At 72.4% G+C, this 57,223-nt stretch carries 51 protein-coding genes (2 of these 51 cut by a window edge); 30 read left to right on the top strand and 21 right to left on the bottom strand.

Translation table 11 applies throughout. The annotated features are described in order from the left end of the window. Together ISP_RS18035 and ISP_RS18030 are read left to right on the top strand one after the other, a co-directional pair. Positions 1-2,352, top strand: the 3' portion of a protein-coding gene (locus ISP_RS18035) for a family 43 glycosylhydrolase (protein WP_013225201.1). It extends 792 nt beyond the left edge of the window; the window shows 2,352 of its 3,144 coding nt (coding positions 793-3,144); its start codon lies beyond the left edge, outside the window; the stop codon is at positions 2,350-2,352. Positions 2,353-2,497: 145 nt separating this feature from the next. Continuing rightward, positions 2,498-2,836 (top strand): hypothetical protein, encoded by a 339-nt coding sequence (locus tag ISP_RS18030; RefSeq protein ID WP_013225200.1) that lies wholly within the window; start codon positions 2,498-2,500, stop codon positions 2,834-2,836. 121 nt (positions 2,837-2,957) lie between these two features. On the opposite strand, the gene ISP_RS18025 is transcribed toward ISP_RS18030, so the two are convergent. Continuing rightward, positions 2,958-3,572 (bottom strand): GTP cyclohydrolase II, encoded by a 615-nt coding sequence (locus ISP_RS18025; RefSeq protein ID WP_013225199.1) that lies wholly within the window; start codon positions 3,570-3,572, stop codon positions 2,958-2,960. A 79-nt stretch (positions 3,573-3,651) separates the two neighbouring features. Here ISP_RS18025 and ISP_RS18020 point away from each other — a divergent pair, with 79 nt between their 5' ends. From ISP_RS18020 to ISP_RS18000, 5 genes are all read left to right on the top strand, one after another. After that, complete coding sequence (locus ISP_RS18020) at positions 3,652-4,134, top strand: MarR family winged helix-turn-helix transcriptional regulator (protein ID WP_013225198.1); 483 nt, start codon at positions 3,652-3,654, stop codon at positions 4,132-4,134. Between the two features lie 101 nt (positions 4,135-4,235). Then, complete coding sequence (locus tag ISP_RS18015) at positions 4,236-4,826, top strand: RNA polymerase sigma factor (RefSeq protein ID WP_013225197.1); 591 nt, start codon at positions 4,236-4,238, stop codon at positions 4,824-4,826. Beyond that, complete coding sequence (locus ISP_RS18010; protein ID WP_013225196.1) at positions 4,819-5,697, top strand: CU044_5270 family protein; 879 nt, start codon at positions 4,819-4,821, stop codon at positions 5,695-5,697. The genes ISP_RS18015 and ISP_RS18010 overlap by 8 nt, the downstream gene beginning before the upstream one ends. 84 nt (positions 5,698-5,781) lie before the next feature. Continuing rightward, positions 5,782-6,423: a TetR/AcrR family transcriptional regulator gene (locus ISP_RS18005; protein WP_013225195.1), complete on the top strand. Its 642-nt coding sequence runs from the start codon at positions 5,782-5,784 to the stop codon at positions 6,421-6,423. Positions 6,424-6,534: 111 nt separating this feature from the next. Next, a complete protein-coding gene (locus ISP_RS18000; RefSeq protein ID WP_013225194.1) occupies positions 6,535-7,365 on the top strand; it encodes a S1 family peptidase in 831 nt (276 codons plus the stop codon). 1 nt (position 7,366) lies between these two features. Here the strand turns inward: ISP_RS18000 and ISP_RS17995 are convergent, their stop codons facing one another. Next, a complete protein-coding gene (locus ISP_RS17995; RefSeq protein WP_013225193.1) occupies positions 7,367-8,005 on the bottom strand; it encodes a TetR/AcrR family transcriptional regulator in 639 nt (212 codons plus the stop codon). A gap of 93 nt (positions 8,006-8,098) precedes the next feature. Here ISP_RS17995 and ISP_RS17990 point away from each other — a divergent pair, with 93 nt between their 5' ends. Together ISP_RS17990 and ISP_RS17985 are read left to right on the top strand one after the other, a co-directional pair. After that, positions 8,099-8,698: an SRPBCC family protein gene (locus ISP_RS17990; protein ID WP_013225192.1), complete on the top strand. Its 600-nt coding sequence runs from the start codon at positions 8,099-8,101 to the stop codon at positions 8,696-8,698. Positions 8,699-8,724: 26 nt separating this feature from the next. Continuing rightward, positions 8,725-9,042: a hypothetical protein gene (locus ISP_RS17985; RefSeq protein WP_013225191.1), complete on the top strand. Its 318-nt coding sequence runs from the start codon at positions 8,725-8,727 to the stop codon at positions 9,040-9,042. Here the strand turns inward: ISP_RS17985 and ISP_RS17980 are convergent. Next, the gene (locus ISP_RS17980) at positions 9,023-9,775 is read right to left on the bottom strand and encodes a ZIP family metal transporter (protein WP_013225190.1); all 753 of its coding nucleotides are present in this window, start codon (positions 9,773-9,775) and stop codon (positions 9,023-9,025) included. The two genes, ISP_RS17985 and ISP_RS17980, sit on opposite strands and share 20 nt — an antisense overlap. Before the next feature lie 177 nt (positions 9,776-9,952). On the opposite strand from ISP_RS17980, the gene ISP_RS17975 reads away from it, so the two are divergent. Next, the gene (locus ISP_RS17975) at positions 9,953-10,075 is read left to right on the top strand and encodes a hypothetical protein (protein ID WP_014466951.1); all 123 of its coding nucleotides are present in this window, start codon (positions 9,953-9,955) and stop codon (positions 10,073-10,075) included. Between the two features lie 48 nt (positions 10,076-10,123). Here the strand turns inward: ISP_RS17975 and ISP_RS17970 are convergent, their stop codons facing one another. Both ISP_RS17970 and ISP_RS17965 read right to left on the bottom strand, forming a co-directional pair. Then, complete coding sequence (locus ISP_RS17970; RefSeq protein WP_165476096.1) at positions 10,124-10,264, bottom strand: hypothetical protein; 141 nt, start codon at positions 10,262-10,264, stop codon at positions 10,124-10,126. A 35-nt stretch (positions 10,265-10,299) separates the two neighbouring features. Continuing rightward, positions 10,300-11,142, bottom strand: a complete 843-nt coding sequence (locus ISP_RS17965; protein WP_013225189.1) for a phytanoyl-CoA dioxygenase family protein — start codon at positions 11,140-11,142, stop codon at positions 10,300-10,302. A gap of 82 nt (positions 11,143-11,224) precedes the next feature. Here ISP_RS17965 and ISP_RS17960 point away from each other — a divergent pair, with 82 nt between their 5' ends. Further along, positions 11,225-12,220 carry a LacI family DNA-binding transcriptional regulator gene (locus ISP_RS17960; RefSeq protein WP_013225188.1) on the top strand — a complete coding sequence of 332 codons (996 nt, stop codon included), beginning with the start codon at positions 11,225-11,227 and terminating at the stop codon, positions 12,218-12,220. Positions 12,221-12,231: 11 nt separating this feature from the next. Here ISP_RS17960 and ISP_RS17955 read toward each other — a convergent pair whose 3' ends face one another. Together ISP_RS17955 and ISP_RS17950 are read right to left on the bottom strand one after the other, a co-directional pair. Next, positions 12,232-13,509 (bottom strand): GGDEF domain-containing protein, encoded by a 1,278-nt coding sequence (locus tag ISP_RS17955; RefSeq protein ID WP_230468814.1) that lies wholly within the window; start codon positions 13,507-13,509, stop codon positions 12,232-12,234. Between the two features lie 249 nt (positions 13,510-13,758). Continuing rightward, positions 13,759-15,021, bottom strand: a complete 1,263-nt coding sequence (locus tag ISP_RS17950; RefSeq protein WP_230468813.1) for an MFS transporter — start codon at positions 15,019-15,021, stop codon at positions 13,759-13,761. 328 nt (positions 15,022-15,349) lie between these two features. Between ISP_RS17950 and ISP_RS17945 the strand changes: the two genes are divergently transcribed. Together ISP_RS17945 and ISP_RS17940 are read left to right on the top strand one after the other, a co-directional pair. Then, entirely contained in the window at positions 15,350-15,901 is a 552-nt protein-coding gene (locus ISP_RS17945) for a DUF2231 domain-containing protein (RefSeq protein ID WP_013225185.1), read from the top strand. 335 nt (positions 15,902-16,236) lie between these two features. Next, positions 16,237-18,531, top strand: a complete 2,295-nt coding sequence (locus ISP_RS17940; RefSeq protein WP_013225184.1) for an ATP-binding protein — start codon at positions 16,237-16,239, stop codon at positions 18,529-18,531. A gap of 375 nt (positions 18,532-18,906) precedes the next feature. Here the strand turns inward: ISP_RS17940 and ISP_RS17935 are convergent, their stop codons facing one another. Beyond that, a complete protein-coding gene (locus tag ISP_RS17935) occupies positions 18,907-20,061 on the bottom strand; it encodes an acyl-CoA dehydrogenase family protein (protein WP_013225183.1) in 1,155 nt (384 codons plus the stop codon). Positions 20,062-20,139: 78 nt separating this feature from the next. On the opposite strand from ISP_RS17935, the gene ISP_RS17930 reads away from it, so the two are divergent. From ISP_RS17930 to ISP_RS17885, 10 genes are all read left to right on the top strand, one after another. Next, positions 20,140-20,862 carry an arsenate reductase/protein-tyrosine-phosphatase family protein gene (locus tag ISP_RS17930; protein ID WP_013225182.1) on the top strand — a complete coding sequence of 241 codons (723 nt, stop codon included), beginning with the start codon at positions 20,140-20,142 and terminating at the stop codon, positions 20,860-20,862. Then, positions 20,859-21,233: a VOC family protein gene (locus tag ISP_RS17925; protein ID WP_013225181.1), complete on the top strand. Its 375-nt coding sequence runs from the start codon at positions 20,859-20,861 to the stop codon at positions 21,231-21,233. The genes ISP_RS17930 and ISP_RS17925 overlap by 4 nt, the downstream gene beginning before the upstream one ends. 18 nt (positions 21,234-21,251) lie before the next feature. Continuing rightward, the gene (locus ISP_RS17920; RefSeq protein ID WP_014466949.1) at positions 21,252-22,190 is read left to right on the top strand and encodes a threonine ammonia-lyase; all 939 of its coding nucleotides are present in this window, start codon (positions 21,252-21,254) and stop codon (positions 22,188-22,190) included. Between the two features lie 136 nt (positions 22,191-22,326). Further along, positions 22,327-23,505, top strand: coding sequence for a carbohydrate-binding protein (locus tag ISP_RS17915; protein ID WP_013225179.1), 1,179 nt, complete (start codon positions 22,327-22,329; stop codon positions 23,503-23,505). Between the two features lie 17 nt (positions 23,506-23,522). Then, positions 23,523-24,797, top strand: coding sequence for an extracellular solute-binding protein (locus ISP_RS17910; RefSeq protein WP_014466948.1), 1,275 nt, complete (start codon positions 23,523-23,525; stop codon positions 24,795-24,797). Positions 24,798-24,867: 70 nt separating this feature from the next. Then, positions 24,868-25,791: a carbohydrate ABC transporter permease gene (locus tag ISP_RS17905; RefSeq protein ID WP_013225177.1), complete on the top strand. Its 924-nt coding sequence runs from the start codon at positions 24,868-24,870 to the stop codon at positions 25,789-25,791. Beyond that, on the top strand, positions 25,788-26,606 hold the full coding sequence (locus tag ISP_RS17900; protein WP_013225176.1) for a carbohydrate ABC transporter permease: 819 nt from the start codon (positions 25,788-25,790) through the stop codon (positions 26,604-26,606). The genes ISP_RS17905 and ISP_RS17900 overlap by 4 nt, the downstream gene beginning before the upstream one ends. Beyond that, positions 26,606-28,096 (top strand): beta-N-acetylhexosaminidase, encoded by a 1,491-nt coding sequence (locus tag ISP_RS17895; RefSeq protein ID WP_013225175.1) that lies wholly within the window; start codon positions 26,606-26,608, stop codon positions 28,094-28,096. Before ISP_RS17900 ends, ISP_RS17895 begins: the two co-directional genes overlap by 1 nt. Before the next feature lie 158 nt (positions 28,097-28,254). Continuing rightward, positions 28,255-28,953 (top strand): GntR family transcriptional regulator, encoded by a 699-nt coding sequence (locus ISP_RS17890; RefSeq protein WP_013225174.1) that lies wholly within the window; start codon positions 28,255-28,257, stop codon positions 28,951-28,953. A gap of 393 nt (positions 28,954-29,346) precedes the next feature. After that, the gene (locus ISP_RS17885; RefSeq protein ID WP_013225173.1) at positions 29,347-31,743 is read left to right on the top strand and encodes a DUF7617 domain-containing protein; all 2,397 of its coding nucleotides are present in this window, start codon (positions 29,347-29,349) and stop codon (positions 31,741-31,743) included. Positions 31,744-31,784: 41 nt separating this feature from the next. Here the strand turns inward: ISP_RS17885 and ISP_RS17880 are convergent, their stop codons facing one another. Genes ISP_RS17880 through ISP_RS17865 form a run of 4 tightly spaced genes read right to left on the bottom strand, consistent with a single transcriptional unit; the run spans position 31,785 to position 36,229 of the window. Next, positions 31,785-32,549, bottom strand: coding sequence for an MHYT domain-containing protein (locus ISP_RS17880; RefSeq protein WP_013225172.1), 765 nt, complete (start codon positions 32,547-32,549; stop codon positions 31,785-31,787). 13 nt (positions 32,550-32,562) lie between these two features. Further along, complete coding sequence (locus tag ISP_RS17875) at positions 32,563-32,943, bottom strand: DUF742 domain-containing protein (protein WP_013225171.1); 381 nt, start codon at positions 32,941-32,943, stop codon at positions 32,563-32,565. After that, entirely contained in the window at positions 32,940-33,425 is a 486-nt protein-coding gene (locus ISP_RS17870; protein WP_013225170.1) for a roadblock/LC7 domain-containing protein, read from the bottom strand. Before ISP_RS17870 ends, ISP_RS17875 begins: the two co-directional genes overlap by 4 nt. Next, complete coding sequence (locus ISP_RS17865; protein ID WP_013225169.1) at positions 33,422-36,229, bottom strand: sensor histidine kinase; 2,808 nt, start codon at positions 36,227-36,229, stop codon at positions 33,422-33,424. The genes ISP_RS17870 and ISP_RS17865 overlap by 4 nt, the downstream gene beginning before the upstream one ends. A 355-nt stretch (positions 36,230-36,584) precedes the next feature. Here ISP_RS17865 and ISP_RS17860 point away from each other — a divergent pair, with 355 nt between their 5' ends. Further along, positions 36,585-37,832 carry a low temperature requirement protein A gene (locus ISP_RS17860; protein WP_013225168.1) on the top strand — a complete coding sequence of 416 codons (1,248 nt, stop codon included), beginning with the start codon at positions 36,585-36,587 and terminating at the stop codon, positions 37,830-37,832. Positions 37,833-37,936: 104 nt separating this feature from the next. On the opposite strand, the gene ISP_RS17855 is transcribed toward ISP_RS17860, so the two are convergent. Then, the gene (locus ISP_RS17855; RefSeq protein ID WP_230468812.1) at positions 37,937-38,473 is read right to left on the bottom strand and encodes a MarR family winged helix-turn-helix transcriptional regulator; all 537 of its coding nucleotides are present in this window, start codon (positions 38,471-38,473) and stop codon (positions 37,937-37,939) included. A 65-nt stretch (positions 38,474-38,538) separates the two neighbouring features. On the opposite strand from ISP_RS17855, the gene ISP_RS17850 reads away from it, so the two are divergent. The 3 genes from ISP_RS17850 (at position 38,539) to ISP_RS17840 (ending at position 42,425) form a co-directional block, all read left to right on the top strand. Continuing rightward, positions 38,539-40,332 (top strand): thiamine pyrophosphate-requiring protein, encoded by a 1,794-nt coding sequence (locus tag ISP_RS17850; RefSeq protein ID WP_013225166.1) that lies wholly within the window; start codon positions 38,539-38,541, stop codon positions 40,330-40,332. Between the two features lie 46 nt (positions 40,333-40,378). Continuing rightward, positions 40,379-41,686, top strand: a complete 1,308-nt coding sequence (locus ISP_RS17845; protein WP_013225165.1) for an SDR family oxidoreductase — start codon at positions 40,379-40,381, stop codon at positions 41,684-41,686. A 301-nt stretch (positions 41,687-41,987) separates the two neighbouring features. Next, complete coding sequence (locus tag ISP_RS17840; protein ID WP_013225164.1) at positions 41,988-42,425, top strand: hypothetical protein; 438 nt, start codon at positions 41,988-41,990, stop codon at positions 42,423-42,425. Between the two features lie 3 nt (positions 42,426-42,428). Here ISP_RS17840 and ISP_RS17835 read toward each other — a convergent pair whose 3' ends face one another. The 3 genes from ISP_RS17835 to ISP_RS17825 are packed head-to-tail and all read right to left on the bottom strand — an operon-like array spanning position 42,429 to position 44,963. Beyond that, positions 42,429-43,241, bottom strand: a complete 813-nt coding sequence (locus ISP_RS17835) for a hypothetical protein (protein ID WP_013225163.1) — start codon at positions 43,239-43,241, stop codon at positions 42,429-42,431. Next, the gene (locus tag ISP_RS17830; RefSeq protein WP_013225162.1) at positions 43,238-43,756 is read right to left on the bottom strand and encodes a SigE family RNA polymerase sigma factor; all 519 of its coding nucleotides are present in this window, start codon (positions 43,754-43,756) and stop codon (positions 43,238-43,240) included. The genes ISP_RS17835 and ISP_RS17830 overlap by 4 nt, the downstream gene beginning before the upstream one ends. Positions 43,757-43,805: 49 nt before the next feature. Next, entirely contained in the window at positions 43,806-44,963 is a 1,158-nt protein-coding gene (locus ISP_RS17825; RefSeq protein WP_013225161.1) for a TetR/AcrR family transcriptional regulator, read from the bottom strand. 169 nt (positions 44,964-45,132) lie between these two features. On the opposite strand from ISP_RS17825, the gene ISP_RS17820 reads away from it, so the two are divergent. Next, complete coding sequence (locus ISP_RS17820) at positions 45,133-46,314, top strand: oxygenase MpaB family protein (protein WP_013225160.1); 1,182 nt, start codon at positions 45,133-45,135, stop codon at positions 46,312-46,314. 21 nt (positions 46,315-46,335) lie between these two features. On the opposite strand, the gene ISP_RS17815 is transcribed toward ISP_RS17820, so the two are convergent. The 5 genes from ISP_RS17815 to ISP_RS17795 form a co-directional block, all read right to left on the bottom strand. Next, complete coding sequence (locus ISP_RS17815; RefSeq protein ID WP_013225159.1) at positions 46,336-48,180, bottom strand: RICIN domain-containing protein; 1,845 nt, start codon at positions 48,178-48,180, stop codon at positions 46,336-46,338. 435 nt (positions 48,181-48,615) lie between these two features. After that, the gene (locus ISP_RS17810; protein ID WP_013225158.1) at positions 48,616-50,058 is read right to left on the bottom strand and encodes an arabinofuranosidase catalytic domain-containing protein; all 1,443 of its coding nucleotides are present in this window, start codon (positions 50,056-50,058) and stop codon (positions 48,616-48,618) included. 101 nt (positions 50,059-50,159) lie between these two features. Continuing rightward, complete coding sequence (locus ISP_RS17805) at positions 50,160-51,188, bottom strand: LacI family DNA-binding transcriptional regulator (RefSeq protein ID WP_013225157.1); 1,029 nt, start codon at positions 51,186-51,188, stop codon at positions 50,160-50,162. Between the two features lie 4 nt (positions 51,189-51,192). Continuing rightward, positions 51,193-52,563, bottom strand: a complete 1,371-nt coding sequence (locus tag ISP_RS17800) for an RICIN domain-containing protein (RefSeq protein WP_014466944.1) — start codon at positions 52,561-52,563, stop codon at positions 51,193-51,195. 113 nt (positions 52,564-52,676) lie between these two features. Continuing rightward, positions 52,677-53,420, bottom strand: coding sequence for a FadR/GntR family transcriptional regulator (locus tag ISP_RS17795; RefSeq protein ID WP_230468811.1), 744 nt, complete (start codon positions 53,418-53,420; stop codon positions 52,677-52,679). A 401-nt stretch (positions 53,421-53,821) separates the two neighbouring features. Between ISP_RS17795 and ISP_RS48270 the strand changes: the two genes are divergently transcribed. Further along, positions 53,822-56,185, top strand: a complete 2,364-nt coding sequence (locus ISP_RS48270; RefSeq protein ID WP_013225154.1) for an RICIN domain-containing protein — start codon at positions 53,822-53,824, stop codon at positions 56,183-56,185. Positions 56,186-56,204: 19 nt separating this feature from the next. Further along, positions 56,205-57,223, top strand: the 5' portion of a protein-coding gene (locus tag ISP_RS17785) for an arabinofuranosidase catalytic domain-containing protein (protein ID WP_013225153.1). Its footprint extends 457 nt past the window's final position; the window shows 1,019 of its 1,476 coding nt (coding positions 1-1,019); it begins with the start codon at positions 56,205-56,207; its stop codon lies beyond the right edge, outside the window.

Below are 57,223 nucleotides of genomic sequence, written 5' to 3'. Positions count from 1 at the left end.
GCATCGAAGCTCTACTCCGAGAACGACCCGAACCACACCGGCGACACCTACAACCGGATGATGTACGCGACCACGCGCGACTTCGTCACCTTCAGCGCGCCGCAGGTGTGGATCGACCCGGGCTACTCGGTGATCGACTCGACGGTGATCAAGAACCAGGACGCCTACTACCGGTTCACCAAGGACGAGCGCAACAACACCTCCTCGACGCCGTGCAGCAAGTTCATCACCGAGGAGAAGGCCACCGACCTGCTCGACCCGCACTACGGCTTCGTCGCCGACTGCATCGGCAAGGCCACCGCCACCAGCCCCGGCCTGTCCGCGGGCGAAGGGCCGACCGGGTTCAAGTCCAACACCGAGAACAAGTGGTACCTGTTCATCGACGAGTTCGGCGGCCGCGGCTACGTCCCGTTCGAAACCACCGACCTGAACTCGGGCCAGTGGACGATGTCGGCCGGCGCGCACCTGCCCGCCTCGCCGCGGCACGGCACCGTCCTGCCGGTCACGCAGGCGGAGATGAACCGGCTCAGCGCTCCCCCGGCGCCGGCCAAAGCCGACTCGAACGGCCTCGTCGCGCACTGGCCGCTCGACGCGAAGTCGGGCACGGTCGCGACGGACACCACCGGGCACGGGTACGACGGCGCCCTCGCCGGTGACGTCTCCTGGGCCGGCGGCGCGCTGGCCTTCGGCGGCAAGAACGGTCACGTGCAACTGCCGAACAACCTGCTCACCGGCGCCGGCGCGGCCACCGTGTCGGCCGACGTCCTGGTCGATCCCAACCAGCAGACGCCGTACTTCCTGTGGGGCCTGGGCAACACGGCGAAGGACGGCGCCGGCAACGGCTACCTCTTCACCACCGGCGGCACCGCGAGCGGCGGCTTCCGCGGCGCCATCGCGACCGGCAACTGGACCACCGAACAGGCGGCGGACGCCGGCGGCGGCCTGCCGCGCGGGGTGTGGAAGAACGTGACGCTCACCGTCGGCAACGGTGTCGAGGTGCTCTACCTGGACGGCGTCGAGGTGGGCCGCAACGCGAACGCCACCATCAAGCCGTCGGACCTCGGCGGCGGCGTCACGGCGGCGAACTACCTCGGCCGCTCGGTGTACGCGGGCGACAAGACCCTGACCGGCAAGATGAAGGACGTGCGGCTCTACAACCGGGCGCTGTCCGGGCTCGAGGTCGCCACGCTCCCGTCCAACAGCACCGCGATCCGGTCGGTGCAGCTCGACGCGCTCAAGACGCCGGCCGTCATCGACTCCGGCGCCGGGACGGTCGTGCTCCCGGTCAAGCCGGGCACCGACCTGCACCGGCTCGCGCCGCAGTTCGGCCTGGCGCCGGGCGCGTCCATCAAGCCGGACAACGGAAAGCCGGTCAACCTCAGCTCGCCGAAGCAGTTCACGGTGACCGGTGCCGGCGGCGACCGTCGCGTGTGGACGGTCGAGGCGCACGAGGTGCGCAGCCCGGTCCTGCCGGGGTACAACGCCGACCCGAACATCGTCGCGTTCGGCGACACCTACTACCTGTACCCGACCACCGACGGCTTCGACGGCTGGAGCGGGACGAAGTTCTCGGCGTGGTCGTCGAAGAACCTCGTCGACTGGAAGGACGAGGGGGTCATCCTCGATCTGGGCAAGGACGTCGGCTGGGCCGACAAGAACGCTTGGGCGCCGACGATCGCGAAGCGCAACGGGAAGTACTACTTCTACTTCTGCGCCGAGGCCAAGATCGGCGTCGCGGTGAGCGACTCGCCGACCGGCCCGTTCGTCGACTCCGGCAAGCCGCTGATCGCGAAGAACCCCGACGGCGGCCAGGCGATCGACCCCGCCGTGTTCATCGACCACACCGGGAAGCCGTACCTGTACTGGGGCAACGGCAACGCCTACGTCGTCCCGCTGAACGACGACATGGTGTCCTACGACCCGGCGAAGATCACCCGGCTGGACGGCCTGACCGACTTCCGCGAGGGGCTGTTCATGGTGGAGCGGAAGGGCACGTACTACCTCAGCTGGTCCATCGACGACACCCGCAGCCCGGACTACCGCGTCGGCTACGCCACGGCGCCGAGCCCGGCCGGGCCGTTCACCAACCGCGGCGTGCTCCTGAGCAAGGACGCCCACCTGGGTGTCCTCGGCACCGGGCACAGCTCGATGCTGCAGGTGCCGGGCACCGACGACTGGTACCTCGCCTACCACCGCTTCGGCATCCCCGGCGGCGACGGCACCCACCGCGAGACGACGATCGACAAGCTGACGTTCCGCCGCGACGGCACGATCGCCCCGGTCGTCCCGACTCTGGAGAGCGTGCGGCCGCAACGGATCCCGTGGCACTGCGGGGCGGTCCGGGCGAGCTGAGTCGCGCGGGTGGGCCACTCGTCGGGGTGGCCCACCCGATGCGGTGAGACGGAGATCACGAGCGAGGGGGTTTACCCCAGCTGGGCCGGGGTAAACCTCCGCCGTTCGGGTTGCTCCAGCTGCTCTCCGCCTCAGGAGTCATTTGATGACCAGCGTCTTGACCGACAATCTCGGGAACACGCGTCCGGTCCCCCGGCCGCGCCCCCGGCCGGTCACGTCCGACACGCTCGCGGAACTCGCCCGCCTCGCCGCGCTGGCCGAGCTCGCCCGGCGCTCCTCGCCGTCCCTGATGCACCACGCGATCCTCGCCGGCACGTCCCCCGCCACGGTGGCGGCGGCCGCTCAGGTCGACGTCGCCGAAGCACACATCCGCTGGCACGAATGGGCCGACACGGCGGTCGGCCGCGACGAGTACCTGCGCGTGCACACCGCGTTCGCCGAAGCCGTCGTCGCCCGCCACGACGCCCTGGAGGAGGACCTGTGAGCGTGACGACGGAGGAAACGACCCTGGCCGACCTGGCCGCGCTCGGCGACGCGGCGTCCGAGCTGCTGGCCGAGATCACCGAGCAGCTGGCGACGGTGGCTTCCCGGCGCTGAGGCGCCCCTCACCCGGCCAGTTCGGGCAGGGCCAGGGTGTGGTTCGTGTGCCGGACCTTGGCGTCGAGGTACCGCAGGTTGTCCGGGGTGGCGTGCACGCCGGTGGGCACCGTCCCGGCGACCGTGACGCCCCGCTCGCGCAGCTGCCGGACCTTGTCGGGGTTGTTGGTGAGCAGGTCCACCTCGCCGATGCCCAGCGCGGCGAGCATCTGGGCCGCGGCGGTGTAGTCGCGGGCGTCCTCGGGCAGGCCCAGCGCGGTGTTCGCCTGGTAGGTGTCGAGCCCGGCGTCCTGCAGGGCGTAGGCGTCCAGCTTGGCGTAGAGGCCGATGCCCCGGCCCTCCTGACGCAGGTAGAGCAGGACGCCGCCGGCCCCGTCGATCCGTTCCACCGCCTCGCGCAGCTGCGGCCCGCAGTCGCAGCGGGCGGACCCGAACACGTCGCCGGTCAGGCACTCCGAGTGCAGGCGCACCAGCGGCCGGACCGGGTCGCCGAAGACCAGGGCGAGGTGCTCGGCGCCGTCCACCAGGCCGTCGAAGGTGACGACGTCGGCCGAAGCGGAGAAGCCGTCGGCGAAGCGCAGCGGGACCCGCACGCGGGTGCGGACGGTGGCGGCGGGGATCATGGGGACTCCGTTCAAATTTGAACCTTGATCCCGACCGTACCCCTTGAGTTCGAATTTGAACAACAGGTACCGTTGTGACATGGGTCGTCCACGGTGGCTGAACGCCGAGGAGAAACGCGCCTGGAACGCGTTCCTCGGCACCTACGAGCTGCTCAACCGGCGCTTGGACCAGCAGCTCAAGCAGGATTCCGGGATTTCCCACCTCCAGTACGTGATCCTTGCCCGGCTCAGTGCGGCCCCCGACCGCGAGCTGCGGATGGCCGAGCTGGCCTGCGCCGTGTCGAACTCCAAGAGCGGGCTGACCTACCAGATCGGCCAGCTGGAGCAGGGCGGCCTCGTGCGCCGCCGCGCGTGCGAAAGCGATCCGCGGGCCGTCTACGCGGTGCTCACCGACGAAGGCGTGGCCCTGCTGGAACAGGCCGCGCCGGGGCACGTCGCCCTGGTCCGCGAGCTGCTGATCGAAGTCCTCACGCCGGACCAGCTGCACGCCATGGCCGACGGCCTCGGCGAGGCGAACCGCCGCATGCTCGCGGTCGACGACCCCGCCGCCGGCTGTTCTTGAGTGACCTGCATCACTTCCTTCGCTGATCCGCGCCGATTCCGGAACCCGTCGCACGCCGCCTGAGAACAGCTCATGACACTGGCTGGATCGAAAGGCGGGCGATGACCCCGGAAGACACCGATGCCGACGACGACGCGAGCGTGATCGCGCGGTCGCGGCACGAGCCGAGCCTGTTCGCGGTCATCTTCGACCGCCACTCGCGGCACATCCACCGCTACGCAGCCCGGCGCCTCGGCCCGGCGACCGCCGACGACGTCCTGGCCGACACGTTCCTGATCGCCTTCGACAAGCGGGCGAAGTTCGACCCGGCCCGGTCCGACGCCCGGCCGTGGCTCTACGGCATCGCCACGAACCTCATTTCCCGGCAGCGGCGGGCGGAAGTGCGCGAGCTGAAGCTCCGGCTGGCCGTCGGACCGCCGGCCGCCGACGAAGGGCACGCCGACCGGGTCGCCGACCAGGTCACCGCGCAGGCCCTCGCCACGCGGCTCGACCGGGCCCTGGCCGCCCTGCGTCCCCGCGAGCGGGACGTCCTGCTGCTCTTCGCCGCGGAAGGCCTGGGCTACCAGGACGTCGCCGAAGCACTCGGCATTCCCGTCGGCACCGTCAAATCTCGGCTCAACCGGGCTCGCGGCCGCGTCCGCGCCGAGCTCGGCGCCTTCGACCTCGTGAAGGAGACCTCGGGTCATGGATGAACTGGACCTGATCCGCACCCGCGCGGAAACCGTCGGCTTCGCGCCGGCGGAGCACCTCGCTCCGGCCCGCGAGCGGCTGCTGGCCGCCGCGCGCGGCGAGCGGCGGCACCGGCCGCGCCGCTGGTTCTGGCTCGCCGGTGCCTCCATCGGCCTGGCCGCGGCGATCACCGCCGTCGTCGCACTGACCCCCGCCGACCGGGTCGGCGTCGGGGCGGGCGTGGCGCACGCCGACCCGGTCAAGGTGCTGACCGCAGCGGCGGACACCGCGCTGAAGGAGCCGGCCAAGCCGCCCCGGCCCGACCAGTTCCTGTACGTGAAGACCGAATACGCGATTCCCCCCAACCGCGAGGTCTGGCTCTCGGTCGACGGCACCCGCGACAGCCTGATCGGCAGCTTCAAGGAAGGGGGCTGCCGCAACGGCAAGGCGCCGATGTACGGCACGAACGACCCCCGCTTCGAAGGGAAGTTCGAGGACTGCGCACCCAGGCGGGCCTACCGGACCGACCTGCCGACGACGGCCGACGCGATGCTGGCCTACCTCTACGACAAGGAAGAGGATCGCGAAGGCCGGGCCGGCTACATCGGCAAGGCCGTCTACACCCTCGCCGACGAGCAGGCCCTCCAGCCGGCGTCCTACGCGGCGCTGTTCGCGGCGGCAGCGAGGGTGCCGGGCCTGACGGCCCTGGACCACGTCACCGACGGCGCCGGCCGCCCGGGCGTCGGGATCGAATTCCCGGTGTCCCCCGGTTCGGACCCGAAAGCGAAGCCGATCGTGCTGGTCTTCGACGCCACCACGTACCAGTTCCTGGGCACGACCGACAGCGCGGTGACGGTGAAGACCTACGTCGACGAGGTGGGGCAGCGCCCCTGACGGCCCGGCCGCCGGGACTCGCACCGGGTCCCGGCGGTGTCCGTTACGACGACGTGCCGTAACGCATCGCCTAGGCTCTCCCCCATGGCGTCGGCACGCGAGACGAACCCGGAAGCGCCGCGGCCCGGCGGGCGTCCCCGCGACGCCGCGCTCGACGAAGCGATCATCCTGGCCACCCGCGAGCGCCTCGTCCGCGACGGCTACTCCCTCATGACCATCGGCGACATCGCCGCGGACGCAGGCGTCAGCCGTCCCACGCTGTACCGGCGGTGGCGCACCAAGTTCGACCTCGTCGTCGACGCGCTCGACTACGGCTTCCGCAAGCAACGCGATTCCTCCCCCGCCGACCTGACCGGAATGGCCCCGCGCGAGGCGTTCACCGAAGCCGTCCGGCGGCTCGATCCCGCGTACTTCAACCCGGACGCCATGGTGCTCATGGGCAACTTCGCCGGCGAAGCCATCCGCACGCCGGAGCTGCTCGGGATCCTGCGGGAGCACGCCGTCGAACCGCGGGTCACGCTCGTCGAAAACGTGCTGTCCCAGCTGCAGGAGAGCGGCGATGTCGCCGGCGACATCGACAAGCACACCATCGCCACCCTGTGCTTCGGCAGCTACTTCGCCGCTTTCTACCGGGGCGAGAGCCGGGACGAGATTCCCGAAGCGGTCGTGTCGGTGCTGTGGCCGGCGATCGCGGCGAAGAAGCCGGCCCGCCGCCGACGCGGCTGACCGGCGCGAATGCAAGTGCCGTCCGGTCTTCGCAACCATTCCGGGCTCCCACCCGTGCAATAGAGTGTGAGGACCTCTTCGGATCGACGACGGCAGTTCCGGGCACGAGCGGTGGCGGTCGCGGTGCTGACCGGTGCCGGCCTCGCGTTCGCCCACGCCGTGACCGGGGTGACGGTCGCGGGCCCGATCCTGGCCGCGGCGGCCGGCGGGCACAGCCTGCCCGACACCGCGGCCGCGGCCCCCGCGCCGGTGCCGGTGACCACCTCCGCCCGGCCGGCCCCGAACCCGACCCTGCCGTTCAACGCGAAGCTGACCTCCGACGACATCCCCGTCCCGGGCGGCGGGGTGCGCAACGGCGCCTGCAGCGGGGCGCTGGTCGCGCCGCAGTGGATCGTCACCGCCGGGCACTGCTTCCACGACCTGAAGGACGCCCGGATCGGCGGGCGGCCGCCGTACACGATGACCGTCACCGTCGGACGGCTGAAGGACACCGATCCCGGCGGGTACACGACCGAGGTCGTCGACGTCCGGCAGTCGCCGGTGAACGACCTGGCGGTGGCCAAGCTCGGCCGCCCGATCGACGACATCGTCCCGGTGGCGCTGGCCACGAGCCGGCCGTCGGTCGGGAAGCAGCTCCAGTTCGCCGGCTGGGGTTCGCACTCGGCGACCGTGCTCGGCCCGTCCGACCACCTCAAACGCGGGCGGTTCACGGTGTCGGGCATCGGCCAGGCGACCCTGGAGGCCCAGCCGGTCGGCACGCGCACGGTCGAAAACGGCCCGTGCCCCGAGGACTCGGGCGGCCCGTTCTTCGTCTCGGACGACGACCGCACCGGAACGCTGGTGGCCATCGTCAACACCGGGCCGCCGTGCCCCCAGCCCGGCGCCGAGACGATCGCCCGGGTGGACGTCGTGGCGGACTGGATCCGCGAACAGATCGGCTGAATCAGCGCGCCCGCAGCGCGGCCAGTTCCTCGGCGAGGAACAGGTCCGGGTCGAACTTCATGCCGGCGAAGTGGCCGGCCAGCTCGAGTGAGAGCACGCCGTGCAGGCGGGTCCAGAAGGACAGCGCGCGGTGCAGGGCCGCGGCCGGCGCGGGGTGGCCGCCCGCCCACTCGCGGTGGGTCTCGAGGTGCGCGTCGAACGGCGTCGGCGGCTCCTCGCCGGTCTCTTCGGCGCAGGCTTCGATCAGCACCGCCATGACCTCGAACGAGATCGCGGTGGTGTCGTCCGGCGCGTGGTAGCCGGGCACGGGCGTGCCGTAGACGAGGAAGTACCGCTGCGGGTCGCTGCGTGCCCAGTCGCGGATGGTGCCCGCCAGTCCGGGCAGGCCGGCCCCGGCGTCGCGGGCGGCACGGACGGTGTCGGCGAGGCTGCGGTAGGCGTCCCGGATCAGGGCGGTGATCAGCTCGTCCCGGCTCGCGAAGTACCGGTACAGCGCGGGGCCGCTCATGCCCACCTGCTTCGCGATCGCGTTGAGCGACAGGGCGGGCACCCCGGCCGCGGCGATCTGTTCCCACGCGTGGCGCTTGATCTCCTCGCGCACCTGGGCTCGGTACCGCTCTCGCGGGCTCTCGCTGGTCACCGTTAGAGGTTATCACTTTTCCTATTGACACTCACGCTGGCTTGGTTATAGCTTATAACTATCCAAAGATGCACTAACCCCCCGGAGGACATCATGATCGGCACCCGGCTTCGTTCGGCCCTGCTCGCACTTTCGGTCGCCGCGGGGCTCGCGGGCACCGCCACCTCGGCCGAGGCCACCCCGGCGGGGGCACTGAGCTGCCGCGGCGTCGGCATCGATCCGGCCACGCAGCTCCACTACCGGACCGAAACGTTCATCAAGGCGCCGGCCGCCGCGGTCTGGGAACTGCACACCGACGTGGCGCGCTGGCCCGCCTGGCAGCCGGCCGTCACCAGCGCGCAGCGGCTCGACGCCGGGCCGCTGCGGCCGGGTTCGCGCTTCCGCTGGACCACGCCGGCGCCGCCCACCCCGACGACCCCGGCGACCACCCTGGTGATCACCTCGACGGTCGGGCAGCTGCAGCCGGGCCGGTGCGTCCGCTGGACCGGCCCGGCGATCGGCGACGGCCTGCGCATCGACCGCGGCGTGCACGTCTGGACGTTCACGCCGGTCCGGGGCGGCGTGCTCGTCCGCACCGAGGAGAGCTGGACGGGCGAGCAGATCGAAGCCGACCCCGCCACTGCGATCCGCTACCTGGCGCCCGGGCTCGACGCCTGGCTCGCCGCCCTGAAGACCACCGCCGAAGCCCGCTGAGCTTCGCTCCCGAGGAGGAGAAGACGATGACTGTCACCGCCCCGCCCCGCACCTCGAAGGCCGTTCTCGTCGCGGCCTGGTCCGTCCCGGTCCTGGTGGCCGGCCAGTTCGCGCTGCTGTCCGGCGTGCCCATCGCCGTCGTGCTGATCGGTTCGCTGCGACGGCGGGCGAACCGCCGGTGGGCCGCCGCCCTCGCCGCGGTCTACGCCACCGCCCTGACGGCGTGGCTGGCCGGGCCGGGCAGCGCGCCGAGCCTGTCGAAGTTCCTGAGCCCGGTGGCCACCGCGTTGTTCACCGCGGCGGGCGTCGTGGTCGCGGCCGCCCTCAGCCGGCGTGCTCGATGACGAACGCGGTGAGGAAGCCGATGGTGGCGAGCAGGCCGGTGTAGAGCTCGGTGCGTTCGAACGCCTCCGGGATCATGGTGTCGGCGATCATGGCGAGGATCGCCCCCGCGGCCACCGCCGTGATCGCGGCGACGGTCGCGGGGGACGCCGACCGCAGCAGGAGGTTGCCGACGAGGGCCGCGAGTCCGCTGGCGACCGCGATGCCGCTCCAGACGCCGAAGACGTACCGGGCATTGCGGCCGGCCGTCTTCATGCCGGCTGCGCTGGACAGGCCTTCGGGGACGTTCGAAATGAACACGGCGGCGAGCACGGTGACCCCGATGCCCCCGCCACCGAGCAGCGACACGCCGAGCACGACGGATTCCGGGATCCCGTCGAGCAGGGCACCGACGGCAATGGCTGCCCCGCTGCCCGCGGTGTCCTGTTCGGACGGTTGCTGGTCACCGGAACGCTTGCGGTGCCGGGCACCCCGCCGGGCGAGGAGCACGTTGATCAGGACGTACACGGTGGCGCCGCCGAGGAAGCCGCCGGCGGTCGGCACGAGGCCGCCGGACCGCTGGGCTTCGTCGACGAGGTCGAACGCCAGCGCGGAGATGAGCACCCCGGCCCCGAAGGCCATGATCCCGGCGACGACCCGCCGCGGCACCCGCACCCACCAGGCCACGGCGGCGCCGAGCACCAGCGCGACCCCGCCGACGAGGCCCCACAGCCCCGCCTCCACCCACTGCGGCACGACAGCCACCTTCCGCCGAGTCCGTCATCGTCCGGAAGGGGACTACCCACGACGGCCATCGCGGACACAAGACATGGCCCTGCTGTGCCCGGCCGCACGGGTGTGGTGCGCGTCACGGAATGCGCGGCGATCTTCGGCGCTACACACAGGAGAACAGTTCGTCCACAAGGGAGGGCCATGTCCACCGCCACCACCCCGGAAGAGTCCGTCGCCGTGCCCGAGCTGGAGGACTTCGACTTCCCGCTCACCGACGGCGCCGCCTGCCGCATCGACGACCCGGACTGCGAAGCCTGCCAGTGAGGTCGGGCTCCGGCCACGACGCCCCGCGCGTGGCCGGAGCCTGAAGAGCTAGACGTGCATGGCGAGCCACAACGCCATCCAGCCGAGGCACGCCAGCGCACCGCCGACCCCGAAGGCGAGCAGTACGCGGCGCAGCGCCGCGACGACGCCGGCCCGGCCCGTCATTTCGGTGATTCCCGCATCAGCCATGGCCACCAGGTGCCCGCGTCCGGGACGGCCAAACCTCAAGCCCCCATCACGAGCCCCTCGATCGTGTGCTTCTGGGTGATCGGCCGCAGGACGTCGACGACCGGGCAGTGCAGGTGCGCGCGCACGGATTCCGGCAGTGCCGCCCAGAACTCGCGGGTCACCGCCGTGTCGTGGCGGGCGTCGTTGCCCGCCCCCGGCGCGTCGAGGCCCAGCACCAGCACCGGGCGGGCCTTCGCCGAGTGGTTCGCGGTGCCGCGGTGGACCGTGAGGGCCGAGCGGATCGAAATGTCGCCCATCCGCGGGAACTTGCGGGTCGCGAGTTCGCGGTACCGCGGCCAGGCCTCCCGGGGCGGGAACATGCCGTGGTCGAACGCGCAGCCGTCGTCCCGGTGCGTGCCCGGCGCGATCTCGAACGGCCCCATGTCCGGCTCGGTGTCGACCGCGGTCACGTTCACCGCCAGCGACGTCAGCCGCCCCTCGCGCGCGGTTTCGGCGGGCATCGGGAAGTCCCGGTGCCACGGCTGGTCCACCGCGCCTTCGAGCGGGACGTCGAAGCCCACCTCGACGATCCGGTACGCCGGCCCCAGCACCGCCTCGGCGACGGCCGTGATCCACGGGTGGCCGGCCAGTTCGGCGAACCCGCGCAGCTGCTCCGGGTGGATCTCCACGTAGAAGCGGTTCGGCCCGCGGCCGACGGCCCCGCCCGGGCGGGCGCGGGCCTCGGCGAACGCCGTGTCGATGTCTTCCCCGAGCTGCCGCACCCACGCACGCGGGAACGCCCCGGGCAGGCCGATGATGCCGTCCGACTCGAGGCGCTCGGTCAGCGCCGCGAGGTCGGCGGCGGACAGCGGAGCGGGGGCGGTCTGGTGCGCGGTCATCCGGGCCTCCTGAACGAGCACGACGGCGTGGCAGCTCAGTTTGCAACGTGGCATGCCACGTTGCAAGAGGTACGCTTCGCCGGTGAACCCGAAACTGCGTGACGTGGCCGAGCACGCCGGCGTCTCGGTGCGCACGGTGTCCAACGTGGTCAACGGGTTCCGGTACGTGGCCCCGGCGACCCGGGAACGCGTGCAGGCGAGCATCGATGCGCTCGGCTACCGGCCGAACCTGGCCGCGCGCACGCTGCGGCGCGGGCGGACCGGGCTGGTGGCGCTGGTGATCCCGGAGATCGACTCGCCGTACTTCGCCGAGCTCGCCGCGCGGACGGTCCGGATCGCCGGTGCCCGCGGCCTGACCGTGCTCATCGACCAGACCGACGGGGACGCCGAGCGCGAGAAGGAACTGCTGCACGGCCGGCGCAGCCAGCTGGTCGACGGGGTCCTGTTCAGCCCGTGGGCGGTGGCCCCCGCGGAGCTGGCCGCGCGCACCGACACCGTCCCGCTGGTGCTGCTCGGCGAGCACGACGGCACCGCCGGCGTCGACCACGTCGCCATCGACAACGTCGCGGCCGCGCGCGAGGCCACCCGGCACCTGCTGGCCTCGGGCCGCCGCCGCGTCGCGGCACTGGGCATCCAGCCGCGCTCGCTGAACGCGACCGCGCGGCAGCGGCTCGCCGGGTACCGGCAGGCACTGGCCGAGGCGGGCCTGCCCGCTGAGCCGGAACTCGAGGTCCCGGTGCGGCGCCTGCACCGGGCCGACGGCCACCGGGCGATGCTGGGCCTGCTGGAGCTGTCCCGGCCGCCCGACGCCGTCTTCTGCTTCACCGACGAACTGGCGCTGGGCGCGGTGCGGGCCGCCGCCGACCGCGGTGTCGCGGTGCCGGAATCGGTGGCCCTGGTGGGGTTCGACGACATCGAAGACGGCCGCTACAGCGTGCCGGCCCTGACCACCGTGTCACCGGACAAGGACCGCATCGCCGAACTCGCCCTCGACCGGCTGGCGCGGCAGGCGGCCGACCCGGAACCCCCGCGGTCGATCGTCGCGCCGCACCACCTGGAAGTGCGCGAATCGAGCTGAGCGTGCCGACCTCACCAACCGGCGACCGCCACCCGGTCGCGGCCGGCCTTCTTGCCCGCGTACAACGCGTCGTCGGCCGCGCGGATCATCTCGTCGAGGCCGGCGCCGGGCTCCGCCGGGTCCAGTGCCGCGCCGATCGTCGCCGACAGCGTCACCGCCTCGCCCGTCGGCGCGGTGATGCGCAGCCCCCGGATCCGGAGACGGATCCGCTCGGCGATCGCGCGGACCTCGGCTTCGTCGACGTCGGGCAGCAGGACGGCGAACTCCTCGCCGCCGTACCGGCCGACCGTGTCCCCGCGCCGGACGGTCCGGGTGAGCACGGTGGCCACCTCGGCGAGGACGTCGTCGCCGACCGGGTGGCCGTGGGTGTCGTTGATGCGCTTGAACCAGTCGAGGTCGATCATCAGCACCCCGATCCGGCCGCGGGTGCGCTCGAGCGCGTGCTCGGCCTGTTCGTGCCAGGCGATCGCGTTGAGCAGCCCGGTGCGCTGGTCGGTGCGGGCGGCGAGCTTGAGCTGGTCGAGCTGGACGCACTGGTGCAGCGCGAACGTCGGGATGATCATCAGCAGCGCGGCGGGCGGCCACCAGAGCAGGGCGAGCGCGACGAACACGCCCAGCGCCAGCTGGCTGACCTCCAGCAGGTTGTCCGACGCGCTGCCGATCAGCCGGCGCGGGTGCTCGACGGTGACCGTCCAGGCGATGACCGTGCCGACGAGCCCGGTGTTGACCGCCCACTGCACCGCCGCCGCGGCGACCACCGCGGCGAGGTCGGCCCAGCCCGGCCGCGCGCCGCCGGCGAGGTGCTGGTGGACGCCGCTCGACTGCAGCACGGCGGCCGCGGCGGCCGCGGCCAGCGCGAGCGTGGCGGCGGTGTACACGGTGCGGTGCGGCGGGCGGACCGCGTCGAACCGGTTGACCAGCACCCAGCGGTGGGCGTAGATCACCGCCACCAGCACCAGTTCGAGCACCAGGGGCAGCACGATGACCCCGGCGAAGATCCAGACGCTGCAGAGGTCGACGTACGGCGCGCCCGCGCGGTCGCGCCGCCGCCGTTCGATGACGTGGGAGGCGTGCAGGTGCGGCAGGGCCGCCGCGGCGAGCCAGGCCGCCGTCACCCATTGCCCCGGTGTCGGCGCCGCGCGGGCCGCGAGCACCAGCACGCCGAGCGCCAGCAGATCCACGCCCAGGACGAGGAACCGCACCCGCCCCGGCAACGACCACAGCTTCCACCCCGATGGCGACCGGCCCCCGCCGGTGACCACGCTTTCCCCCATCGCAGCTGCCCCCATCGCAGCGCCTCCCCCGCGCCGGTGATGCCCCGATCGCCCAGGGTAGTCGCGTCGCGGCCGGATGTCAGGTGTTTCCCTCCAGCGCGACCCGACCGGGCAGCTGAGACCATTCCCGGGTATCCGGCACGGAGGAAACCGCACGGAGAGGCGAGCCGATGAGCGACAAGGGCTGGTGAACCCCGGCGACCGAGTCCCACTCCCCTGCCACCGGGAAGGAGCGCACGATGAGCGACAAAGGCTGGTGAGGAATCAAGCTTCGGCCGGGAGCGCGGCCGAAACGGCGTCCGGCCGGCGGCGCGCCCAGGCCGCGGCCGCGGCGAGCGCGACGAGCGCTCCCGCGGTCCCCGCCCAGGCGATCGCCGCCGCCGGCCCGACCAGCTGGGCGAGGACGCCACCGGCCACGATCCCGAGTCCCTGCCCGGCGATCATGCCGGTCCGGGCGAACCCGAGGGTCCGCCCGCGCACCCGCGGCGGGGAGAGCTGGACGAACGTCGCACCCGCGGTGACCTGGTAGGCCGAGCACAGCCCGGAGACGAACAGCAGCGCCAGCGCCGTGCCGAGGGCCGGCCGGCCCCAGAAGGCCACCAGCGGTGCCGCCGTCCCGACCGCCAGCACGCCCAGTGCGCGCACCCGCACCGGCCGGGCGACCCGCCGCAGCAGCAGCGCGCCGACGGCCGCGCCCCCCGGTTCCGCGGCGAGCAGCACCCCGATCCATTCGCCGCCCACCCCGGCCTGCTGGGCGAACGGGACCGCGAGCCCCTCCGGGACGACGGTGAACAGCGCCAGCCAGCCCAGCCACACCAGCGTGCCCAGGGTGCGGTCCCGGCGCACGGCCACCGCGCCGGCGGCGATCCGGCGCCACCACGTCGCCTCGCGTTCGGTGGAGCCGGGCGGCGGGTGCCGGCCGAGACCGGCGCGGATCAGCAGGCCGGAGGCGGCGAACGTGGCGGCGTCGACGGCCAGGGCGGCGTGCGCGCCGACCGCGGTGACCACGAACGCGGCCGCCGCGAACCCGAGCACCAGGCACAGCTGCGTGGTGACCTGCTGAACGGTCTGTCCCGCCTCGTACCGGCTGCCCAGCAGCTCGGGCAGGACGGCGCCTTGGGCGGCGGAGAACGGCGCTTCGGCCAGTTGCACGAGCACGAGCAGCACGGCCATCAGCGGCAAGGGCACCGCGGGCACGGCCATCACGCCGACCAGCGCCGCCCGGATCACGTCGCAGGCCACCATCACGCGGCGCCGCGGGTACCGGTCGGCCAGCCACGACAGCAGCGCGCCGGAGACCAGGGCGGGCAGCATGGACAGCGCGTAGGTCGCCGCGCTCAGTGCGGCGGAACCGGTCCGCTGGAAGACGAGTATCGACAAGGCGACCCGGGCCAGCTGGTCGCCGACGACCGACAGCAGACCCGCCAGCCAGAGCAGCCGGAAGCCGCGAATCGCGAACGCGGACCGCGTCGCACCCATCCCCACCCCCAGGCCGGCGCACACTGTGTCACGCAGAGCGTTGCCCAAGACGCTCACGGTAGCGCGTGGGCGAGCCGCCCACCATCGACGACGGCCGGGCCGAGGGCGGGAGGGGTGGCAGGTCGCCCGGACGGACCACGCCTGACGGAGGCGAAGCGACCGCGCCGGGCGACCACCGATGGCAGACCTGGCAAACCGGCCGAACCACCGCCGACAGGGGCACGGGCGCCCAATCGGACCACACCCGCCAAAGGCGAATCGACCACGCCACACGGCCGCGGCCGAACCGCGCCCGGTAGGGGTCGCGGGGGCCGCCCGGCCGGACCGCACCCGGCGGGGGCGGTTGGACCGCGCCCGGCGGGGTAGCCGGGACGGCATGCAGAAAGCCGACCGTGTCGAAACCCCTGCCGCGCCGCATCGGGTGCTGATGGCCGTCGAGGATGCCGATGTGCTCGATGTTCCGGCCACCGCGCTTGCTTACCGGTTGCGCGGTGCCGCCACCAGCGCGCCCGGCCGGCTGCTGCGCGGGCGCTGGCTGGGCCACCCGCTGCACCCGCTCGCCGTCACCGTGCCGATCGGTGCGTGGCTGTGCTCTGCCCTGTTCGACCTGCTGCCCGGCCAGGAAGAGGCCGCCCGCCGGCTGGTCGCGACCGGCCTGCTGGCCGCACCGGCGGCCGTGCTCCTCGGCCTGTTCGACTACGCCGACCTCGACGAACGGCAGCGCCGGGTCGGTCTTGCGCACGCTGCGGGCAACGCGGTCGCGATCGCCCTCTTCGGCGCGTCCTACACCGCCCGCACGCGCGGCCGGGTGGCCCGCGGCCGGGTCCTGGGCGCGCTCGGCCTGGCGGTGACCAGCGCCGGCGGCGCCCTCGGCGGGCACCTCGCCTACGCGCAGGGCGCCGGGTTCTTCCGCTGGCAGTCGCGATGAACCGGCGCGCCGCCGCTCGGGCACCGGCAGCGAGTCCGGCTCGAAGGTGAACCGGGTCCTCGGGAAACGGTGCCGTCGAACAGCTTCCGGGCCGCCCGGACCACTGTGGACCGGCGGAACGGCGTGACCGGGATGAACGTGCGCGGCGCCAGCGTGGTCTTCGGCACCGAGCCGCCGACGTCGCCGAGCCCATCGGCTTCGGCGCGCAGCACTTCGAGCCGCCGGGCGTGTCGCGTGGGGCATCACGCGTGATCAGAGAGGCATCACGCGTGATTGGAGGGGCATCACCCGTGATCGAAGGGACGACACGGGGCCGCGGACCTAGACTCTGGCTCATGGGTGCCCGTTCCCGCCGAAGCGCCGGCAACCTGCCGGCCGAGCTGACCAGCTTCGTCGGCCGGCGCCATGAGCTCGGGGAAGCGAAACGCCTGCTGGCCACGGCCAGGCTGGTCACGCTGACCGGCGCCGGCGGGGTCGGCAAGACGCGGCTGGCGCTGCGGGTCGCCGCCGACGTGCGGCGGGCGTTCCCGGACGGCGTGTGGCTGGTCGAGCTGGCCGACGTGGGTGATCCGCACCTGGTGCCGAACACCGTGGCGACGGCGTTCGGCCTGCGCGTCACGAGCGATCAGGCCGCCGGCCTCGCCGAGTACCTCGAGGACAAGCAGCTGCTGCTGGTGCTGGACAACTGCGAGCACGTCGCCGACGAGTGCGCGACGCTGGTCGCCAAGCTGCTCGCGGTCTCCGCCGGGCTCCGGGTCCTCGCCACCAGCCGGCACACGCTGCACGTGGAGGGCGAGCACCTGCTGCACGTCGAGCCGCTGCCCGTCCCCGGCGACGAGGACGCCGGCGGGGGCCCGGTCGAAGCGGTCACGCTGTTCGCCGACCGGGCGGCCGCCGTCTCGCCCGGCTTCGAGCTCACCCCGGACAACCGGGCCACGGTGAGCCGGATCTGCCGCCGCCTGGAGGGCATCCCGCTGGCCATCGAGCTGGCCGCCGTCCGCGTGCGCGTGCTGGCGGTCGACCAGGTCCTCGAGCGGCTCGACGACCGGCTCGGCCTGCTCACTTCGCGCCCCGCCGCCGTGCAGCCCCGCCGCCGGACCCTGGAAGCGGCGATCGACTGGAGTTTCGAGCTGTGCACCCCCGCGGAACAGCGGCTGTGGGCGCAGGCGTCGGTGTTCCCCGGCGGATTCGACCTCGACGCCGCCGAGGGCGTCTGCGTGCCCGCGGCGGACGGCGGCAGCGCGCTGGACGTGGTGGCCGGGCTGGTGGACAAATCGGTGCTCAGCCGGCAGAACGGCACCTTCGGGCGGCACGCCTGGTACCGCATGCTGGAGACCGTCCGCGAATACGGCGGCGCCCGGCTGGCCGCCGGCGGCGACGAGGCCGGCGTGCGGGCCCGGCAGGCCGGCTACTACGCGGACCTCGCGCGGCGCTACCGGGCCGAGGGGTTCGGCCCGCGGCAGTCGGAGTGGCTCGGCCGGCTCCGCCGCGAGCACGCCAACCTCCGGGCCGTGCTGGAGCACTGCCTGTCCGGACCCGGGCAGGCGAGCCAGGCGCTGGACATCGCGGCATCGCTGTGGAACTTCTGGTACGGCGGCGGCCTCGTGCCGGAAGGCTGCGGTTACCTGCGGCGCGGCCTCGAGCTGTGCGGGGAGCGCACCCTGGTCCGGGCGCGGGGGTTGTATGCGATGGCGTTCCTCGCGATCCAGACCGGTGCGCCGCACGCGCAGCTCCTGGCGGAACTCGACGAGCTCGCCGAAGAGCTCGGCGACGAACGGCTCCGGGCCGGCCACGCCGAGTGCGCGGGCATGGCCACGTTCTTCACCGGCGACCTGAGCGGCGGCGCCGAACTGCTGGAGCGGGCGCTGGCCGGGTACCGCACGGCCGGGGACCCGCTGCTGGTGTTCGACACGCTGATCCTGCTGGCCGCGGCGCGCTTCTTCCTCGGCGATCCGCGCGGCGCGGCCGCCGCGGAAGAGGCGCTCGCCCTGACCGACCGACACCAGGCGCGCTGGTCCCGCGGGTACGCGTTGTGGGCCGTCGCGATCCACCGCTGGCGCGCCGGCGAGCCCCGGCAGGCCACCGATCTGCTGCACGAGGCCGTCGCCCTGCGGCTGCCCGACCGGACGCTGCTCGCGTTCCTCGTCGAGGCGCTCGCGTGGTGCCACTCCGCCGAAGGCGAGCACGACCGGGTGGCCCGGCTGCTCGGCGGCGCGGGCGCGGTCTGGCGGCTCAGCGGCGCCCGCGTCGGCGAGATGAGTCCCTACCAGGCTGTCGACGAGCAGTGCGCCGCGCTGGCCCGCAAGGCGCTCGGGGAGGACGCCTTCGCCGCGGCGTTCGCCGAGGCGGCCGGCTCCGGCCTCGACGACGTGGTCCGGTACGCGCTGCGGGAACGGCCCGCCACCCGGGCGGCGGGCAAGGCGGCCGAGCCCGGCGGGCTGACCCGGCGGCAGCGGGAGATCGCCGAGCTGGTGGCGCGCGGGATGAGCAACAAGGAGATCGCCGCCGCCCTGGTCCTCAGCGGACGGACCGTGGAGGGGCACGTCGAGAACATCCTGGTGAAGCTCGGCCTGACCTCGCGCACCCAGGTGGCTTCGTGGCTCGCGGGGCAGCCCGGGCGACCCGCGTAGCCATCCGGGTAGTTTCCCCGGTCCGCTTCCGTCCCCTTCGGACGATCCTTTTCCCGCGACCATTCACCGCGCGGAGGAGGACGAGGTGTCCATCGATTCGGCGCCGCAGACCTGTCCCCAGTGCCGGCGGCCCACGGTCCTGATGTCCCACGCCTGGGGCCGGCAGTGGGTGCACGTCGGCACTTGGCGCCCGCAGTGCGGCAATCCGCCCTGGACGGTCGATTCGGCACCAAGCCGGACACGGCCCGCCGGATAGACCGTTTCGGACCAGCCGGGCGCGCGGCGCCACCTCGCGTCGCCCGGCAGAGCGTGGTGGGGCCGTGCCTTCCCCTCCCCCCAAGTCGGCACGGCCCCACCACGCTCGCCCCTCCCCGATCAGCCGAGGCGGTGGCGCCGGATCAGCTGCCGGGTGATCACCGTGCGCTGGATCTCGTTGGTGCCTTCGCCGACGATCATCAGCGGCGCGTCGCGGAAGTACCGTTCGACGTCGAATTCGGTGGAATACCCGTAGCCGCCGTGGACGCGGACCGCGTTCAGGGCGATCTCCATCGCCGTCTCGGAGGCGAAGAGCTTCGCCATGCCCGCCTCGAGGTCCGCGCGCGCACCGGAGTCGTAGCGGCGGGCGGCGTGGTGCACCAGCTGGCGGGCGGCCTCCAGCTTGGTGGCCATGTCGGCGAGGAGGTTGCCGACCGACTGGTGCTGCCAGATCGGCTTGCCGAACGTTTCGCGTTCCTGGGCGTACCGCAGCGAATCCGCCAGCGCGGCCCGGCCGACGCCGAGGGCACGGGCGGCGACCTGGATGCGGCCGATCTCCAGCCCGCGCATCATCTGCGCGAACCCCCGGCCTTCTTCCCCGCCCAGCAGCGCACCGACCGGGACGCGGAAGTCCGAAAAGGACAGTTCACAGCTTTCGACGCCTTTGTACCCCAGCTTCGGGAGGTCGCGCGAGACGTGGAAGCCCGCGCCCTTCTCGGCCAGGAGGATGCTGATGCCCGCGTGCGCGGGTTCGGCGTGCGGGTCGGTCTTGCACAGCAGGGCGACCAGCTGTGAGCGGCGGGCGTTGGTGATCCACGTCTTCGCGCCGTCGACCACATAGGACTCCCCGGCGCGGCGGGCGGTGGTGCGCAGGGCCTGCAGGTCGGACCCGCCGCCGGGCTCGGTCAGCGCCATCGTCGCGCGGACCTCGCCGGTGGCCATCCGCGGCAGGTAGCGCTCCTGCTGCTCGCGGGTGCCGTAGGTGACGATCAGCTTCGCGACGACGGTGTGGCCGCCCATCGCGCCGGCGAGGCTCATCCACCCGCACGCCAGTTCCTCGGTGACCTCGGCGTAGCACCGGGCCGACACCGGTGTGCCGCCCCAGGCTTCGGGGACGGCGAGCCCGAAGACGCCGAGCTCCTTCATCCGCTCGATGAGCGCCTCCGGATAGGTGTCGGTGTGGTCCAGTTCCCGCACCACCGGGCGGACGTCGTGGTCGACGAAGTCCCGCACCACCGCGACGATCGCGGCCTCCTCTTCGGTCAGCCCGGCCATCCGCTGTCCTCTCGCTCGGCTCGCGACCCCATCATGACGCCCTTTTCCATCAAATCCAGTTGATGTATCGTCCTGGGGATGGCCTCCGAGCCGCCCGCCTTCGTCCGCTTGGCCGCCCACCCGCTGCGGTGGGCGCTGCTGACCGCGCTCGCCGGCGGCGACCTGCGGGTCCGGGAGCTGGTGGAGCGCGTCGGCGAGCCGCAGAACCTGGTCTCCTACCACCTGCGGCTGCTGCGCGGCGGCGGGCTCGTCACGGCGGCCCGCAGCAGCTTCGACGGCCGGGACAGCTACTACCACCTCGATCTCGACCGCTGCGCGGGCGCGCTCGCCGAAGCCGGCGCGGCCCTGCATCCGACGCTGGATCCCGCGCCGCGCCCGCAGGTCCCGCCGCCGAGGCCGGTCGCGGTGCTGTTCCTCTGCACCGGCAACAGCGCCCGCTCCCCGATCGCCGAAGCCCTGCTGAGACGGCGAGCCGCCGGAGCGGTGACGGTGACCAGCGCGGGCAGTCATCCCAAGGCCGCGCTGCACCCCGGCGCGATCCGGGCGCTCGAGGAGTTCGGCATCGACGTCCGCGGGCAGCGGCCGCGGCACCTGGACACGGTTGCCGGGCAGCGGTTCGACCACGTCATCACGGTGTGCGACAAGGTCCGCGAGGTGTGCCCCGAGTTCCCGCACCACCCGCGGCGCCGCCACTGGAGCATTCCCGAGCCGGGCTCCTTTCCGGAGACGGCCGCGGAGCTCGACACCCGCGTCCGGCACCTGCTGCCGGAACTCGTACCCGGCAAGGAGGTCCGGCCATGAGCGAGCAGTACGCCGGCGTCCGGTACGTCGTCGACGACGTCCAGGCGGCCCTCGACTTCTACACCACACACCTGGGCTTCACCGTGCGGATGAGCGCGGCGCCCGCGTTCGCCGACGTCGTCCGCGGCCCGCTGCGGCTGCTGCTGTCCGGCCCGGCGAGTTCCGGCGCCCGCGCCACCCCCGCGGACGCCTCAGCCGCCGGCCGCAACCGCATCCACCTGGTGCTCGACGACCTCGACGCCGAGATCACCCGGCTGACCGACGCCGGAGTCGCCTTCCGCACCGAAGTGGTGTCCGGCCCCGGCGGACGCCAGATCCTCCTGGCCGATCCGGCCGGAAACCTCGTGGAGCTGTTCCAACCCGCGCACTAGGCTGCGGCCGTGCCGGAAATGCGCCTCGACCTCGCCCGGATCCGGGCGGCCCGCGAGGTGATCGATCCGGTCTTCCTGGACACGCCGCTGTACCGCTGCGAGGCGCTGGAACCGGTTCTCGGGTGCGCGGTGAGCATCAAGCTCGAAACGGCGAATCCGGTGCGCAGCTTCAAGGGCCGCGGCACCGAGGTGGTCGCGAGCCGGCTCGCGGGGCCGGTGGTGTGCGCCAGCGCGGGCAACCTCGGCCAAGCCCTCGCGTGGTCCGGGCGCGGCCGGGGGCTCGACGTCACCGTCGTCGCGTCCCGCCATGCGACGGCGGCCAAGCTGGAGCGCATCCGCGCGCTGGGCGCCCGGCTCGAACTGGTGGACGGCGACCACGAACTGGCCCGCGAGCGCGCGGCGACCATCGCCCGCCGCGACGGCAGCCGGCTCGTCGAAGACAGCCTGGACCTCGAAACCTGCGAGGGTGCGGCGACCATCGGCCTGGAGCTGGTGGACGCCACGCCGACGTTCGACGCCGTCCTGCTCGCCCTCGGCGGCGGGGCCCTCGCGACGGGTGTGGGGCACGTGGTGCGGTCCGGGGCACCCGGCACCGAGGTGATCTGCGTCCAGCCGGCGGGCGCTCCGGCGATGACGCGCTCCTGGCACGCCCGCCGCGTCGTCACCACCGGCCCGACGGCCACGATCGCCGACGGCGTCGCCGGGCGGCGGCCGATCCCGGAGGTCCTGGCCGACCTCCTCGTCGTCGCGGACAACGCCGTCCTCGTCACCGAGGCGTCGATCATCACCGGGATGCGGCTGCTCCTCGAGCACGCCGGCCTGGTGGCCGAACCGTCGGCCGCACTGGGCATCGCGGCGATCCTCGAAGACCGCGACCGCTTCGCCGGCCGGCACGTGGTGACCGTCGTGTGCGGCGGCAACGTGGACCTCAGCGCCTACCGCGACTGGGTTCGCTGACGGCCACCGACATTACCAAAGGTAAGTTTTGCCGCCTCCTTGACTTTACCAATGGTCAGGGAGGAAGGTACTGGCCACCTGATTCGTCTAGACCAATCGGCGCTCCCCGCGGCAGGCCGTCCCCAGGAGGAGACCCATGTCCCGCAGCAGCATCCGAACCACCACAGCAGCACTGACCAGCCTCGCCACCGCGGCCACGGCCGCCCTTGTCCTCTCCGGCGGGGCCGACGCCAGCCCGGCGTCCGCCGCGGCCGGCTGCGGTGTGCTCTTCGACGACTTCCACTACTCATCCCCCACCGACGGCGCCTTCGGCGGCGCCGGGTGGACCACGCGCAACGACGTCGGCAGCCCCGGGGTGCCGGGCGCGCGCTGGCTCACGAGCAACATCAGCTTCCCGGCCGTGAACGGCGAGCGCGTCGCCCAGCTCACCGCCACCACCGACGGCAGCGCCGCCGGCACCACCCACGCGGAGCTGTACCAGAACCAGCTGCGGTTCTTCGAAGGCACCTACGCCAGCCGCGTCCGCTTCACCGACGCGCCGGACAGCGGCCCCGACGGCGACCACGTCAACGAAACCTACTTCACGATTTCCCCGCTGCGGTACGACCGCGACCCGCTCTACAGCGAACTCGACTTCTCGGAGTACCTGCCCAACGGCGGCTGGGGCGGTTCGACGGCGAACTACCAGACCAGCTGGTACACCTACTGGAACAACCCGACGTGGGACGGCCTGCGCACGTCCACCGCGCAGAACCGCAGCTTCGCCGGCTGGCACGACGTCGTCACGCAGGTCTCCGGCGGGCACGTGAAGTACTACATCGACGGCGTGCTCACCGCCGACCACACCACCGACGCGCAGGGCGACCCGGTGTACCCGCGCACCCCGATGTCGATCAACTACAACATGTGGTTCATCGACACCGCCGGCCACACGAGCGGCACCAGCGCCTACACCGAGCAGGTCGACTGGACCTACTACGCGGGCAACCAGGTCGTCTCCCCGGCCGACGCCGTCGCGCAGGCCGGGCAGTACCGCTCCGCCGGAACGTCCCATGTGGACAGTGTCAACGGCTGCAGCACGCCGACCACCCCGCCGGCGACCACCACCCCGACGACCACGCCCACCACGCCGACGACCCCCACCACGCCGTCCCAGCCCGCGAACTGTTCGTCGGCAGCGGAATGGGATTGGGGCACCATGTACCTCGAGGGCCAGCGGGTGAAGCACAACGCCCACCTCTGGCAGGCGAACTGGTGGACCCAGGGTTCGGAGCCCGGCCTCACCGCCCAGTGGCGCGACCTCGGCCACTGCTGACCACCCAGGAGCTCCCCGTGCGCAGACCCGTCCTCGCCGCCGTACTGGCCGTCGCCGCCGTGACCGCCACCGCCTGCGGCACCGACACCCCCGCTCCCGCCGCCCGCGGTGGTGAGCTGACCGTCTGGCTGATGAACGGCGATCTCAGCGACAAGGCCACCGCGGCGATCACCACCGCGTTCGAGAAGGCCACCGGCGCGAAGGTCACCGTGCAGATCCAGGAATGGGACAACATCAACACGAAGATCAGCACCGCGCTGGCCCAGGACAGCACGCCGGACGTCATCGAAATCGGCAACACCGACGTCCCGCTGTTCGCCGCCAACGGCGCGCTGACCGACCTCAACCCGCACCGCGACGAGCTGGCCGCGGGCCAGACCTGGCTGCCCGGCCTGGCCGGACCGGCCACTGTGGACGGACACCTCTACGGCGCGCCGCTGTTCGCCGGCAACCGCGCGGTGATCTACGACAAGCAGGTCTGGGCCGACGCCGGCGTCACCGCCCCGCCGAAGACCCTGCCGGAGCTCACCGCGGCCCTGGACAAGATCAAGGCGAAGCACCCGGCGCCGGACTACTCGGCCTTCCACTTCCCCGGCCGGTACTGGTTCGGCGCGCTGCAGTTCGTCTGGGACGCGGGCGGGCAGCTGGCCACGCAGAGGGCCGGGAAGTGGGCCGGTGCGCTCGAAAGCCCCGAAGCGCTGAAGGGGCTGCAGGCGTGGAAGGACTTCCAGAACGCCTACTCCTCCCCCGCGTCCCGCAACGTCGACACCAAGGCTCCTGACCAGGCCGCGATCTTCTCCGCCGGCGGGGCCGCGGCCATCCTCGACACGAGCGTCAACACCGTGCTCAAGAACAAGCCGGAGCTGAAGGACCGGCTGGGCACGTTCCCGTTCCCGAGCGGCACGCCCGGGAAGACGCAGCCGGTGTTCCTCGGCGGCTCGGACGTCGTCGTCGCCGCCAAGAGCCGCAACTCCGACCTCGCGCTGGCCTACCTGAAGGCGGCCACGGACCCGGCCGTGCAGCGTGACGCCATCGCCGGCATCGACGGCTGGACGCCGATCTCGACCGAGCTGATCGACCGGATCACGCCGGCGCTGCCGCCGCTCAACGCCGCTTTCGCCACCGCGGCGAAGACCAGCGTCGCCACTCCGGCCGCCCCCGGCTGGGCGACCATCGAGAGCGACAAGTCCATCAACACGTTCTTCGCCGACATCGCCACCGGACGCCGGCCGATCGCCGACGCGGCCAAGGAGTTCGACGCCCACCTGACCGAGGCGCTGGGCGCCCGCTGACCGGCGGGGTGGCGCGGCCGACCGCCGTCCCCGCCGTGCCACCCCGCCCCTGCTTCGCGAAGGAGTCTCCGTGCTGCTCGAGAAGGCGCCCACCCGGGAAAGAACGCCACGCGTTTCCCTGCTGCCCTACGGCCTGCTCCTGCCCGCGGCCGCGCTGCTCGGGCTCGTGCTCGGCTATCCGCTCGTCCGGCTGGTCGTCATCTCGCTGCAGGAGTACGGGCTGCGGTCGCTGTTCACCGGCACGACGCGCTTCGCCGGCGGGGACAACTACGCTGCCGTCCTCGCCGATCCCCAGCTGCTCCCGGTCCTCGGGCGCAGCCTCGGGTTCTGCGCCGCGCTGGTGGCCGGCACGCTCGTGATCGCCTCCGGCGTCGCCCTGCTGCTGCAGCGCCTGGGCCGCCGGATGCGCACGGCGGTCACCCTCAGCCTGATCGCGGCGTGGGCGCTGCCGAACGTGGCGTCCACCCTGGTCTGGCAGTGGCTCTTCCAGCCCGGCTACGGCGTGGTGAACTGGCTGCTGACCCGGCTCGGTTTCGGGGACCTCACCCAGCACGACTGGACCACGAGCCCGGCGTCGGCGTTCACCCTCGTCTGGCTGCTGGTCGTGTGGCAGTCGGTCCCGTTCGCCGCGCTCACCCTGCACGCCGGTCTCTCGCAGATCCCGCGCTCCTACTACGAAGCCGCGGCGCTGGACGGCGCCGGGCCGTGGCGGGTGCACCGCACGATCACCGTCCCGTTCCTGCAGCCGATCCTCGGCCTGGTCACCATCCTCTCGGTCATCTGGGACTTCACCGTGTTCAACCAGATCTGGATCCTCACCCAGGGCGGCCCGGGCGGCGGCACGACGACGCTGGGCATCTGGACCTTCACGCGGGCCTTCAGCCGCAACGACTTCGGCCAGGGCGCGGCGATCGCCGTCGTCTCGGTCGCGCTGCTCGCCGGCCTGACCGCCGTGTACGTGCGGCGGCTCGTCCGCTCCGGGGAGGACCTGTGATCCGGCGGATCGGCCGCAACGTCACCGCGGCCGTCTTCTGTCTCGTGTGGATCTTCCCGGTCTACTGGATGGTGCTCACGGCGTTCAAACCCGCCGGCAAGATCCTCAGTCCCACGCCGGAGTTCCTGCCCCTCGACGTCACCCTGGACAACTTCGCCGGCGCGCTCGCCAAACCGGGGTTCGTCCAGGACCTCGCCAACAGCGTCGTGGTCGTCGTGTCGGTCGTCGTCTTGTCCATTGTGGTCGCTTTCCTGGCCGCGACGGCGTTGACGCGCTTCCGGTTCTTCGGGCGCCGCAGCTTCCTCATCGGCGTGCTGGTGCTGCAGATGGTGCCGGTGCCCGCGCTGGTCATCCCGCTGTTCCTCGGCCTCAAGAGCGCACACCTGCTCGACACGCTGCCCGGGCTGATCCTGACCTACGTGGCGCTCGTGCTGCCGTTCACGATCTGGACGTTGCGCGGCTTCCTGCACGGGATCCCGGTCGAACTGGAGGAAGCGGCGATGGTCGACGGCGCGACGCGCGGGCGGGTCATGCGTTCGGTCCTGCTGCCGCTCGTGCTGCCCGGGCTGATCGCGACCAGCGTGTTCGCCTTCATCACCGCGTGGAACGACTTCCTGTTCGCCTACGTGATCATGAAGGACAGCTCGGGCTACACGCTGCCGGTCTGGCTGGTTTCGTTCAGCACCAGCACGGGCACCGACTACGGCGGCCTCATCGCCGCCTCGACGCTGTTCGCGCTGCCCGTCGTCGTCTTCTTCGCGCTCGTGCAGCGCCACCTGGTCGAAGGCATGACCGCGGGCGCGGTGAAGGGCTGATGCTCATCCCCCGCCCCGCGCAGCTGACCCGCCGCGCCGGTTCCTGCGTGCCCACCGGAATCCTGGCGGGCCCCGGCACCCGGGGCCCGGCCCGGCTGCTCGCCGCGTACACCGGGCTCCCCCTGGTCCCCGACGGGCCCGTCATCCGGCTCGCGCGGAAACCGGGGCTCGGGCCGGAGGAGTACACCCTGGAAGTCACCCCCGGCCGCGCGCTGCTCACCGCGTCCACGGACGCGGGCCTGCTCGCCGGGGTGCAGACGATCCGCCAGCTGCACCCGCGGCTGCCGTGCCTGACGATCCGCGACGCGCCCCGCCTGCTGTGGCGCGGCGTGCTGCTCGACGTCGCCCGGCACTTCATGCCGCTTTCGTTCCTGCGCGAGTTCGTCGATCTCCTGGCGCTGCACAAGTTCAACGTCCTGCACCTGCACCTCACCGACGACCAGGGCTGGCGGATCGAGATCGACCGCCGGCCCCGGCTCACCGAGGTCGGGGCCTGGCGGGCCGAATCGATGGTCGGGCCCGCGGGCAGCGGCGTCTTCGACGGCGTCCCGCACGGCGGCTTCTACACCCAGCGGGAGCTGCGCGACCTGGTCGCCTTCGCCGCCGAGCGCGGCGTGCGGATCGTGCCGGAGATCGACCTGCCCGGGCACGTGCGCGCGGCACTGGCCGCCTACCCTTCGCTGGGCAACCGGCCGTCGGTGGCCCTGCCGGTGTGGACGGAGTGGGGCATCAGCCCCGACATCCTCGGCGTCCACGACGAGGCCTTCGCCTTCTGCCGGGACGTGCTCACGCAGGTCGCCGGCGTGTTCCCTGCGCCGTACCTGCACATCGGCGGCGACGAATGCCCGACGACGCAGTGGGAGACCAGCCCGGTCGCGCGGGCCACCGCGGCGAGCCTCGGGGTGCGCCCCGCCGAACTCCACCCGTGGTTCCTCGGCCGGCTGCACGACATCGTCGCGGAGCTGGGCCGCCGGGCCGTGTGCTGGGACGAGACCGGCCACGCCGCGGGACGGCTGCCCGCGGACCTGGTCGTCACCGCGTGGCGCGACCCCGCCCACGGTGCGCTCGCCGTCGCCCGCGGCCACCAGGTCGTCATGGCGCCGCACACGTCGACGTACTTCGACTACCGGCAGAGCGAGGACCCCGGCGAGCCGCCGCGCGGACCCGTGACGACGCTGGAGGACGTCTACCGCTTCGATCCACTGGCGGGCGGGCTGCCCGTCAGCGACGGGACGGCGCCCGGGGTGCTCGGCACCCAGGCGCAGCTGTGGACCGAGCACGCGCCGACGCCCGAGCACGTGCGGCACCTGGCGTTCCCGCGGCTGTGTGCGCTGGCCGAACGGGCGTGGTCGCCGCCGGGCCGCGGTTATGCTGATTTCCACCAGCGCCTGGCCGGCCACCTCGACCGGCTGCGCGCGCTGGGTGCCCTGCCGAAGGAGCGCGTCCGGTTCGCCGGCGCGCTCGGAGTGTCCGGGAAGACGGTGCCTTGACCGCTGTGCCCTCCGGGGCTTCGCCCCAGGCCGGGGGCTCCACCGCCCGGAGCCCCCGCAAAGAAGCCGTGACATCCGGGGCTTCGCCCCAAGCCGGCGGCCCCGCCATCCGGAGCCCCCGCAAAGAAGTTGGCGAGCCGGCGGACCGGCCGCCCACCGTGAAGCGCGACCGCGTCCGGCGGCACCTGCTGAAGGTGATCGAGAACGCCGGCCCCGGCACCGGGCTCGCCTCCGAACGGGACCTCGCCGCGGAACTGGGCGTCTCCCGCCCGACCGTCCGCGCCGCCATCGACGAGCTGACCCGCACCGGGCTGCTGGTGCGCCAGCGCGGCCGGGGCACGTTCACCAGTCCGCACAAGGTCACCCAGGAGCTGGCGACCGGGCTCGCGGTGCCGCCCGCGGAAGGCCACTGGACCAGCCGGGTGGTCGCGTTCGCGGTGTCGCCGGCCCCGCGGACGCTGGCCGGGGAACTGGAACTCGAGCCGGGCGCGCCGGTGCTGCGCGTCACCCGGGTCCGGTACGTCGACGACGAGCCGATCGCGATCGAAAGCCTGGCGCTGCCCGCGGCCCTGGTCCCCGGCCTGCGCCCGGCGGACCTGGAAGCGGGCAACTTCTACCGGCTGCTGCGCGAACGCTTCGGGATCGCCGTGCAGGACGCGGTGCAGACGATCGAACCCGCGGTCACCGACCCCGGCCAGGCCGAGCTCCTCGAAATCGCGGTGTACGCCCCGATCCTGCACATCGAGCGGCTCACCCGCGACACCACCGGCCGGATAGTCGAGCTGACCCGCTCGTCCTACCGCGGCGACCGGTATCGCATCACGTCGAAACTCCGCTTCGACGCCGAATCCGGCTGAGACTCCGGAGTCGTTCACCGCCGGCGGCGCGCCGCGGCCCCGGCCGACCACCACGGCGCCGGCGAATTCGGCGCACAGCCGACGGCGGGCCGCCGGATCGGGTTTCCGGTGAATAAATCTCGGACCTCTTCGGAAACGCGGGCTCTTAGCCTCGCCTCGTTACCCGAACGAGTGAACGCCGGGCGGCGTTCGAGTGACAGTAACGCCGAAATCTCCTCGTCAGAACAGGTGTCCACCACGGCATCTGGCCCATTAATTGCGCTGTTCGCATCGCTTTTCCGGCGCCCGGGTGAGAGTGCTTCAAACGCACTGCCGCAGCGGCATAGGATTTTCCTTCGGCCAGGAAAACGTTTCCCGGCGCATTCCACTCCATTCCGGAATCGAGGACCAACCATGCGAAGACGCATTCTGGGGGCGGTCCTGCCCCTGGTGCTCACGACGGCCGTCGCCGTCCCGCTGCCCGCAGCCGCCGACCCCGCTCCGGCGGTCTCGGCGCTGACGAAGTCCGTGCAGCGCACCGGTTCCCCGGCCGCGCACGGCGCGACCGCGAACTGGGTCGTCGGCTACGAAGACCACGCGACCACGACCGGCGCCGCCGCCATCACCGACGCCGTCGGCGCCGGCCAGGCCTATCAGTCCGGCTCGCTGCACGTCCCGCCCGGCTGGACGCCGGAGTGGTCCACCGACGGCAGCACGTTCGCCGGCGCCGAACCGGCGTCCGGCGTCACCGCCGTCCGCGCGACGAACCCGGCCGCCGGGCCCGACGCGACCCAGCTGACCGGCGCCCTCACCCCGCCCGTGCAGGCGGTGACCACCGCGACCGGCGGCGACGGCTTCTCGCCGATCCTGTACCGCACGCCGGGCGGCTCGCTGCAGGCCTGGAACATCTACCACCACCTGGGGGCCACGTCGCCGAAGGTGGTCTGCACCGAGCTCGCCACCGGCACGCGATGCCCGGGCGGCCCGTGGCCGAAGGTGCTCAACACCGCGCCCGGCCCGCTCGGCACACTGGGGGCCGGGGACATCGCCACCACCATGGTCGAGCAGTACGTCCGCGATCCCGCGTCGCCCGCGAAGGTCTACTACCCCGCCGTCACGGCGGCTTCCGTCGGCGTCGCCTGCCTCGACATGGCCGCCTCGGCCAACTGCGGGTATTGGGCACTGGCCGCCACCGGCGGATCGCCCGCGGTCTCCGGCATCACCGGGTTCGTGGAGACCGGGGGCAACCTGTACGGCCTGATCAGCAGCGGCGCGGTGGTCTGCTGGACCATCGCCACGCAGAGCGCCTGCGGCGGCCAGCCGTACGCCCCGATCGCGCCGCCCATCAGCGGCAACCCGTACGTCTACGGCGCGCTGGACGTCGTGGCGGGCAAGGTGTTCGCGTCGTCGTCGAACCCCGGCACGGCGCAGGTGCCGTCGCTGGGCTGCTTCGACCCGGCGACGGCCACGGCGTGCGCCGGCTGGGCTTCCTGGCGGCCGACCGGACCGGCGGGGAACTTCACCTACAACGCCTACACGGCGTTCGGCACGACCGGTGCCCCGGTGGGGGTGTGCTCGTCGACGACCGGCGGCACCAACGTCACGACGTGCTACGCCCTCGACGGCTCGGCGCTGCCCGCACCGCCTGGCGCGGCCGCGCTGCCGAACGGGACGTACGTCTTCAACCCGGAGGTCGTCACCGACCCGAGCGGCCACGTGCGCAGCTACCTCCCGGTCTGGAACGGCGGTATCGCGGGTGCGGCCGTGTGCCACGACTGGACGACGGGGGCGGCGTGCGCGGGGCTGCCCGCGCGGATCACCCACCCCTCGGTGAACGGGGGCGCGACGCGGGACTACGGGTACGCGTACGACCCGCCGTCGGGCTGCCTGATCGGCCTCGGCGACGCGGGCGTGCTGTTCTCGATGGACCCGATCACCGGCGCCACGCCGTGTGTCCGCTCCGGCGGGCAGGTGACCCTGCGTCCGGGTGATTTCTACTGTGACGGCGGAAGTCACGTCCAGGGCTACACGTCCGCGCGGCTGACGGGCGTCGACCCGGCGAACGTCGACTTCGCGGCGTCGCGGGTGACGGTCGTCGACTCCGGCGGCGCGGTGGTGCCGACCCCGGGCTTCGCCCCGGACGGCTCGGTCGACCTCACCGGCGTCTCGGTGGCGGCGCACCCGTCGATCACCGTGACGACGACCCTGGTGCTCCACAGCGCGGCCGGCTTCAGCGGTTCGCTGGTGGTCGACTTCGCGGGCGACGCACCCCAGCTGTGCTTCCGCACGACGCTCTCGGCGGACTGCACGGTGACGTCGGTGGCGAACACGGCGACGGGCACGGATTCGACGGGTTCGTTCAGTTCGAACACGGTGACGCTCCCGGTCGCCCCCGGCGCGTCGTGTACCCCGAAGGTGACCGTGGAGAAGGAGATCTGCACGGCGGTCCACCCGGCCGAGTGCGGCCCGGGCGGCGCCGGACCTTGGGCGAAACAGGCCCCGGTCGGTCTGCTCGGCGTGCTCGCGGCGTCGGCGTACTGGCGGATCACGGTGACGAACCAGGGTCCGGTGGGGATCACGTCGGCGCAGGTGGTGGACACCGTGGAGCCGTCGTGCCAGACGGGTCCGTTCACGCTGGCGGCGGGCCAGTCGAAGCAGGTGTACTGCGCAACCTACGCGCTGCTGAACCTGTTCCCGATCACCAACAAGGCGAAGGTGAGCTACGTGCCGGTGAACGTCCCGCCGGGGACGCCACCGTCCACAACGGACTGGTCAGCGGCCAAGGCCTGTTCGCTGCTGTGCAGCCTGTAGGGAGGTGAGATCGCCGGCCCGCGGGTTCTCCGCGGGCCGGCTCACACCGCGACGGCGTCTTCCACGCCGGACTCGGCGGCCTCCGGCGAAACCGCCGGCGCCATCAGGACCGCGCACAGCGGCACGGCCATCGCGATCGCCGCCAGCACGAACACCGGGAACAGGAACGAGAACACCTCCGCGCCCGCCGGGTCCGGGGCGTTCGCGTCCATCGTCATCCGGACCGCCGCCATGCCCGTGTAGTGCATGCCCGTCACCGCCGCGCCCATCACGAAGCCGGCCAGCAGCCGCAGCGCAAGGCGGTCGAGGAAGACCGCGAACCACAGCGCCGCGGTCGCCGCCACCACCGCGATCACCACCGAGAGGGCCACCAGGCCGCCGTCGTAGCCGAAGTCGCCCTTCACCCGCAGCGCCGACATCCCCGTGTAGTGCATGACATTCACCGCCAGGCCGGTGATGACGCCGCCTAGGGCGAGGCGCCACCAGCCGAACTTCGCGCGGCCGCCCACCACCACGAGCCCCGCGAACACCGCCACCACCGACAGGATCGCCGACAGGACCGTGCGGAAGATGTCGTAGCGGACCGGCATGCCCGGGGTGCTGAAGCCGAGCATGGCCACGAAGTGCATCAGCCAGATGCCGACGCCGCCGATCGAGACGGCGGCCAGCACCAGCCACCGCACGCGGTGGCGGGGATCGGCCGCGTGCCGGGCTTGGACCGCGCACGCCAGCCCGAGCGCGCAGCCGACCACCGACGTCAGGTACGCGAGCACGAGCAGCCAGTGCCCCAGCGCGAAATGCTCCATGGCGAAGTCCTCTCTACAGGTCGCGCAGCCCGTGCAGCACGCGTTCCATCAGGTCGTGGCGCTCGTCCCAGGTGGCCGTGTCCGACAGCGTGTCGCGGACGATCACCAGGTAGTCCTGCATCAGGTCCGACACGAGCACGCGGACCACGCCGAGCGGCAGGGCCAGCAGCGCGGCGATCTCCATCAGCGACCGCGGCCGGACGCACAGCTCGAGCACCTCCGCCAGCGCGCTCGACGTCTGGTAGACGGCCTCGGCCCGGCCGTCGGCGGTGGTCTCGACCAGGGCTTCGACGGCGATTTCGACGGCCGGGGCCGTCCGGCCTTCGGTCCACGCGTAGGGGCGGGCCAGCGCCGGGCTGCGGCGCGGCTCGTCCCCGGGCGCGTCGTCGATCACCGGTGGTCCTGGGCCACCGGTATCTCGCGCGCGGGCACGTCGACCTTCTGCCCCACCCGCTCGACCAGCATCGTCATCTCGTAGCCGACCAGCCCGATGTCGCAGCCGGTCGAGGCGAGCACGACCAGGTTCGAGCCGTCGCCGACGCTCATCAGCAGCAGGAACCCCTGTTCCATCTCGATCACCGACTGCACCACCCGGCCGGCGGTGAAGAGTTCGGCGGTGCCGAGGGACAGGCTCGACAGGCCGGCCGCGATGGCCGCGAGCTGGTCGCCGCGTTCCCGGGGCAGGCTGTCGTCGGCCGCCACGAGCAGGCCGTCGGCGGAGACGAGCACGGCGTGCGCGACACCCGAAACGTCCTGGACGAACCCGTTGACGAGCCAGTTCAGCGTCGCGGACCGTTCGGGCGGCGCGGGGAGCGTCCCGCGCAGCGAGCGGGCCGCCGGCTCGGTGGCGGAGCGCCGGGGGTGCAGTTCCGTCATCGCGGATCCACTTCGTCCTTTCCGGATTGTTCGGTACGCGCGGCGCTTTCCAACCGGGCGGCGCGCATGCCTTGGTAGTGCCGCGAGAGACTGCTGCGCACGGCGGCGGCGTCGCGGAAGGTCCCGCCGGCCTGCTCGCGCACGCGAGGAACGACGGCCCCGGGAGCGAGCTGCGCACCGGGCCGCCGGGTGGGCAGGCCGGCATCGGTGAGGTTTTGCGCGGCCGGAGGCTTGAGAGCGCTTTCGGCGGCTTGCCGCGTGCGGTCGGCCGGAGTGTCCCACTCCCCGACGGGGGTCGGCGCGGAACGGAGGGTGGGATCGGCGGCGTGCGCCGGCGCGGTTTCGGCTCGGTGGGTCCGGCTTGCCGCTTCGGCGAAAGCGGTCTGCTCCGCTGGGGCGGCTCGGTGCGCCGCGGGAGTCTCCGCGCGGGACGGCCATCCCGCCTCGACCGGAGCGATCCGGTCCGCCGGCTCCGCCGAACCGGTCCCATGCACCGCGCGAGTCTCTGCTCGGGCGCCCTCGACCGGAGCGATCCGGTCCACCGTCGACGCCGCCGACTCCGCTCCGTGCACCTCGGAACCCTCGGCACCGCCCGGCCACTCCGCCTCGACCGACGCGATCCGGTTCACCGCCGCCTCCGTCGCGGCCGGCGAGTCCGGTGCCCGGTGGGCCGCAGGAGGCTCGGCCGCCGGGTTCTCCTCCGGCTCGGAGACCTCCTCCGACCGCTCCCCCGCCGCCGGCCACTGGGCCGGGCCCTTGGCTCCGTTCCGGCGGACCACCGGCTTGGCCGGGGGCTCGGTGAACCAGCTCGTCACCACCTGCTCGAAGATCGGCGTCGACGCCTGGGCCGGCACCACCGGCACCACCGGCGGCCGCGTGTGACCGTTGCGGCCCGCCGGGGCCAGGCGGCCCGCGCCGATCGGGCGGGCCAGGTCCGCGAGCACCAGCGCGCCCGGGACGTGGACGCTCGCCGTCACCCCCGCGTGGCGGCCCGCCGCTCCCGTGGCCCGCAAGCGCACCGTCACCCCGTGCAGCGCCGCCAGCCTGCCGACCACGAACAGCCCCATCCGGCGCGTCGTCTCCGGGCCGACCGTGCCGGCCGCCGCCAGCCGGGCGTTCACCGTGGCCAGCTCCGCCGGGGTCATGCCCAGCCCCTGGTCGACCACCTCGATGAGCAGCCCGCCGTCGGCGCCGCGGTCGGCCGTCAGCGCCACCTTGTGCTCCGGCGGCGAAAAGCGCGTCGCGTTCTCCAGCAGCTCGGCCAGGATGTGCACCACGTCCGCCGCCGCTTCGGGCTGGACCGAACTGCGCGGCGCGTTGCCCAGCGCCACCCGGCGGTAGTCCTTGACCTCCGACGTCGCCGCGCGCAGGAGGTCGCGCGTCGGCACCGGTTCGCGGCCGTGGCGGACCGGGCGGCCGCCCGCCAGGACGTGCAGGTTCTCGCCGTTGCGGCGCAGCCGGGTCGCGATGTGGTCGATCCGGAACAGCTCGTCGAGCCGGCCCGGGTCCTGCTCGCCCGCCTCGAGGTCTTCGATGATCGACAGCTGCTGCTCGACCAGCGACTGGCTCCGCCGCGACAGCGTCATGAACATCTCGCTGACCTGTTTGCGCAGCTCGGCCTGCTCGACGGCGAGCCGGACCGCCTGGCGGTGCATGTCGTCGAACGCGCGCGCCAGCTGCCCGATCTCCTCGTCGGTCCGGACCCCGCTGCCGGGCACCGCGCGCCAGTCGACGTCGTGGCCCTCGCGGATCTGCCGGACGGTCTCCGGCAGCTGCTCGTTCGCCGCGCGCAGGGCGGCCGCGCGCAGCCGGCGCACCGGCGTGACCAGCGATCGCACCACCAGCAGCGCGATCGCGAGCGCGCCGAGCAGCGAACCGAGCACCAGGGCCGCGTCGCGCAGCGAATCCGCGCGGGCCCGGTCGGCCGCGGCCGAGACGTCGCCCGCCAGCTTCGCCGCGACGTCGTTCAGCACGGCCGTCACGCCGGTCGTCTCCGCGGCGATCGAGGGCGCGAACGACGCGAGCGGCGCGCGGGTCCCGCTCTCCTGCAGGGCGTCGAGGCGGGCGTCGGCGGAACTCGTCGCCGCTTTGAACCGGGCCAGGAGCGCCCCACCGAGCTGGTGTTCGGCTTGTTCGCCGAGCACCTCCTGCTCGGCCGCGGTCTGCACGACGGCCGGGCGCAGCGAAGCATCGTCCGGGCTGTTCCGGGCCGCCCGCGCGTAGGTCTCCTCGGTGGCCAGCTCGGCCCGCAGGTGCACCAGCAGCCGGGCGGTTTCGGCGCCCGCCGCGGTCTCGGTGCCGGCGTCGGCCGGGACGAAGGCGGGCACGAGGTCGCCGAGGGTGGCGATGATGTCGTTGTAGCCGGCGGCCTTCGTGCGGACGTCGCCCCCGCCGGCGCCGGCCGCGCGGATCCCGGCGAGCTTGCCCAGCGCGGTGTTCAGCGCCCGGCCGGTGTCGCCCGGCAGCGGCGCGAACCCGGCGTCGCGCTGGACCGCGGCCACCTTCGCGTCGACGGCCGCGGTCACCGTGTCCGGCGCGCCCGCCGGGACCGCCACCGCGGTCACCATTTCCTCGCCCAGCGAGGCGGTCAAGTCGATCGTGTCGTGCAGCACCGGCAGCCGGTCGCGGGCCGCGCTGAGCGCGGTCGCCCGGTCGAGTTCGCCCTGGATCCGGACTTCCGCGAGCGCCACCGCGACCAGGACCGGCAGCAGCAGGACGACGCTGATCTTGGTGCGGACGCTCCAGTGCGCCGGCCACCACGCGGCGTCCGCCGGGCGGCGGAGCGTGGATCTGCTTTCGTGCATGGCGGAATCGCTCGATTCCCAGCCGCGCACACGGCTGATGTCGAACTCGGACAGGACGAGGAACCCCAGGGGAAGACGTGGCGTTGATCGAGCCGATCAGCAGAAGACATCACCTCCGGCGTGCTTGTCAACCCTGCGCCGCGGCGTTTCGGAACGCCGAGATCGAATTATTTCCCAGACTCACGGATTGTGTTCCGACGGTCGCTGCTTGCACACTGTTCAAGGGTGTTCACGCAGCTCCGGGGCCCACCGAGGCACCAAAACGGGGCACGGCTTCGCACTGGCGGCAGAATTACCCGCACGGTCGGGTGGGGCGAATTCCGCCATTATTAGGACAGTGTGTTATTAATTCCCCGTGACCGATGTGGACGAAGGCGGCAAGCGGGTCGGCTGGGTCGAGCTGTACTTCGACCTGGTCTTCGTGTTCGCCGTGGGACAGGTGGCGCACGGCATCGTCGCGGACCCGCACTGGGCGCGCGCCGCCGCGGCGCTCGGCCTGTTCGCGACGCTCTGGTGGACGTGGATCGGCTTCGCCGTGCTGTACAACCGCCGCGGCGACGACAGCCGCGTCGCCGACCGGCTGTTCGTGCTCGCCGGCACGATCCCCTGCGGGATCGCCGCGACGCAGGCGCACCACGTCTTCGAAGGGCACCCGGCGATCTTCGCCGCGGCGATGGCCGCGGTCCGCCTGATCCTGGCCGCCGCGCACCGGTGGCCGCGCGACGGGATCGACCAGCGGCGGATCAGCGTGGGCTACGCGGTTTCGGCCGTCCTGTTCGGGGTCTCGGCCGCACTCCCGCACTCGTGGGCGTCGTGGGCGCTGTGGGCGGTCGCGCTGCTGCAGGAGGCGGGGTTCCTGCTGCTCGGCGACCACCGCGAACGGCGTCGCGGCGAGCGGCCCACGCGCGAAGCCCGGTGGCGGATCATGCTGGCACCGCCGCGCGACCCGAACCTGGCGGTCGACTCGGCACACCTCGCGGAGCGGTTCGGGCTGTTCATGATCCTGCTGCTCGGCGAGCTGGTGATCACGGTCGGCACGGCGGCACTGGAGCGACCGGCCGACGACCTCGGGTACTGGCTGGCCCTGGCCGGCGGGCTCGTCCTGGCGGGCGCGCTGTGGTGGGTGTACTTCTCCTCGGCGGCGGAGATCTACGAGCGGATGCTGGGGTTCTCGGGCGGCAACCCGGCGCTGGCGTATTCGCTGTACGCGGGCGGGCACCTGCTGCCGGCCTTCGCGCTCGTGCTGATGGCGGCGGGGGTGAACCTGTCCCTGGCCGAGTCCCCGCCCACCGCGGCGGTGTGGTTCACGACGGCGGGCCTGACGATCTACCTGGCCGGCACGAGGGTCTTCGCGATGGGGTCGCACCGCTGGTACTTCGGGCTGGCCCGGGTGGCGGCCCTGGCGGCGACGGCGAGCCTGGCGTTCCTCGACCGGCTGCTGCCGGCCCCGGCGGTGGTGCTGGTGATCGCGGTGTGGGCGGCCGGAACGGCCGCGGTGACGACAGTGATCCGCCGCCGGAGCCTCACCGACCTCGGCGACGACCCGGTGGCGTTCTTGAGGCAGGCCGCCGACCGGCACCGGGACAGCGGGTCCCGCGGCTGAGGAAGCGGCGCCCTCGGCCGGCTGGTCAGGTTCTGCGGAGACAGACCCCGAGCATCGCGGAAGGATACCCGCGATCCCCGCGGCCAAACTTCGTTTCGCCGGTTTTAGTTTGCGCGACGCAAAAGTGAACGCGAATCCGATTCGTCCGCTTCGACCGCTCCGGCAAACCGCTCGAACGCGGTGATCGCGGCCGCCCGCGTCGCCGGATCGAGCCGGCTCAGCACACCCGCCAGCACCCGGCGGCGATCGCGGTCGACGCGGTCCACGAGCTGCCGCCCCGGCCCGGCCGGCGCGAGCAGCGTTTCGCGCCGGTTGAGCGGATTGGGGGCCTTTTCCAGCAGGTTCAGCGCGACCAGCCGATCACACGCCCGGGTGACCGACGACGGGTTCATCGCCAGCTCGCGCGCCACCCGGCCCATCGTGACCGGGGTCCGGTCGACCACCACCCGCAGCGCGCGGAACTGGGTCAGCGTCAGCTGCTCGGTGTTCCGCTCGACGGTCGAGTCGGCGATCAGCACCATCGCCCGCAACGCCGCCAAAGCCGCGTCGGCGCCGTCGTGCTCCTGCCACGTTTGCGTCACGCAAGCATGATAGCCGCCGAAAGCGGGTACAGCGATTTCGTGAGCGCCGTCGGTGACCACGAAGGAGGCGCCCGGCGGGTCACGCGGCGCTCACCGAAGCGGCACGTACGCCAAAGGGAGTACTCATGAGCCAGACAGTCGGTGACTACCTGCTCCAGCGCCTGCGCGAATGGGGCGTGGAGCAGGTGTTCGCCTATCCGGGCGACGGCATCAACGGGATCGTCGCCTCGTTCGGCAAAGCGGACAACCAGCCCCGGTTCGTGCAGGCCCGGCATGAGGAGATGGCGGCCTTCGCCGCGGTCGGCTACGCGAAGTTCAGCGGCAAGGTCGGCGTCTGCATGGCCACCTCCGGCCCGGGCGCGATCCACCTGCTCAACGGCCTCTACGACGCCAAGCTCGACCACGTGCCGGTGGTCGCGATCGTCGGGCAGACCGCGCGCAGCGCGATGGGCGGCAGCTACCAGCAGGAGGTCGACCTGCAGGCGCTGTTCAAGGACGTCGCGAGCGAATACCTCGTCGAGGTCAACGTGCCCGAGCAGCTGCCGAACGCGCTCGACCGGGCCATCCGGACGGCCGAGGCGTCCCGCTGCCCGACCGCCCTGATCATCCCCGCGGACCTGCAGGAGGAGGCGTACTCGCCGCCGCAGCACGCGTTCAAGCAGGTGCCCTCCAGCCCGCCGGGCACGTCCTGGTCCCGGCCGGTGCCGGCCGAGGCCGACATCGACGCGGCAGCCGAGGTGCTCAACGCCGGCGAGAAGGTCGCCATCCTCGTCGGGCAGGGCGCCCGCGGCGCGGCCCAGGAGGTCCGCGAGGTCGCCGAGATCACCGGCGCGGGTGTGGCGAAGGCGTTGCTGGGCAAGGACGTGCTGCCCGACGACCTGCCGTGGGTGACCGGCTCGATCGGGCTGCTCGGCACCCGCCCGAGCTACGAGCTGATGCGCGACTGCGACACGCTGCTGATCGTCGGCTCGAACTTCCCGTACAGCCAGTTCCTGCCGGACTTCGGCCAGGCGCGGGCCGTGCAGATCGACCTCGACGGCCGGCTGATCGGGATGCGCTACCCGACCGAGGTCAACCTCGTCGGCGACAGCGCGGCCACGCTGCGCGCGCTCCTGCCGAAGCTGGCGAGCAAGCCGGACCGGGCGTGGCGCGAGACGATCGAGAAGAACGTCGCCTCCTGGTGGGAGACCGTCGAGAAGGAAGCCGCCGTCGAGGCCGACCCGGTGAACCCGATGGCGATCGTGTCCGAGCTGTCGAAGCGGATCCCGGAGAACGCCATCGTCACCGCGGACTCCGGCTCCTCCACCAACTGGTACGCCCGCAACCTCCGCATCCGCGGCGACATCCGCGGGTCGCTGTCGGGCACCCTGGCCACCATGGGCCCGGCCGTCCCGTACGCCATCGGCGCCAAGTTCGCCCACCCCGACCGGCCGGTGATCGCCCTCGTCGGCGACGGCGCCATGCAGATGAACGGCCTCGCCGAGCTGATCACCATCGCGCGCTACCACACCCTGTGGAGCGACCCGCGCCTCGTGATCTGCGTCTTCCACAACAACGACCTCAACCAGGTCACCTGGGAGCTGCGCGCGATGGGCGGCGCCCCCAAGTTCGAGGAATCCCAGACCCTGCCGGACGTCGACTACGCGAGCTTCGCCCTGTCCCTCGGCCTCGCCGCCGTCACGGTCGACAAGCCGGACCAGCTGGCTTCGGCCTGGGACACCGCGCTCACCGCGGGCAAGCCGGCGGTGCTGGACGTCCGCTGCGACCCGGACGTGCCGCCGATCCCGCCGCACGCCACCTTCGAGCAGGTGAAGTCGGCGACCGAAGCCGTGCTCAAGGGCGACCCCGACGCGTTCCACCTCGTCGTGCAGGGGGTCAAGACGAAGCTGCAGGAGTTCCTGCCCGGGAAGAACCGGTGACCACGATCGAGCGGGTCGGCGCCCGGGCGGTGGCCCGGAGGATGCCGTGACGCGCGGGGTCGCGGCGGCGCGGGCGGTGTGGGGCGGCGGGATCGTCCTCGCCTCGCGCTCCCTGCCGATCCCGCGGCAAGTGGCGCTGGCGTTGGGCATCCGCCACCTCGCCCAGGCCGCGGCCGTCCTGTGGCGGCCGAACGGCCTGCTGGCCCGCCGAGGCTGGACGATCGACGTGGCGCACGGCGTGAGCATGCTCGGACTGGCCGTGGTGACGCCGCGGTGGCGGGCCGCGGCGCTGGCGAACGCGGTGGTCGCGGCCGCTTGGGCCCGTGCGGCCCCGTACTGGAAAACGGAGGCAGTCATGAACCAGGTCGTCGTCGTGACCGGGGCCAGCGGGGGCATCGGCCGCGCGGTCGCGCGGGCGTTCGGGGCCCGGCAGGCCCGGGTCGCCCTGCTGGCACGCGGGAAGGAAGGCCTCGAAGCCGCCGCGGACGACGTCACCCGAAGCGGGGGGACGGCACTCGCCATCCCCACCGACGTCGCCGAATTCGACCAGGTCGACGCCGCCGCTTCCCGGGTGGAGCGGGAACTCGGCCCGATCGACGTGTGGGTGAACGTGGCGTTCACTTCGGTGTTCGCGCCCTTCGACGAGATCGAGCCGGACGAGTTCCGCCGCGTCACCGACGTGAGCTACCTCGGGTACGTCCACGGCACAATGGCCGCCCTACGCCGGATGAAGTCCCGCGACCGCGGCACGATCGTCCAGGTCGGCTCGGCACTGGCGTACCGCGGGATCCCGTTGCAGAGCGCGTATTGCGGTGCGAAGCACGCGATCCAGGGGTTCAACGAGGCCCTGCGCTGCGAGCTGCTGCACGACGGCAGCCACGTCCGCACGACGATGGTGCAGATGCCGGCGGTCAACACGCCGCAGTTCTCCTGGGTGCGGTCCAAGCTGCCGCACCAGGCCCAGCCGGTGCCCCCGATCTACCAGCCGGAGGTGGCGGCCCGCGCGGTCCTCCACGCGGCCGACCACCCGCGCCGCCGCGAGTACTGGGTCGGCGGCAGCACGGTGGGCACGCTGATCGCGAACGCCGTCGCGCCGGGCGTCCTCGATCGGTACCTCGCCCGGACCGGCTATCGGTCGCAGCAGACGGGAGCCGCGAAGCCATCGGACCAGCCGGAGAACCTGTGGGCGCCGGCGGATCGCGCGCGGGATTTCGGGGCGCACGGCCGGTTCGACGACAAGGCGACGCCCCGGAGTGCCCAGCTGTGGGCGAGCCGGCACCACGGCGCCGTCGCCGCGGCCGGAGGCGCCCTGGCCGCGACGGCGCTGGCGGTCTGGCGCCGGGCCCGGTCCTGACCGGGCTCAGGCCGCCCGGTGGCCACCGCGGGCAGTCAGGAACGCCCAGAACCCGCTTCGCCAGTCGCCGGTCGCAAGGGGGAGCGCGACGGCGCTCGAGACGAAGAACAGCAGCAACCACGCATGCGGCCCCTCTCCCCCGCACGCAGGTCAACGCCGATCGAACGCCCCGGTCACCGCGATCCGGTCGTCGTCGGTCATCGGCCGAAAGGACGAGGTCCCGGCCGCCGAACCGCCCCTTCGGCCGAGGTGACCCGGTCCCTCCTTCCCCTAGCTTGATCATCGGGTGGGAGGAGGGACCATGAAGTTCACCGCCAAGCGAGTCGCCGTTTCCGGCGCCGTGGCCGGGGTTGCCGTGGTCGCCGTCGGGGCCACCGTGATCGCCACCGCCGCGGATCCCGTCTCGCCCGAGGTCGTCAGCGCGGTCCCCGCCGACGCCGGGCACGGGGACGAAGGCAAGTACACCACCGGGGACTACGTGCTCAACGTGCACGAACTCGACGACGACGGCGACGGCATCACCACCGCCATCGGGCCGCACACCATGTACTACTCGAAGACCTTACACGGCAGCGGAAACCGGAAGGCCACGGTCGTCAAGTTCTCGGCCGGGCCGGACTCCGACGCGTCGATCGTCTTCAGCTACCCCGTTCCCGCGCCCGGCCGGGTCGTCGACTGCACGGCCTCCGGGACCGAGACCGCGCCGCAGGTGCGCTGCGAGACCAAACCCGCGAGGTGACGGTCAGCCGCCGTGGCCCGGGCCGGTGTTCGCCTCCGCGACCTTGGTGAACCCGGGCGGGACCTGCGGGGTGTTGACCGTCTGCACCAGGTCGGGCGTCCGCGGCAGGAACGCGAGGTCGCTCGTGGTCCGGCGGCCGTCCGGGTCGGTCGTGATCCGGTACACCGGCAGGTAAGTGGCGGAATCGACCCAGAGCTCCCCCCCGGGGTAGCCGAGCTTGATCACCTGGTGCCCCTGGTACTCACCCGAACCGGCGATCTCCGGCCCGCCGGCGCTGATCGACTTCTTGATCCGGTCGGCGAACGACGACCGCGGCGGCAGCGTGCCCGGCACGTACGCGGGCAGCTTCGTGTCCTCCGTCGAATAGGTGCGGTCCTTGTGGTTCACCGTGGTGTCCACGAGGTGCGCGTAGTGGTCGATCACCGGTGTGCTGTCCCACGCTTCGATCCGAGTGCCGCCGGTCCCGTAGACCCAGTACTGGCTCATCGTGACCTGGTCCTGGTACCAGACCGAGCCCTCGTTGTGGTCGACGATCCGGTAGACGGAGTCCGAGCCGCCGTCCAAGGCGGCCGAAATCCGCTCGACGACGTAGGCCGCGGTGCGGACTTCCGGGGCGCCACCGGGGTGGATGCCGGTGAGCGCGGCCGCCACCGCGACCGCCAGCACGCCGGTCCCGGCCGCGCCGCGGGTGACCAGGCTGCGCCGCCGCGCCCGGCGGGCCCGGCCGAGGACGACGTCGGGGTCGGTCCGGAAGGTTTCGCCGTCGACGGCCAGCCGGAGGTCTTCGCGGAGCCGGTTCTCCTGTTCGGTGTTCACAGCATCGTCCCCGTCCGGTCGAAGAAGGATTTGAGGCCGGCCAGCGCCCGCGAGCTCTGGCTCTTCACGGTGCCCGTCGAGCAGCCCAGGACCGCCGCCGTCTCGCGCTCGGACAAGCCCTCGAGGTAGCGCAGGACGACCGTCGCGCGCTGCCGCAACGGCAGCGTCAACAGCGCCTGCCGGAGCCCGTCGCGCCGGATCACGTCGTCGGACGGGTCGGCCACGGCGGGTTCGTCGGCGAACTCCGCGACCGGCACCGAGCGCTCCCGCCGCCGCCACCGCCCGCGCACCTCGTTGAGCAGGATGCGCCGGACGTAGGCCTCCGGGCTGTCGGCCTGCCGCACCCGCCGCCAGTGCTGGTAGACCTTGACCAGCGTGTCCTGGACCACGTCGTCGGCCAGGTGCCGGTCACCGCAGAGCAGGTACGCGCTCCGGTGCAGCGGCGTCCCCCGGCTGCGCACGAACTCGCGGAACTCCGCGTCGCGGCCGGGCTCGGCGTCCTCTGTCTGCTTCACACCGGGATAGATGTGATCCTGCGCCGGAAAGTTGTCACCCGGGCGGAGATCACAGGCCGAGGGCGCTCACGAGCAGGGCGGCCACCGCGGCGCGGTGCTCCGGGCGGTCGGCCCACCGCAGCCGGCGGCCGGCCTCGACCACCACGCCGAAGCCCGCGTGCACCAGCACCCGGGCCTGGCGGGCATCCAGGTCCGGGCGGGCTTCGCGCAGGTGCTGCTCCCACACGGCGATGTGCTCGCGCTGCGCGGCGACCAGCGGGCGGCGCAGGCCGTCGGGCAGGCCGGCGATTTCCGCGTTGGCCACGCTGTTGAGGGCACTGTGCTCGAAGCTGTACGCCACGTACGTCGCCGTCAGGGCGCTCAAGGCGCCGTGCGGATCGGTGGTCCCGCGCAGGTTGTGCTCGACCGCCTGGGCCAGCAGCCCGGCGGCCTGCAGGCAGGCCGCCGCCAGGATGTCGGCCTTGCCGGGGAAGTAGCGGTAGAGCGCGGACGGCACCAGCCCCACCGCCTCGGCGATCCGGCCGTTCGTCACGGTGGCGAACCCGTCCCGTTCGAACAGCGGGACGGCGGCCGCGAGGATCTCCGACCGCCGGGTCCGGGGCACCGGCGGGGCGGGGATCTCGACGAGGGGCGCGTGCGCCGCGGCGGGGCCGGTGGCGGCCACCCGCAGGGCGGCGGCCCGCAGCAGTTCCCCGACCCGGCGCTGGGCCATCGCGTTGTGGTGCGTCGTGACGGATCCGATGGCCCCCAGCGCCGCCACGGCCCGCAGGTGCTCGCCGGGCCACGGGTGCTCGCGCCGCACCGCCGCCGCCACGCGCTCGACGACGTCCGCGAACTTCCCCGCGAGCAGCCGCCGGTCTTCGCGCTCGAGATACCGGGCCTCCCACCGGTACACGCCCCCGGTTTCCCGGTGGGCGACGGTGACCCGGGTGACGGCGGCGAAGATTTCCGCGAGGGACGCGTCCGGGGCGACCTCGGCGAGCGCGGCGACGAGCCGGTCCGCCATCACGTTCGCGCACGCGGCGAACAGCGCGTACTTGTTCGGGAAGTGCCGGTACAGCGCGGCCGCGGTGATGCCCACGCGCGCCGCGATCTCGTCCATGGACGCCGCGTGGTAACCGCGCTCGCCGAACACGGCGGCCCCCGCCTCGACGATGAGCTGCCGCCGGTTGCGGGGCCGGACGGCCGCGGCCGGCTCGGCGGTCACCGCGGCCGCCGGGGCGAGGTGCGCGGGGCCATGCGTGTCAGTCAACCACAGGCGGGCGGGGTCTTGCCGACCCGCGAGTCACCTTCTATGTTAATGAGGAATCTCCTCTCAAGCACCGCTCATGAGCACTCTGACCGGCTACTGCCTACCGAGGAAGCTAGGTAAGTAAATGAGCAATCTCAGCAGGAGGAACGCACTTTCGCTCGGCGTCGCGCTGGGCCTGGTGGGCGCGGCGAGCGTCGTCCCGGCCTGGGCGTCGACGGCCGCGGCCGACCCCTGGTGGGTCTGGGACGACGAGGTGGATCGCCTGATGGCGGGCGTCCTCGACACCGGTGGGGTCCCCGCGGTCAACACCGCCCTGCGGTCGTGGGTGGACAACGCCGACCCGCTGCCGTCCGGCCTGCCCGCCGACCTCGCCGCCTGGCTCCAGGGCGTCAACCGGCTGCCGTCCTGGGCCGACCCCGTCAAGCTGCGCCGCGCCGCCGACTTCAACCGGCGCAAGGACACCTACCTGTTCGTCCTCTACGGCCTCGGCAGCGGCATCATGAGCACGGTCATCCCGCGGGAGGCCCGATCGGTCTACTGGTCCGCGGGCGGCGCCGCCATGCAGGACCGCGCGGCCAAGACGTTCACCTTCGGCTACGACCTGAGCGAAGCCGGCGCGTTCGAGCCCTCGGGCCAGTTCGTGGTCACGGCCAACAAGACGCGCCTGGTGCACGCGGCCGTGCGGCACCTGCTGCCGCAGTCGCCGCACTGGCGGGCGGTGGCCGACGAGCGGGTGCCGATCAGCAACGGCGACATCCTGGTCACCTTCCACAGCCTCGGCACCTTCGTGCACCGGAAGCTCAAGGAATGGCACGTCCCGATGTCCGCCGCGGACGAGGACGCCTTCCTGCACCAGTGGCAGGTCGCCATCCACCTGCTCGGCGTCCGCGACGAGTTCATCCCGCAGACGTGGGCCGCGGCGGACACGCAATCGGCCCAAGTGCTCACCCCGCTGCTCGCCCCGACACCCGAAGGCAAGCAGCTCGCCGCGGACCTGCTCGGGCTGACCGCCCAGATCGACCTGGGCGTCACCCGCGGTTTCCTGAACGAGTTCGTGCGGTACGTGCTGAGCAACGAAGTCGGCGACTGGCTCGGCCTGCCGCGCGACTACGCGGCGGCCACCCTGATCCGCACCGGGTGGCCCGCGTACATCGCCTTCCGGGAAGGCCTGCTGCCCATCGCCCCGGCGGCGTTCCACCTCTTCGACCAGTTCGTCCGCGCGCTCGCCATGCTGTTCCTCAACAAGGGCACGTCCCCGACGAGCACGCCCATCACGATCCCGGCCGGAAACCGGCCCGGCGCCTGAAAAGCGCCGGGCCTGCCGAGGTCAGGCCGGTCCCCGGCCCCACAGCCGCCAGGTCTGGTTGAGGGGGCTGTTCTGGCTGACCGGCTTGCACGTCCACTGGATCACCGCGCCGCGGGCGGCCGTGGAGACCCCGCTGACGTCGACGCACTTGCCGCTGTGGCGGGCGACGAGCTGGTAGTCGTGGGGGTCGTTGCCGCCGTAGGTCACCCGGCGCGGCGAGAACTGCTGGTTCGTGGCGCCGTCCGTGCAGGTGCGCTGCTGGACGGCGGCACCGTCGGCGGCCGAAGCACCGGCGACTTCGAGGCACTTGCCGCTCTGCTGGTTGACGATCGCGTAGGCGCCCGGGACGCCGGCCACCGGCCGGAAGTTCCACTGCTGCTGAGCTCCGCCGTCGCAGACGTCCTGCTGCTGCCGGTTGCCGTCGGCGGTGCTCAGGTCGGTGTTGTCCAGGCACTGCTGGGAGTGCTGGGCGACGGCGACGGACTGGAAGCCGCCGTCCGACGGGGGCAGCAGGGTGATGCTCAACGCGTCGTCGATCGTGGTGTGCGGCAGGTTCACGGTCACGGCGTTGCCGGATACGGCAGCCACGGAGTCCTGGATGGTGACCGGGCTCTGGACCGCGGCCCCGCCGTTGTAGGGAATCCGCTGGACGATGACCCGCACCTGGTTGTTCTGGACGACGCCGGAGGTGGTGTCCAGCCGCTGCAGGGCGACCGCGACGTTCCCGGTCGTGCCACCGCCGCCGACCAGGACCTTCGCCATCCCGGCCGCCTTCGTGGCGAAGGGGTCGTAGCCGGGGCTGGGCTTGGTGGCCACGAGCTGACCGGTCTGCGAGGCGTAGAAGCGGTAGGCCCACCACTCGCCCTTGGGCTGGTACCGGCCCGAGGAGGTGCGGACGAGCAGGTTGGCGAGGTCGTTGTGCAGGTTTCCGGCACTCGCCCAGTTGGCGCGCAGCCCGTCGGCGCCGGCCCGCTCGAGCCGGGCGATGTACCAGGCGCCGTCCCCGGGGTTCTGCTCGTTCGACGCGCCGTATTCGTTGATCTGGTAGGGCCGCGGGTGCGGGATGCCGCGCGAGCCGAGTGACGCGTCGGCCGCGGCGACGTTCGCCACCGGGTCACCCGGCAGGGAGTGCCAGCTGACGATGTCCGGCACCGTGTTCGAACCGCGGACGAAGTCGAGGTACTGCGTCCACCAGCTCCCCGCGGTCGAGGGGACCCCGGCGAGGCTGGGGCCGACGATCGCCTGCGCCGGGAAGGCCGCCCGGATGCGCTGGTACGCGCGCTGCCACATGGCGAAGTACTGGCTTTGTGGCCGGTTCCAGAACAGCGAGATGTTGGGCTCGTTCCAGATGTCCCACTCCACCGGGGCACCGGTCGCCCGGACGTCGCCGATCAGGCGGGTGAGGAAGTTGTCGTAGTCGGTCCAGTCGCCGTTGTCGCCGGGGAACCGCGAAATCGGGTAGCCGTCGGCGCCCCAGAGGTCGTGCACGAGCAGGACGAACTGGCCGCCGAGCGAGCGGGTGCGCAGGAGCTGGGCGCGGGTGGCGTTCCAGCGCCGGTCGTACTTGCCCGACACCCAGCCGCCCGGGCTGTCCAGCTGCGCTCCCCCGGCCCGCATCGCCTGGAAGTTCACGTCCCGGTAGAAGTGGTCGGGCGGCCCCGACGCGTTCTCGGTCATGCCGTAGATCCACCCGGAGGCCCGGTACGTGGGCGCGCCGCCGGCGGCGGAGAAGTCGACCGAGACCGACTCGTCCGCGGCCTGGGCCGGCGCGGGAAGGGCCACGGCGGAAGCACCGGTCAGTGCTCCGGTGATCAGGAGGGCGGCCAGGCCACGGCGGACGCGGGGCCGCTGGCGCGAGAGGTCCACAGACGACTCCTTTGGCGGTGGACGTGCGGGGGACGAGCCGGGCGTCGAACCGGTTCGACCAGCAATGAACGTACGCTGCAGAGAATTCAGCGACAATCGGCCGAATGGAGGCGAACCGGTTCGGCGGGGCTATGGCCACGAGATGGGTCCAGCGCGGTGAACCACCACCCCGAAGCCGGATTGTGACGACGGACGGTAGCGCCGCGTCAAGGCGGGAAAGCGTGCCTTGACCCGGCACCACCGTCCGCGTTCTGGCTTCGGATCGGGGTGGGGGGGAGGTCTGGATGGGGGGCTGGCCCGGGGGGTCTGGGCCCCGGGGGCTGGGCGGGGTCGCGTCGGCGCAGACCTGGAGCTTCGGGTGGTGGGTTCACCGAAAGGGGCTTCCCCCGCGTCGCCAAGCCGCGGGGAAAGCCCCTTCCGTCCGCTCCAGCGGCTTTACCGGTAGCCGGCGGCCACCACGTTCGCCTGCACCGCGTTCTCGGTTGCGTCCGACGGGTAGCCCGCGACCATCGCCCCTTCGTAGAACGTGCCCGCGCTCAGGTTCGCCCCGCCGCCAGGCTTGCAGCAGTCGCCGCCGCTGCCCAGGATGATCGCGCCCTGCTTCTTCATCGGGCTGTAGCCGCCGGGGAGGGCGCCGTCCCACATGGTCGTGAGGTTGCCCGACTGGGCGTTGCTGCCCTTGAGCGCGAACCGGGATGTGCCGTTGTTCTTCAGCATCGCCGTGACGAACTTGCTCGGCAGCGCCCGCTGGTTCGGGTTCCACTGCTGGCTGCCGCCGGGGTACAGCCCCCACTCGAGGTCGGCCTGGACCCACGGGCCCGAGCCCTGGCAGCCGCCGAACCAGCACTCCGTGCCGAAGTTGATCGCGTCCATCGCGCCGGCCGCGTCGGCCTTCCGGGTCGTTTCGCTGTTGCCGTAGTCGAAGCAGCAGCCGCTGTTGACGTGCGTCCCGCTGGTCACCATGTACATGCCCTCGGGAGCGCTGCCGGTCGGTACCCCGGTCGCGTGGCCGTCGCGCCAGTAGCTGTTGCCCGGGTTGATGTACAGCGAGTACGCCTTCGAGCCGCCGACCGTGAGCGGCTCCGACGTGGCTTTCGCCGGACTGCTCTGGTTGGACCCCGGGACCACGCTCGATCCCTGGTACCACAGGTCGTTCCCGCGTCCGGACTGGTCGTAGACCACGGTGATGACGCAGGAAGTGCCGGTGCAGAAGGAATCCTGGGCGGCCGCGTCGGCGGTGCCGCCCGCCGCCCGGACGCCGATGTTCCGGGTCGTGTTGTCCGACGAGCGCCGGACCTGGTACAGGTTGCCGGCGTAAGTGCCGTAGAGCGCCCGGGCCGTGCTGTGCGCGGCGACGCACGGGGTGCCGCCGGACGCGTAGATGTCGCACGGCGCCGTGCCGGACGGGGGCGGCGGGGTCGTCCCGGCGCTCCACTGCTGGTTGCTGCCGCCGTGGCAGGTCCACAGGACGACCGCGGTGCCGTTGGCCGTGCCGGCGCCGGTCACGTCCAGGCACAGCCCCGACTGGACGCCGCTGATCGTGCCGTCGGCGTTCTGCCGCCACTGCTGGTTCGCCCCGCCGTGGCACGACCAGATGATCGCCGCCGTGCCCGGCGAGGTCCCGTTGCCGGAGGCGTCCACGCAGCGCGTGCCGCTCATCGTCCGCAGCTCACCCGCCGCGGTGAACTCGTACGCCTGCCCGGCTCCCCCGGTGCAGTCCTGGATCTCCAGCGTCGCTCCCTGGGTGTCGGTGCCGCCCTTGACGTTCAGGCACCGTCCCGACGCCGCGCTCACCAGGGGTGCCGGCGCGGCCGAGGCCGGTATCGCCCCGGCCAGCGCCGTCACCACCATCGCGGCCACCACCACGAACACGCGCACGATTCCTCCTCGGGTCAGCCGTCAGTGACAACCGGGGCTTCGCCCCGGAGCGGGGGCTCCGCCACCCGCACCCCCTCAGCGATTGCCGGCGCACGGCGGCGTCACGCCGACTTGCGCGGCACCAGCTCGGTGTCGAGCACCGTGCTCCGGCGCGGGGCCGCGCCGTCGATCATCGCCAGCAGTTCGGCGGTCATCCGGGCGCCCATCTCCTCGACCGGCTGGCGCACGGTCGTGAGCGGCGGGTCCGTCCAGCAGCTGATCGGCAGGTCGTCGAACCCGACGAGGGCGACGTCCTCGGGCACCTTCCGGCCCGCGCGGCGGAGCGCGCGCAACGCCCCGACCGCCATCATGTCCGAGGCCGCGAAGATCCCGTCGACGTCCGGACGGCGGCTGAGCAGCCGGGCCGCCGCGTACTCGCCGGAGGCCTGCCCGAAGTCGCCGCACACCACGAGGCTCTCGTCGTACCGGCCGGCCCGGGTCATCGCCTGCCGGTACCCGAGCAGCCGGTCCGCCCCCGCCGTCATGTCCTGCGGCCCGGCGACGGTCGCCACGGTCTGGCGGCCGCCGTCGAGCAGCCGCTGGGTCGCCAGCCGCGCGCCGCCCTGGTTGTCGGCGTCGACGTACGGCAGCCGGCCCGTGCGCCCCGCCTGGACCGGCCGCCCGCCGAACACCACCGGGATGCCGAGCCAGTCCAGGTCGAGCGGGCGGCGGCCGTGCATGCCGACGACGAGCGCGCCGTCGACGTGCCCGCCGTCGAGGTACCGCACCACCGGCGACTGGTAGTCGTCGGCGGCCGGCACGGTGAGCAGCACGAGCTGCACCCCCACCGCGGCCAGCTCCCGGCCGACCCCCGCGGCGATCCGCGGGAAGTACGGGTCGGTGAACAACCGCGGCACTTCCTCGCAGACCACCAGGGCGATCGAGCCGGTGTGCCGCGCACTGCTCGCCTTCGCCGCCCGCTGCCGGGCGTAGCCCAGCGCGAGCATCGCGGATTCCACCTGCTTGCGGCGTTCCGGGCTCACCCGGGGGAAGCCGTTGAGCACGCGGGAAGCCGTGGCGATCGACACCCCGGCCGCCCGCGCGACATCGGCCAGGGTGGGCCGGAACCCCGACGGTTCGACGATGGACACGGGCTCAGGCGCGCTGGAGCTGGAACCGCTGGTTGGGGTTCCCGGTGAACGTCCACTGCGAGATCCGCGCGCCGTCGGCGGTCGAGACCCCCCAGACGTCCAGTGCGAGACCGCTCAACCGGTTGACCAGGCTCACCGCGCCGCCGCCCTGGTCGACGACCCGCCACTGCTGCGCGGTGGCGTTGGTGTCGGCCTGCTGGCTGATGTCGGCACCGCTGTCGGCGCTCGCGGCCTGGAGCACCAAGCCGCTGTTGCGCGCCCGGACCCGGTAGTAGCCGTCACCGGAATCGACGAAGTCGAACTGCTGGCCGAGCCCGCCGTTGGCCGGCTCCTGCTCGATGAGCGCGCCGGCCGCCGTCGAGGCGCCGGTGATCCCGACGAGCTTGTTGCTGTGCTGGGCCACCAGCTTGTAGTTCACGCCGGTCTGGACCGGCGGGTTCGGCGGCTGGGTGGTGGAGTCGAACTGCGTGATGAACTTCCACACCTCGCCGGAGGTCCAGGTCTGCCAGCCGCTGCAGCTGCAGCCGTCCCGCGGGCCCGGGTCGTGCCCGCCGTCGAAGGCGCCCCAGACGACCGGGTAACCCGCCCGGCAACCGGAGTAGGCGGTGACGATGTGGGTGTGACTGCCGCTGGCGGGCTCGGGCGGGTTCTGCGGGGTGCAGCCGTTGTTCCGCACGAACTGGTCGCGCAGCTGGCGACCGGAGGAGATGGGCAGCACGTTGTCGTTGATGCCGTGCATGCCGATGTAGGCGACGGGCTGGGTGCCGCCGCTGCAGCCGCTGAGGTTCGCGCCGGAGTAGACGGCGACCGCGCGGAACACCGTGGGCCGGGCGCAGGCGAGGGCGTAGCTCATCGCGGCGCCGTAGCTGAAGCCGCCGGCGAAGACCTGCGAAGTGTCGACGCACAGGCCGGTTTCGAGCTGCTTCAGCAGGTCGTCGATGAAGGTGACGTCCTGACCGCCGGGGTTGGCCCAGCCGTTGCCGTTGCCCTGCGGCGCCACGAAGATCGTGTTGTTGCCCGAGCTGTCGGCCAGCCGGCGGAGCCCGTAGTAGGACCAGTTGTAGCCGTCGGTCCCGCCCGAGTCGACGTCGTTCATCGTCCCGCCCCGCCAGTGGAGGCCGACGAACAGCCGGTAGGGGTGGTTGTTGTCGTAGTTGGCCGGGACACGCAGGATGTAGCTGCGGTTCTGGCCGCCGCTCGAGATCGTGTGGTTGCCGCTCGCCAGCCCCGGTGCCTTCCCGCAGCCCGCGGTGCCGGCGGCCGCGACGGCCGGCCGATCCGCGCCGGCGGGGGCGGCTTGCGCGGTTCCGCCGGCGAGCAGGGCGAGGACCGCCCCGATCACGGCGGAGGCGAACAGGGATCTCTGCTTCACCATCACACGGCTCCCTCTGTCGTCAAACGTCAGTGTTTTCGGACGTCGTCATCCTCCCGGGCGGGGGAAGATCCCGGGAGCGAAAATTGTCCACAATGGATTGATCGGCGCTGCGGTCACCGGCCGAAGAGCCGGCGCTGGATCTCCCGGCGGTAGTCCTCCAGGGTGTTGTCGAGGTGGACGCCGGCGGCGTGGGCCGCCGCGTCCGGGTCGCCGTCCCGGATCGCCCGGTAGATCGCGGTGTGCTCCTCGATCGCGCCCACCGCGTGCCCGCCGATCGCGCCGGACATCCCGATGATGTTCGACTGGCGTTGCAGGCGGCGGGCCTCGCGCACGGCCGCGACGAGGAACTGGTTGTGCGACGCGGCGGCGATCCCGGCGTGGAAGTCGTCATCGCCCCGGTCGAACAGCGAGTACTGCCCGGTCAGGTGGCCGTGCCGGCAGGTCTCGGCGGCGGCCTCGATCGCGCGCAGCTCGGCGGGAGTGGCGTTGGCCGCCGCCAGGCGGCTCGCCGCGGTCTCCTGGATCCGGCGGAATTCGAAGAGCATGTAGACGTGGTCGAGATCGGCGGGCAGGAAGAACCCGCCCCACCGGGATCCGCCGAGCATGCCCTCGTCGTCGGAGACATACAGCCCACGTCCTTTGTGCGCTCGCACCCGGCCGATGGCCGAGAGGATCTTGACGGCCTCCCGCACCATGGTCCGGCTGGTTCCCATCCGCGCCGCCAGCTCGTTCTCGGTCGGCATCCGGTCGCCGGGCCGCAGTTCCAGTTCGGCGATCAGCCGGAGGATCTGCTCCGCCACGACTTCGTAGCCGGGGCGGTACGGGACAGGCGGTGCTACTTCCTCGTCACGGGTCACGCAATGAGTATGACTCAGTAACTCTGGGCAGCACCTTACCTCGCCAACCCACCACCCGGTCAATCTTTGTCAGAGCGGATTGAAAGTTACATCCCCGACGCCGGGTGCACGGGCGATACGGAGCAATGGACCGCCCCTCGCTTGACGCCGGGCAGGTGCGCTGTTCTCATGGATCACCGGCACACCAACGGAAAACTCCTCGAGTCACGTCGAAAGTTTCGATCGCGGTCCGAGCCTCACGGCGTTGAATGTGTCGTACACATCCTGCCCGGTCCGCCACCGGGCGGAGGCCGGTCCGGCCAGGCGCCGCGGACGGCCGGCCGCCGGGTGCCGGTGATCAGTACACAGTGGACGGTTGGGCGCCCCCGACCGCCGCCTCGTTTCCGGAGAGGTCCCCGCCCATGCCGTCGCGCACCGCCGCCGCGCTCGCCACCGCTCTCGTGGTGACCGCCATCGCCACCCCGTCCGCCCACGCCGCGACGGTCACCATCGCCGTCGCGCCGAACGGCAACGACGCCAACCCCGGGACCCCCGACCAGCCGGTCGCCACCCCGGCGAAGGCCCAGGAGCTGGCCCGCGCCCAGTCGGCCGGCAACGACGTCGTCGTGCAGCTGGCCGGCGGCACCTACCGGCTCTCCGCCCCGCTGCGCTTCACCAGCGCCGACTCCGCGCAGAACGGCCACACCGTCACCTGGCAGGCTGCCTCCGGCCAGACGCCGGTCCTCTCCGGCGGCAGCCAGGTCGGCGGCTGGTCGGTGCAGGACGCGGGCCAGAACATCTGGGTGGCCTCGGTGCCGCAGGGCGCCGACTCCCGGCAGCTGTTCGTCGACGGCGCGCTCGCCCCGCGCGCCGGGATCACGATCTCCCGCAACGACGTGCAGTTCACGACGTCCGGGATGACCATCACCAACTCCGCGCTGAACTACCTGGCCACGCTGCCGCAGCAGAACCGGATCGAGGTGGAGAGCCAGAACTCCTTCACCGACCGGTACTCGCCCGTGGACCACATCAGCGGGACTTCGATCGTCATGCAGCAACCCGCGTGGAACAACAACAACTGGGGCTACGACACCCTGGCCAAGCCGTTCGGCGGCGGCCAGCTGTTCCTCGAGAACTCCTACTCGTTCCTGAAGAACACCGGCCAGTGGTACCTCGATCCGCAGGCCGGGAAGCTCTACTACAAGGCACCCGGCGGCTGGGTCCCCGGCAGCCACGACGTCGAGCTCCCGCGGCTGCAGTCGCTGCTGCAGATCGGCGGCACCCTCGACAACCCGGTGCGCGGCCTGGCCTTCAAGGGCCTGAACTTCGAGCACACCACCTGGCTGACGCCCAGCACGTCGGTCGGGTACGCGAACCAGCAGACGGGCACGTTCCTCCCGGCCGCGGTCCCGATGCCGGGTGACTTCCTGACCTCCTGCCAGTCCGGCTGCAAGCAGTTCGAGGGCGCCCGCAGCACCTGGGCCCAGGCCCCGGCCGCCGTCCAGGTCTCGGCGGCCACCGGAATCACCTTCAGCGGCAACACCTTCACCCAGCTCGGGCAGGTGGCCCTCGGCATCGGCAACGACGCGAACGCCCACGCCACCGGCGTCGGCCTGGGCGCGTCGTCGATCACCGTGGACCACAACACCTTCAGCGAGAACTCCGGCGGCGGCATCATCGTCGGCGGCGTGCGCGCCGACGCCCACCACCCGTCGAACTCCGCGATGACGATTCGGGACGTCACCATCTCGTACAACACGGTGAGCCGGGTCGCGCTGGACTACCGGGAGATGGCCGGCATCCTCTCGACCTACGCGACGCACACCGTGATCACCCACAACGACGTCTCGAACCTGACCTACGACGGCATCGACGTCGGCTGGGGCTGGGGTGCCAACGACCAGGGCGGCAGCCAGGACTACCGCAACCGCGGCCTGTACGACTACCAGCCCGTCTACTCGACGCCGACCACGCTGCGGGACACCGTCATCAGCTACAACCGGGTGCACGGCACGAAGAAGCTGATGCACGACGGCGGCAGCATCTACAACCTCTCCGCCAACCCGGGCAGCTCCTTCGACCACAACCACATCTTCGACAACAACCGCACGGTCGGGCTGTACCTGGACGAGGGTTCCCGCTACGTGACGCTGTCGGCCAACGTGATCCAGGATTCCGGGGTCTGGGCCTTCACCAACGCCAACGGGTCCAACAACACCAACGACAACACCTTCAGCGGCAACTGGTACAACGGCGGCGCGACCCAGGTGGCCACCGGCCCGCCGCACAACAACGTCCTGAGCGGGAACGTCCAGGTCAGCGGCACCAACTGGCCGTCGGGCGCCCAGCAGGTCATCGCCGCCGCGGGAACCGGCGGCGCGACCGGCACGGTCGCGGGCCCGGTGCACGCGGTGGGGGCGAACAAGTGCCTCGACGTCAGCGGCGTCTCCACCACCCCCGGCGCCGTGGTGCAGATCTGGGACTGCAACGGCGGCACCAACCAGGCCTGGGCCCGCAGCGGCTCGGGTGAGCTGACCGTCTACAGCGGCGACAGCACCCGGTGCCTCGACGCTTCCGGTCAGGGCACCACCCCGGGCACCAAGGTCGTGATCTGGAACTGCAACGGCCAGGGCAACCAGCGGTGGCAGGTCACCGCGAACGGCACCATCACCGGCGTCCAGTCCGGGCTGTGCCTCGACGTCACCGGGTCCGGGACCGCGAACGGCACCGCGATCCAGCTGGCCACCTGCACCGGTGCGAACAACCAAAAGTGGACTCTCGGCTGACGAACAGAGGAGTTCGGCCATGGTCTTCCGCAAGCGTTCCTTCAGAAGAGCACTCCAGGCCACGGCGGCGGCGCTGCTGCTGACCGCCGGGGCCGTGGCCGCCACGGCCCCGACAGCCCAGGCGGCCACACCGCAGGCGTGCGATCTCTACGCCACCGGCGGCACCCCGTGCGTCACGGCGCACAGCACCACCCGCGCCCTCTTCGGGGCGTACAACGGCCCGCTGTACCAGATCCAGCGGGCGTCGGACCAGAAGTACCTCGACATCGGCCTGCTGGAGGCGGGTGGCTACGCGGACTCGGCCCCGCAGGTCTCCTTCTGCGCGGGAACCCGGTGCACGGTCACGAAGATCTACGACCAGACCGCGAACCACAACGACCTGCCGATCTCGTGGGGCGGGTTCTGGAAGGGCCCCGGCCCGAACGGGTCGGACGTCGGCGCGGACGCGATGGCGCTGCCGGTGACCGTCGCCGGGCACCCGGTGTACGGGATCAAGGTCACCCAGGGCGTCGGCTACCGGATCGACAACGCCAGGAACGTGCCGGTCGGGGCCCAGCCGGAGGGGATCTACATGATCACCTCGTCGAACTACGTCAACCAGTGGTGCTGCTTCGACTACGGCAGCGGCGAGATCTCCCACAACGACACCGGCAACGCCACCATGAACGCCATCTACTGGGGCACCGCCTGCTGGTTCAACGGCTGCACCGGGACCGGGCCGTGGGTCGAGGCCGACCTCGAGAACGGCATGTACCACACCGGAACCGGCTCCAACAAGGACCCGAACAACCCCGGCGTGCACCACCCGTTCGTCAGCGCCTGGGAGAAGAACAACGGCACCAGCAACTTCACCCTCAAGTACGGTGACGCCACCACCGGCGGCCTCACCACACCGTACTCGGGCGGGCTGCCCCGCGGCTACTCCCCGATGAAGCTGGAGCCGTCGATCCTGCTGGGCACCGGCGGCGACAACAGCGTCTCCGGGGTCGGCGAGTTCTTCGAAGGCGCCGTGACCAGCGGCTTCCCCACGGACGCCAC

It is taken from the genome of Amycolatopsis mediterranei (assembly GCF_026017845.1).
In the GTDB taxonomy this organism is placed as follows: Bacteria; Actinomycetota; Actinomycetes; order Mycobacteriales; family Pseudonocardiaceae; genus Amycolatopsis; species Amycolatopsis mediterranei.
This window is presented reverse-complemented; position numbering and strand designations above follow the sequence as displayed.

Excerpts from the sequence above, each read along its gene's own strand:
- ISP_RS18030 (WP_013225200.1), top strand. The coding sequence starts at position 2,498 with ATGACCAGCGTCTTGACCGACAATCTCGGGAACACGCGTCCGGTCCCC.
- ISP_RS18025 (WP_013225199.1), bottom strand. The coding sequence starts at position 3,572 with ATGATCCCCGCCGCCACCGTCCGCACCCGCGTGCGGGTCCCGCTGCGC.
- ISP_RS18020 (WP_013225198.1), top strand. The coding sequence starts at position 3,652 with ATGGGTCGTCCACGGTGGCTGAACGCCGAGGAGAAACGCGCCTGGAAC.
- ISP_RS18015 (WP_013225197.1), top strand. The coding sequence starts at position 4,236 with ATGACCCCGGAAGACACCGATGCCGACGACGACGCGAGCGTGATCGCG.
- ISP_RS18010 (WP_013225196.1), top strand. The coding sequence starts at position 4,819 with ATGGATGAACTGGACCTGATCCGCACCCGCGCGGAAACCGTCGGCTTC.
- ISP_RS18005 (WP_013225195.1), top strand. The coding sequence starts at position 5,782 with ATGGCGTCGGCACGCGAGACGAACCCGGAAGCGCCGCGGCCCGGCGGG.
- ISP_RS17990 (WP_013225192.1), top strand. The coding sequence starts at position 8,099 with ATGATCGGCACCCGGCTTCGTTCGGCCCTGCTCGCACTTTCGGTCGCC.
- ISP_RS17985 (WP_013225191.1), top strand. The coding sequence starts at position 8,725 with ATGACTGTCACCGCCCCGCCCCGCACCTCGAAGGCCGTTCTCGTCGCG.
- ISP_RS17975 (WP_014466951.1), top strand. The coding sequence starts at position 9,953 with ATGTCCACCGCCACCACCCCGGAAGAGTCCGTCGCCGTGCCCGAGCTG.
- ISP_RS17970 (WP_165476096.1), bottom strand. The coding sequence starts at position 10,264 with ATGGCTGATGCGGGAATCACCGAAATGACGGGCCGGGCCGGCGTCGTC.
- ISP_RS17965 (WP_013225189.1), bottom strand. The coding sequence starts at position 11,142 with ATGACCGCGCACCAGACCGCCCCCGCTCCGCTGTCCGCCGCCGACCTC.
- ISP_RS17955 (WP_230468814.1), bottom strand. The coding sequence starts at position 13,509 with ATGGGGGCAGCTGCGATGGGGGAAAGCGTGGTCACCGGCGGGGGCCGG.
- ISP_RS17945 (WP_013225185.1), top strand. The coding sequence starts at position 15,350 with ATGCAGAAAGCCGACCGTGTCGAAACCCCTGCCGCGCCGCATCGGGTG.
- ISP_RS17940 (WP_013225184.1), top strand. The coding sequence starts at position 16,237 with ATGGGTGCCCGTTCCCGCCGAAGCGCCGGCAACCTGCCGGCCGAGCTG.
- ISP_RS17935 (WP_013225183.1), bottom strand. The coding sequence starts at position 20,061 with ATGGCCGGGCTGACCGAAGAGGAGGCCGCGATCGTCGCGGTGGTGCGG.
- ISP_RS17930 (WP_013225182.1), top strand. The coding sequence starts at position 20,140 with ATGGCCTCCGAGCCGCCCGCCTTCGTCCGCTTGGCCGCCCACCCGCTG.
- ISP_RS17925 (WP_013225181.1), top strand. The coding sequence starts at position 20,859 with ATGAGCGAGCAGTACGCCGGCGTCCGGTACGTCGTCGACGACGTCCAG.
- ISP_RS17920 (WP_014466949.1), top strand. The coding sequence starts at position 21,252 with ATGCGCCTCGACCTCGCCCGGATCCGGGCGGCCCGCGAGGTGATCGAT.
- ISP_RS17915 (WP_013225179.1), top strand. The coding sequence starts at position 22,327 with ATGTCCCGCAGCAGCATCCGAACCACCACAGCAGCACTGACCAGCCTC.
- ISP_RS17895 (WP_013225175.1), top strand. The coding sequence starts at position 26,606 with ATGCTCATCCCCCGCCCCGCGCAGCTGACCCGCCGCGCCGGTTCCTGC.
- ISP_RS17885 (WP_013225173.1), top strand. The coding sequence starts at position 29,347 with ATGCGAAGACGCATTCTGGGGGCGGTCCTGCCCCTGGTGCTCACGACG.
- ISP_RS17880 (WP_013225172.1), bottom strand. The coding sequence starts at position 32,549 with ATGGAGCATTTCGCGCTGGGGCACTGGCTGCTCGTGCTCGCGTACCTG.
- ISP_RS17870 (WP_013225170.1), bottom strand. The coding sequence starts at position 33,425 with ATGACGGAACTGCACCCCCGGCGCTCCGCCACCGAGCCGGCGGCCCGC.
- ISP_RS17865 (WP_013225169.1), bottom strand. The coding sequence starts at position 36,229 with ATGCACGAAAGCAGATCCACGCTCCGCCGCCCGGCGGACGCCGCGTGG.
- ISP_RS17850 (WP_013225166.1), top strand. The coding sequence starts at position 38,539 with ATGAGCCAGACAGTCGGTGACTACCTGCTCCAGCGCCTGCGCGAATGG.
- ISP_RS17840 (WP_013225164.1), top strand. The coding sequence starts at position 41,988 with ATGAAGTTCACCGCCAAGCGAGTCGCCGTTTCCGGCGCCGTGGCCGGG.
- ISP_RS17820 (WP_013225160.1), top strand. The coding sequence starts at position 45,133 with ATGAGCAATCTCAGCAGGAGGAACGCACTTTCGCTCGGCGTCGCGCTG.
- ISP_RS17800 (WP_014466944.1), bottom strand. The coding sequence starts at position 52,563 with ATGGTGAAGCAGAGATCCCTGTTCGCCTCCGCCGTGATCGGGGCGGTC.
- ISP_RS48270 (WP_013225154.1), top strand. The coding sequence starts at position 53,822 with ATGCCGTCGCGCACCGCCGCCGCGCTCGCCACCGCTCTCGTGGTGACC.